General features: G+C 66.2%; 50 protein-coding genes and 2 pseudogenes (1 of these 52 only partly in view). 40 read left to right on the forward strand and 12 right to left on the reverse strand.

The genetic code is table 11. The features are described from left to right. Window positions 1–92: 92 nt before the first annotated feature. The 3 genes and pseudogenes from Ga0080574_RS16535 to Ga0080574_RS26960 all read right to left on the reverse strand — a co-directional run bounded on the left by Ga0080574_RS16535 (window position 93) and on the right by Ga0080574_RS26960 (window position 3,655). The gene (locus Ga0080574_RS16535; RefSeq protein WP_076702209.1) at window positions 93–1,085 is read right to left on the reverse strand and encodes a Bug family tripartite tricarboxylate transporter substrate binding protein; all 993 of its coding nucleotides are present in this window, start codon (window positions 1,083–1,085) and stop codon (window positions 93–95) included. A gap of 26 nt (window positions 1,086–1,111) precedes the next feature. After that, window positions 1,112–1,936 (reverse strand): shikimate dehydrogenase family protein, encoded by an 825-nt coding sequence (locus Ga0080574_RS16540; RefSeq protein ID WP_237219272.1) that lies wholly within the window; start codon window positions 1,934–1,936, stop codon window positions 1,112–1,114. Next, window positions 1,926–3,655: pseudogene (locus Ga0080574_RS26960) on the reverse strand (FAD-dependent oxidoreductase). Before Ga0080574_RS26960 ends, Ga0080574_RS16540 begins: the two are co-directional and overlap by 11 nt. A 165-nt stretch (window positions 3,656–3,820) precedes the next feature. Here Ga0080574_RS26960 and Ga0080574_RS16550 point away from each other — a divergent pair. Genes Ga0080574_RS16550 through Ga0080574_RS16565 form a run of 5 tightly spaced genes read left to right on the forward strand, consistent with a single transcriptional unit; the run spans window position 3,821 to window position 7,909 of the window. Beyond that, entirely contained in the window at window positions 3,821–4,672 is an 852-nt protein-coding gene (locus Ga0080574_RS16550) for an IclR family transcriptional regulator (RefSeq protein WP_083716874.1), read from the forward strand. Next, on the forward strand, window positions 4,669–5,640 hold the full coding sequence (locus tag Ga0080574_RS26685; RefSeq protein WP_198039737.1) for an FAD-dependent oxidoreductase: 972 nt from the start codon (window positions 4,669–4,671) through the stop codon (window positions 5,638–5,640). The genes Ga0080574_RS16550 and Ga0080574_RS26685 overlap by 4 nt, the downstream gene beginning before the upstream one ends. Next, complete coding sequence (locus Ga0080574_RS26690; protein ID WP_250644922.1) at window positions 5,637–6,473, forward strand: FAD-binding protein; 837 nt, start codon at window positions 5,637–5,639, stop codon at window positions 6,471–6,473. Before Ga0080574_RS26685 ends, Ga0080574_RS26690 begins: the two co-directional genes overlap by 4 nt. Continuing rightward, window positions 6,460–7,077, forward strand: coding sequence for an NIPSNAP family protein (locus tag Ga0080574_RS16560; protein WP_076702221.1), 618 nt, complete (start codon window positions 6,460–6,462; stop codon window positions 7,075–7,077). The genes Ga0080574_RS26690 and Ga0080574_RS16560 overlap by 14 nt, the downstream gene beginning before the upstream one ends. Before the next feature lie 7 nt (window positions 7,078–7,084). Next, the gene (locus tag Ga0080574_RS16565) at window positions 7,085–7,909 is read left to right on the forward strand and encodes a sugar phosphate isomerase/epimerase family protein (RefSeq protein ID WP_076702224.1); all 825 of its coding nucleotides are present in this window, start codon (window positions 7,085–7,087) and stop codon (window positions 7,907–7,909) included. Window positions 7,910–8,186: 277 nt separating this feature from the next. On the opposite strand, the gene Ga0080574_RS25965 is transcribed toward Ga0080574_RS16565, so the two are convergent. Beyond that, a complete protein-coding gene (locus tag Ga0080574_RS25965; RefSeq protein ID WP_156876384.1) occupies window positions 8,187–8,330 on the reverse strand; it encodes a hypothetical protein in 144 nt (47 codons plus the stop codon). A 598-nt stretch (window positions 8,331–8,928) separates the two neighbouring features. On the opposite strand from Ga0080574_RS25965, the gene Ga0080574_RS16570 reads away from it, so the two are divergent. The 6 genes from Ga0080574_RS16570 to Ga0080574_RS16595 all read left to right on the forward strand — a co-directional run bounded on the left by Ga0080574_RS16570 (window position 8,929) and on the right by Ga0080574_RS16595 (window position 14,486). Beyond that, window positions 8,929–10,299 (forward strand): substrate-binding domain-containing protein, encoded by a 1,371-nt coding sequence (locus Ga0080574_RS16570; protein WP_076702228.1) that lies wholly within the window; start codon window positions 8,929–8,931, stop codon window positions 10,297–10,299. 78 nt (window positions 10,300–10,377) lie between these two features. Further along, entirely contained in the window at window positions 10,378–11,163 is a 786-nt protein-coding gene (locus tag Ga0080574_RS16575) for an ABC transporter permease (RefSeq protein WP_076702232.1), read from the forward strand. A gap of 37 nt (window positions 11,164–11,200) precedes the next feature. Beyond that, window positions 11,201–11,986 (forward strand): ABC transporter ATP-binding protein, encoded by a 786-nt coding sequence (locus Ga0080574_RS16580; protein WP_076702235.1) that lies wholly within the window; start codon window positions 11,201–11,203, stop codon window positions 11,984–11,986. Further along, entirely contained in the window at window positions 11,983–12,828 is an 846-nt protein-coding gene (locus Ga0080574_RS16585) for an ABC transporter permease (RefSeq protein ID WP_083716875.1), read from the forward strand. The genes Ga0080574_RS16580 and Ga0080574_RS16585 overlap by 4 nt, the downstream gene beginning before the upstream one ends. Window positions 12,829–12,867: 39 nt before the next feature. Further along, window positions 12,868–13,767, forward strand: coding sequence for an ABC transporter substrate-binding protein (locus Ga0080574_RS16590; protein ID WP_076702241.1), 900 nt, complete (start codon window positions 12,868–12,870; stop codon window positions 13,765–13,767). After that, window positions 13,764–14,486: an aspartate/glutamate racemase family protein gene (locus Ga0080574_RS16595; RefSeq protein WP_076702245.1), complete on the forward strand. Its 723-nt coding sequence runs from the start codon at window positions 13,764–13,766 to the stop codon at window positions 14,484–14,486. Before Ga0080574_RS16590 ends, Ga0080574_RS16595 begins: the two co-directional genes overlap by 4 nt. Before the next feature lie 16 nt (window positions 14,487–14,502). Here Ga0080574_RS16595 and Ga0080574_RS16600 read toward each other — a convergent pair whose 3' ends face one another. From Ga0080574_RS16600 to Ga0080574_RS16605, 3 genes and pseudogenes are all read right to left on the reverse strand, one after another. Next, on the reverse strand, window positions 14,503–15,213 hold the full coding sequence (locus tag Ga0080574_RS16600; protein ID WP_076702248.1) for a GntR family transcriptional regulator: 711 nt from the start codon (window positions 15,211–15,213) through the stop codon (window positions 14,503–14,505). Between the two features lie 424 nt (window positions 15,214–15,637). Next, window positions 15,638–15,727 (reverse strand): annotated as a pseudogene (locus Ga0080574_RS25970) (IS5/IS1182 family transposase); the annotation flags it as partial. A gap of 82 nt (window positions 15,728–15,809) precedes the next feature. Further along, window positions 15,810–17,126: an aspartate aminotransferase family protein gene (locus tag Ga0080574_RS16605; RefSeq protein WP_076702252.1), complete on the reverse strand. Its 1,317-nt coding sequence runs from the start codon at window positions 17,124–17,126 to the stop codon at window positions 15,810–15,812. A gap of 113 nt (window positions 17,127–17,239) precedes the next feature. On the opposite strand from Ga0080574_RS16605, the gene Ga0080574_RS16610 reads away from it, so the two are divergent. The 4 genes from Ga0080574_RS16610 to Ga0080574_RS16625 all read left to right on the forward strand — a co-directional run bounded on the left by Ga0080574_RS16610 (window position 17,240) and on the right by Ga0080574_RS16625 (window position 20,037). Then, window positions 17,240–18,121: a LysR family transcriptional regulator gene (locus Ga0080574_RS16610; RefSeq protein ID WP_076706027.1), complete on the forward strand. Its 882-nt coding sequence runs from the start codon at window positions 17,240–17,242 to the stop codon at window positions 18,119–18,121. A gap of 303 nt (window positions 18,122–18,424) precedes the next feature. Further along, window positions 18,425–18,706 (forward strand): hypothetical protein, encoded by a 282-nt coding sequence (locus Ga0080574_RS16615; RefSeq protein ID WP_156876385.1) that lies wholly within the window; start codon window positions 18,425–18,427, stop codon window positions 18,704–18,706. Then, complete coding sequence (locus tag Ga0080574_RS16620; protein WP_076702260.1) at window positions 18,703–19,827, forward strand: WD40 repeat domain-containing protein; 1,125 nt, start codon at window positions 18,703–18,705, stop codon at window positions 19,825–19,827. The genes Ga0080574_RS16615 and Ga0080574_RS16620 overlap by 4 nt, the downstream gene beginning before the upstream one ends. A gap of 30 nt (window positions 19,828–19,857) precedes the next feature. After that, a complete protein-coding gene (locus Ga0080574_RS16625; RefSeq protein WP_076702263.1) occupies window positions 19,858–20,037 on the forward strand; it encodes a hypothetical protein in 180 nt (59 codons plus the stop codon). Window positions 20,038–20,047: 10 nt separating this feature from the next. Here the strand turns inward: Ga0080574_RS16625 and Ga0080574_RS16630 are convergent, their stop codons facing one another. Next, window positions 20,048–21,004: a hypothetical protein gene (locus Ga0080574_RS16630; protein ID WP_076702267.1), complete on the reverse strand. Its 957-nt coding sequence runs from the start codon at window positions 21,002–21,004 to the stop codon at window positions 20,048–20,050. A gap of 92 nt (window positions 21,005–21,096) precedes the next feature. On the opposite strand from Ga0080574_RS16630, the gene Ga0080574_RS16635 reads away from it, so the two are divergent. The 15 genes from Ga0080574_RS16635 to Ga0080574_RS16705 all read left to right on the forward strand — a co-directional run bounded on the left by Ga0080574_RS16635 (window position 21,097) and on the right by Ga0080574_RS16705 (window position 39,567). Next, complete coding sequence (locus tag Ga0080574_RS16635; protein WP_076702271.1) at window positions 21,097–22,353, forward strand: RNA polymerase factor sigma-54; 1,257 nt, start codon at window positions 21,097–21,099, stop codon at window positions 22,351–22,353. 532 nt (window positions 22,354–22,885) lie between these two features. Continuing rightward, window positions 22,886–24,550: an aromatic/alkene/methane monooxygenase hydroxylase/oxygenase subunit alpha gene (locus Ga0080574_RS16640; RefSeq protein WP_076702274.1), complete on the forward strand. Its 1,665-nt coding sequence runs from the start codon at window positions 22,886–22,888 to the stop codon at window positions 24,548–24,550. 80 nt (window positions 24,551–24,630) lie between these two features. Beyond that, entirely contained in the window at window positions 24,631–25,689 is a 1,059-nt protein-coding gene (locus Ga0080574_RS16645) for a 2Fe-2S iron-sulfur cluster-binding protein (RefSeq protein WP_076702278.1), read from the forward strand. A gap of 51 nt (window positions 25,690–25,740) precedes the next feature. Further along, window positions 25,741–26,805, forward strand: a complete 1,065-nt coding sequence (locus Ga0080574_RS16650) for an aromatic/alkene monooxygenase hydroxylase subunit beta (protein ID WP_076702282.1) — start codon at window positions 25,741–25,743, stop codon at window positions 26,803–26,805. Window positions 26,806–26,828: 23 nt separating this feature from the next. Further along, on the forward strand, window positions 26,829–27,203 hold the full coding sequence (locus Ga0080574_RS16655) for an MmoB/DmpM family protein (protein WP_076702286.1): 375 nt from the start codon (window positions 26,829–26,831) through the stop codon (window positions 27,201–27,203). Window positions 27,204–27,268: 65 nt separating this feature from the next. Further along, window positions 27,269–28,348: an NAD(P)-dependent alcohol dehydrogenase gene (locus tag Ga0080574_RS16660; protein ID WP_076702290.1), complete on the forward strand. Its 1,080-nt coding sequence runs from the start codon at window positions 27,269–27,271 to the stop codon at window positions 28,346–28,348. A gap of 35 nt (window positions 28,349–28,383) precedes the next feature. Then, window positions 28,384–29,406 carry an amidohydrolase family protein gene (locus Ga0080574_RS16665; protein ID WP_076702293.1) on the forward strand — a complete coding sequence of 341 codons (1,023 nt, stop codon included), beginning with the start codon at window positions 28,384–28,386 and terminating at the stop codon, window positions 29,404–29,406. Between the two features lie 4 nt (window positions 29,407–29,410). Then, window positions 29,411–30,211 (forward strand): iron-sulfur cluster assembly protein, encoded by an 801-nt coding sequence (locus Ga0080574_RS16670; protein ID WP_076702296.1) that lies wholly within the window; start codon window positions 29,411–29,413, stop codon window positions 30,209–30,211. 65 nt (window positions 30,212–30,276) lie between these two features. Continuing rightward, window positions 30,277–31,908 (forward strand): molecular chaperone GroEL, encoded by a 1,632-nt coding sequence (locus tag Ga0080574_RS16675; RefSeq protein WP_076702300.1) that lies wholly within the window; start codon window positions 30,277–30,279, stop codon window positions 31,906–31,908. A 63-nt stretch (window positions 31,909–31,971) separates the two neighbouring features. After that, window positions 31,972–33,015: an NAD(P)-dependent alcohol dehydrogenase gene (locus tag Ga0080574_RS16680; RefSeq protein ID WP_076702303.1), complete on the forward strand. Its 1,044-nt coding sequence runs from the start codon at window positions 31,972–31,974 to the stop codon at window positions 33,013–33,015. A 64-nt stretch (window positions 33,016–33,079) separates the two neighbouring features. Further along, window positions 33,080–33,514: a hypothetical protein gene (locus tag Ga0080574_RS16685; protein ID WP_076702306.1), complete on the forward strand. Its 435-nt coding sequence runs from the start codon at window positions 33,080–33,082 to the stop codon at window positions 33,512–33,514. 350 nt (window positions 33,515–33,864) lie between these two features. Beyond that, window positions 33,865–35,385 carry an aldehyde dehydrogenase gene (gene adh, locus Ga0080574_RS16690; RefSeq protein ID WP_076702310.1) on the forward strand — a complete coding sequence of 507 codons (1,521 nt, stop codon included), beginning with the start codon at window positions 33,865–33,867 and terminating at the stop codon, window positions 35,383–35,385. A 230-nt stretch (window positions 35,386–35,615) separates the two neighbouring features. Then, entirely contained in the window at window positions 35,616–36,533 is a 918-nt protein-coding gene (locus Ga0080574_RS16695) for a restriction endonuclease (protein WP_076702314.1), read from the forward strand. A gap of 62 nt (window positions 36,534–36,595) precedes the next feature. Beyond that, the gene (locus Ga0080574_RS16700) at window positions 36,596–38,686 is read left to right on the forward strand and encodes a 4Fe-4S binding protein (protein ID WP_076702317.1); all 2,091 of its coding nucleotides are present in this window, start codon (window positions 36,596–36,598) and stop codon (window positions 38,684–38,686) included. After that, window positions 38,683–39,567: an FAD:protein FMN transferase gene (locus tag Ga0080574_RS16705; RefSeq protein ID WP_076702321.1), complete on the forward strand. Its 885-nt coding sequence runs from the start codon at window positions 38,683–38,685 to the stop codon at window positions 39,565–39,567. Before Ga0080574_RS16700 ends, Ga0080574_RS16705 begins: the two co-directional genes overlap by 4 nt. A gap of 143 nt (window positions 39,568–39,710) precedes the next feature. Here the strand turns inward: Ga0080574_RS16705 and Ga0080574_RS16710 are convergent, their stop codons facing one another. Both Ga0080574_RS16710 and pedF read right to left on the reverse strand, forming a co-directional pair. Then, complete coding sequence (locus tag Ga0080574_RS16710; RefSeq protein WP_076706028.1) at window positions 39,711–40,583, reverse strand: substrate-binding periplasmic protein; 873 nt, start codon at window positions 40,581–40,583, stop codon at window positions 39,711–39,713. 19 nt (window positions 40,584–40,602) lie between these two features. Further along, window positions 40,603–41,286 carry a cytochrome c-550 PedF gene (gene pedF / locus Ga0080574_RS16715; RefSeq protein ID WP_076702324.1) on the reverse strand — a complete coding sequence of 228 codons (684 nt, stop codon included), beginning with the start codon at window positions 41,284–41,286 and terminating at the stop codon, window positions 40,603–40,605. A 155-nt stretch (window positions 41,287–41,441) separates the two neighbouring features. Between pedF and Ga0080574_RS16720 the strand changes: the two genes are divergently transcribed. The 5 genes from Ga0080574_RS16720 to Ga0080574_RS16740 all read left to right on the forward strand — a co-directional run bounded on the left by Ga0080574_RS16720 (window position 41,442) and on the right by Ga0080574_RS16740 (window position 46,339). Next, window positions 41,442–42,611: a lanthanide ABC transporter ABC transporter substrate-binding protein PedA1 gene (locus tag Ga0080574_RS16720; protein ID WP_076702327.1), complete on the forward strand. Its 1,170-nt coding sequence runs from the start codon at window positions 41,442–41,444 to the stop codon at window positions 42,609–42,611. A 1-nt stretch (window position 42,612) separates the two neighbouring features. Continuing rightward, on the forward strand, window positions 42,613–43,578 hold the full coding sequence (locus tag Ga0080574_RS16725) for a YVTN family beta-propeller repeat protein (RefSeq protein ID WP_076702330.1): 966 nt from the start codon (window positions 42,613–42,615) through the stop codon (window positions 43,576–43,578). A gap of 32 nt (window positions 43,579–43,610) precedes the next feature. Further along, window positions 43,611–44,141, forward strand: coding sequence for a tetratricopeptide repeat protein (locus Ga0080574_RS16730; protein WP_076702334.1), 531 nt, complete (start codon window positions 43,611–43,613; stop codon window positions 44,139–44,141). 181 nt (window positions 44,142–44,322) lie between these two features. Further along, window positions 44,323–45,585 (forward strand): MFS transporter, encoded by a 1,263-nt coding sequence (locus Ga0080574_RS16735; protein WP_076702337.1) that lies wholly within the window; start codon window positions 44,323–44,325, stop codon window positions 45,583–45,585. Window positions 45,586–45,691: 106 nt separating this feature from the next. Then, window positions 45,692–46,339, forward strand: coding sequence for a hypothetical protein (locus Ga0080574_RS16740; protein ID WP_076702341.1), 648 nt, complete (start codon window positions 45,692–45,694; stop codon window positions 46,337–46,339). 168 nt (window positions 46,340–46,507) lie between these two features. Here Ga0080574_RS16740 and Ga0080574_RS25975 read toward each other — a convergent pair whose 3' ends face one another. Continuing rightward, window positions 46,508–46,738, reverse strand: coding sequence for a hypothetical protein (locus Ga0080574_RS25975; RefSeq protein WP_156876386.1), 231 nt, complete (start codon window positions 46,736–46,738; stop codon window positions 46,508–46,510). Between the two features lie 12 nt (window positions 46,739–46,750). Further along, window positions 46,751–47,422: a DMT family transporter gene (locus Ga0080574_RS16745; RefSeq protein ID WP_076702344.1), complete on the reverse strand. Its 672-nt coding sequence runs from the start codon at window positions 47,420–47,422 to the stop codon at window positions 46,751–46,753. Between the two features lie 52 nt (window positions 47,423–47,474). On the opposite strand from Ga0080574_RS16745, the gene Ga0080574_RS16750 reads away from it, so the two are divergent. The 5 genes from Ga0080574_RS16750 to Ga0080574_RS16770 all read left to right on the forward strand — a co-directional run. Further along, window positions 47,475–48,083, forward strand: a complete 609-nt coding sequence (locus Ga0080574_RS16750; RefSeq protein WP_076702349.1) for a helix-turn-helix domain-containing protein — start codon at window positions 47,475–47,477, stop codon at window positions 48,081–48,083. Between the two features lie 258 nt (window positions 48,084–48,341). Beyond that, window positions 48,342–48,749 (forward strand): c-type cytochrome, encoded by a 408-nt coding sequence (locus Ga0080574_RS16755; RefSeq protein WP_076702353.1) that lies wholly within the window; start codon window positions 48,342–48,344, stop codon window positions 48,747–48,749. Between the two features lie 122 nt (window positions 48,750–48,871). Continuing rightward, window positions 48,872–50,638 carry a PQQ-dependent methanol/ethanol family dehydrogenase gene (locus Ga0080574_RS16760; RefSeq protein WP_076706029.1) on the forward strand — a complete coding sequence of 589 codons (1,767 nt, stop codon included), beginning with the start codon at window positions 48,872–48,874 and terminating at the stop codon, window positions 50,636–50,638. Window positions 50,639–50,841: 203 nt separating this feature from the next. Further along, window positions 50,842–54,261, forward strand: coding sequence for a transglutaminase family protein (locus tag Ga0080574_RS16765; protein ID WP_076702358.1), 3,420 nt, complete (start codon window positions 50,842–50,844; stop codon window positions 54,259–54,261). Between the two features lie 7 nt (window positions 54,262–54,268). Further along, window positions 54,269–56,526, forward strand: the 5' portion of a protein-coding gene (locus Ga0080574_RS16770; protein ID WP_083716876.1) for a circularly permuted type 2 ATP-grasp protein. 148 nt of this gene lie beyond the right edge of the window; the window shows 2,258 of its 2,406 coding nt (coding positions 1–2,258); it begins with the start codon at window positions 54,269–54,271; its stop codon lies beyond the right edge, outside the window.

A 56,526-nucleotide genomic window follows, 5' to 3' on the forward strand; every position in this document is an offset into this window, starting at 1 on the left:
GCCGGCAGCGCCGGCCGGTGCCGGAACGGCGCCCGCACCGGGGCGCCGTTCGGCCTTCTTATCATATCGTTTCCCGGTTCATGCGCCGCGGCTCAGGGGCGCGGAATGTCGAACTCTTCGGGCGATTTTTTCGAGAAGCCCGCGTCATGCACCAGCCAGGAGGAGGTGGACCGGTAGCTTTCGAGGAAATCCATCGCCTCCTCGCCGGCGATCGACATGATGATGAAGCCGCGATCTTCCATCAGCTTGATGAAGTCGGGATTCTCGGCGCCTTCGGCATAGGCGGCTTGCAGCTCGGCGACGACCTCGTCCGGCGTGCCTTTCTTGACGAACACGCCGAAGAACGGGCCCCAGGGCAGGTAATCGGCGAAACCGGGGATCTCCTCGGTGATCGGCACGACGCCCGGCAGCAGGTCGTTGGGCTGGGTGTCGACCAGGCCGATGACCTTCATGCGACCGGCTTTCACACCTTCGATGGCGGCCCCCAGCACCGCGGGCATCACGTCGATGGCGCCGCCCTGAAGCGCGGTCAGCGCGGGGCCGTCGCCGTCATAGGGCACGCGGGTGAACTCGACATCTTCCTGACTCGTCAGCATGGCCAGCACGATCGACGTCAGCCCGCCGGGGCCGGTGGATCCCACACGTACCTCGCCCGGGTTCGCCTTCACGTATTCGACGAATTCCGTCATCGTATCGTAGGGCGCGTCATTGTTGGCGACGAACATCGGCACGCCGCGCGCCAGAACGTTGATCGGCACCATGTCGGTGTAATCGTCGGTGCCGAGCCCGAGCACCTTGTACATCTGGGGGTTCTCGGCGCCCATCAGCAGGGTGTAGCCGTCGGCCTCCTGCTGCTGGACATGGCGCAGGGCGATGGCACCCACGCCGCCGGTCTTGTTCTGCATGACGATATTGCCGCCAAGCGCCTCGGCCGCATGCGGCGTCACCGCGCGCATCACCGTGTCGGTGGAGCCGCCGGCGCCCCACTGGATGATCCCCTGGATCTCCTTCGTGGGATAGTCGGCGGCGAACGCGCTGCCGCCGGTCATGGCCAGCAGGGTCAGGCCTGCGAGAAACGTTTTCATGGTTTTCCTCCCATTGATTGACGGCCCTATGCCGCCGCTTGTTCTGCCGGATCCGAGGGCAGCCCCTCTCCCAGCAGGAAATCCACCAGCCTTTCGGCTTCGGCGTTGAACATGCCCGCGCCGGTCATCGTGTTGCAGCCCTTGGCCCGGGCGGCGGCCACCATGGGCGACACTTCGGGGCGGGTGATGGCGTCGGCGACGAAGGTCTCGGGCGACATCAGCGCGGGATCGGAGGGGAAGGGGTCGCCCTCGCGCATCCCGCAGGGGGTGACGTTGGCCACCAGGTCCATGCCCGTCGGATCGTTGCTGCCGGCCGCGACGCGCCCGGGGAATTTCTCGTCCAGCGCCGAGACGATGCGCGACAGACGCGTCTCGTCGAGATCGGAGATGGTCAGATGCGCGGCGCCGCGATCTAGGATTTCGAAGGCCACGGCGCTGCCCGCGCCGCCGGCGCCGATCAGCAGCGCCGTCTTGCCCGCCGGCTCGAAGCCGAGCGCCTTGATCCCGTCGAGATAGCCGATGCCATCGACATTGTCGCCGATGAAGCGGCCCTCGGAATCCTTGTGGATGACATTCACCGACCCGACAAAGCGGGCGCGGTCGCTGACCACGTCGCAGAAGGCGAGCGACGCCATCTTGTGCGGGATCGTGATCACCAGGCCGCGCACGTTCTGCATGTGGCGAAAGCTCTCCATGGCGGCGGTCATGTGCTCGGCATGGATGTGCAGCGGCGGCACGAGCGCGTTGACGCCGCGCGTGGCCAGAATCTCGCTCAGGAAGCGCGGAGAGCGGACCTGCGCGATAGGGTCCCCGATCACCGGGAACAGGATGGTTTCGCCGTCAAGCTGCACGGGTCTGTCCTTTCTCTTGATGCGAACGGGCGGCGGCATGGCGTCCGGCAATGGCGCCGAAGACAAGGCCGGGGCCCAGTGTGATGCCGGGACCGGGATAGGTGCCGCCCATGATGGAATGCAGGTCGTTGCCCACCGCATAGAGCCCGCCGATCACGCTGTCGTCGTCGCGCAGCAGCCGGGCGTGCGTGTCGCCGCGCAGGCCTTGTGCCGTGCCGATATCGGCGGGTTGCAGGCGCACCGCATAGAACGGCGCCGTGGCGATCCGGCCCAGCGTCGGGTTGGGTGCGACCGTCGGGTCGCCGTTGTTGCGCTGGTAAGGCGAGCCGCCCCGACCAAAGCTTGTGTCCTCGCCCTTCTCGGCAGCGGCATTGATATCGGCGATGCTGGCGGCGAGCGCCCGCGGGTCGGTGCCGGTCTTGGCGGCGAGCTCGTCCAGCGTTTGCGCTTCGATCAGGTAGCCGTCGGCGACATGGGGTTTCGGGTTCTCTCCTCCCGGGTGCACCATGCCCAGCCCGAATTTCGCCAGTGTCGGCGCGTCGGTGACGATCCAGGCGCCGGCGGTGTCGGGGCCGCCCGCCAGCATCGCCTTGCCAAAGGCATGGTACGAGATTGTCTCGTTCACGAAGCGGCGGCCCTTGAGGTCGACGCAGACGGTGCCGGGCTTCGAACGGTCGAGCACGAAATGCGGGAAGACCGCTGTGCTGCCATCGGCGCGGCGGCGGGTGGAGCAGGGCGCCCAGAAGGCGCTCTGGTCGTTCCCCTGCCCATAGGTCGCGCCGAGGCCGAAGGCCAGATCGTGCATCGTGCCGGTATGGCCGGGGGCCGAGGGGCTTTCGGCGGGCAGGGTGTCGGGCAGATAGGCGGCACGGCGGCTGGCGGAGCGCCCGAACCCGCCGGTGGCGAGGATGACGCCGCCGTCCACGGGTACGGCGCGGTCCTTGCCCCCGCCCGAAGGCGCAGTCCGGTCACCTCGCCGCCGGTTTCGGTCAGTGCCGTCACCTCGGTGCTGCGCAGGATGTCGACGCCCAGATCCAGCGCCGACGCCAGCAGCCTGGCGACCAGGGCGCCGCCCATGACCACCCGCGTGTGCCGGCCATGCAGTGCGCGGTCGCGCATGTAGCGGGTGACGATCCTGGCGACATGCAGGAAGCTGGCCGGGGATTTGTAGCGGTTCAGCAGGTGGCCGATATCCACCCGGTCGATATTCATGCCGCCGAGCACGGTGAATTCCGGAATCGGCGGGCGGATCATGTTGCGCGCGGCGCCCATGGCGCGGGTGTCGAAGGGCACCGGCTCGATCGCGCGGCCATTCAGCGTGGCGTTCGGGTGATCCCACTCGTAATCGGGATGGCGCGGATAGGGGCGGAACTGCACCTGCGTGCGCGCCTGAAGCGTGGCGATGGCCTCGGGTGCGGCGTCGAGAAAGGCCTCGCGCATATCCCGATTGCCGAAATTGCCCACGGCGCTGTCGAGGAAGGCCGAAACCTTTTCGCGGGAATCGTCGGGATTCGCGGCGCGCCCGGTTTCGGTGCCCGGCGCCCAGACCGTGCCGCCGGAGAGGGCGGAGGTGCCGCCGATATACTCGGTCCGTTCGATCAGCAGCACGCGCGCGCCTTCGAGCGCGGCAAAGATCGCTGCGCCGAGGCCGGCCGCGCCCGAGCCGATAACGGCGACATCGTAGCGCTCAGCGATGCTGTCGATGGAAATATCGGCCATGTCGTCCTCCCTGACGCTTGGTGGCTGACCCGCCTCCTGCGAGCCGTCGAATCGCGTCTGAACCCATCATTGACAGAAATTGAAATCTCATTCCAGTTTTTAATGTTCTTCACATTCTGATTATTTTTCCATATTGTTTGGGCAAGCAACAGCGAGAGGCCTGTCATGAGCAGCGCATTGGAAAAGGGACTGGGTGTGATCAGCTTCCTGGCCGAGCGGCCCGAAGGGGCTTCGGTGAGCGAGATCGCCAAGGCACTGGATCTGCCCCCATCGGGCGTGCACCGCCTTTTGAAAGAGCTGGAAACGCTCGGTTATACGCGCCAGAGCCGCGAGCATGGCGACTACATGCTGACGCTGAAACTGGCGACCAACGGGCTGGCCTTTCTCGCCCGCACCGGGATCCCGGATCTGAGTCAGCCGATTCTCGACCGGCTGGCGCATTCGACGAAAGAGCTGATCCGGATGGCGTTGTTCGACGGCGAGGAACTGGTCTGGGTCGGTGTCTCGCAGGGCGCGACCGCTGGGCTGCGCTATGATCCCGATGCAGAGCACGGCCAGATCGTGCATCTCGCCTCCGCCTCTGGCGGGCAGGCCTGGCTGTCGGGGCTGAGCGACGACGATGCCGTCGCCTCGGTGATGCGGCAGGGGCTCGAAAGACCCGGCGGGGCCGGTGTCTCGGCGCCCAAGGGCGTGGCCGAGCTGTTGCAGATCGTCCAGACCGCGCGGGCACAGGGCTACGCGCAGAACACCTCCAGCTTCATGCTCGGCATGGCGGCAATCGCCGTGCTGATCCGCCATCCCGACACCGACGAGCCGATCGGCACCGTGTCGATCGCCGGCCCGTCCGCCCGCGCGACGCCCGAACTGCTGCACTCCTTCCTGCCGGAGCTGCGTCAGGCCTCGAAGGATCTGGCGGAAGCCAGCCTGGCGGGGCGCAGCTTTACCCGCTGGTATGACGAGACCATGGGTCGCCGGCAAGCCCAGTCCCGGACGGGAGAAGGGCGCGACCGGTCGTGACGAATAAGGGGAGGAGCATCGACGCGCGCCCCGAGCCGGGCGCGAGCTACGATCTGCTAGTCGTCGGGTCGGGCGCCGGCGGGCTTGCCACGGCGGTCACCGCCGCCGATCTGGGCCTGTCCGTCGCCGTGCTGGAAAAGGCGCCGGTGCTGGGCGGCACCTCCGCCTGGTCGGGCGGCTGGCTATGGGTGCCGCGCAACCCGCTGGCGGTGGAGGCCGGAATCGACGAGCCGCCCGAGGCGCCGCTGGATTATCTGGCGGGCATCATGGGCAACCGCGTGGGCGACCCGCGGATAAAGACCTATCTCGACACCGGGCCGGAGATGGTGCGGTTTTTCCGCGACCGCACCGCCGTGGACTGGATCGACGGCAACAAGGTTCCCGATTTCACCGAGAGCCCGGGCGCCGCTGCCGGTGGCCGTTCGGTCTGTGCCGCGCCCTTCGACGGGCGGCGGCTCGGACCCTGGATCGCCAAGCTGAGGCCGCCGCTGGACGTGATCTCGCTGGCTGGCATGGGCATCGCCTCGGGCAAGGACATGGCGCATTTCTTCAACGCGATGCGCCGGCCCGCTTCGGCGCTTTACGTGACGCGGCGCCTTGCGAAGCACGGGGTCGATCTGGTGCGGCATGGGCGTTCCATGCAGCTGGTCAACGGCAATGCGCTGGTGGCCGGGCTGATGCGGTCCTGCCTCGACCGGGGTGTCGATCTCTTCACCGATGCCGGGGTGAGCGCGCTGAAACATGAGGACGGTGCGGTGACCGGCGTCACGCTGACCGGCGGCACCCGGCTACACGCCCGGCGCGGCGTGGTGCTGGCGACCGGCGGCTTCCCGCACGATCCCGCCACCCAGGCGAGGCTTTTCGGTGCCGAGACCGGCACCGCGCATTATTCCGCCGCGCCCGCGACAATACCGGAGACGGCATCCGCCTGGGCGCCGAGGCCGGCGGCCAGCTGCGCGAGGATCTGACGAATGCGGGCGCCTGGGCGCCGGTTTCCCTCGTGCCCGACGGCGAAGGGGGCTTCACGCATTTCCCGCATCTCGTCGATCGGGCCAAGCCCGGCATCATCGCGGTGCGCGGCAGGGGCGAGCGCTTTGCCAACGAGGCCGACAGTTATCACGCCTTCATGCGCGCGCTGTTCGACGCCACACCGGCAGGCGAAGCGCCAGAATGCTGGCTGATCGCGGATCACCCGGCGCAGCGCCGCTGGGGGCTGGGCTGGGCAAGGCCCGCGCCCTTCCCGCTGGCCCCGTTCCGGCGCGGCGGCTACCTGCGCTCGGGCCGCACATTGGAGGAACTCGCGCGCGCCTGCGATCTCGATCCTGCGACGCTCGAGGCCACCGTCGACCGCTTCAACGCACAGGCGGCGGCGGGCGAGGACGCTGATTTCGGTCGTGGCGCGTCGATCTACAACCGCGTGCAGGGCGATCCGGAGAATCGCCCCAACCCGTCACTTGGCGCGCTGCGGCGCGGACCCTTTCACGCGGTGCGCATCGTGCCGGGCAGTCTCGGCACCTTCGCGGGGCTCGACGCCGACGACCGCGCCCGGGTGCTGGACGCCGGGGGCGCGCCGATCCCGGGGCTTTTCGCTGCCGGAAACGACCTGAGTTCGATCTTTGCCGGGCAGTATCCGAGCGGGGGCATCACCCTCGGTCCGGCCATGACCTTCGGCTACATCGCCGCCCATGTCGCGGCGGGCCGCTGGACCCCCGAGAGCGGGGCCGACCCTCAATCCGAAACGCAACAGACCCCGGCCCGACCGGCCGGATCCAATGGAGGAGCTATCCATGCCGCTTTTTGACATCGTCACTCTGAAGACCGCGCTTTTCGCCACCCCCAAGGTGGCCCCCGCGCTCCAGGAGTGGCTGGCCGCGCCCGAGGCCAAGGGCACCTTGATGGGTGCCTGGGCGCCGGATATCGGCACGCTGAACGACATCATCCTGCTGCGCCAGTTCGACAGCGCCGAGGATCTGATTGCCGAGCGCACCCGCACCCATCTGTCCGACAACCCGTTCGGCTGCATGGAGCATCTGCGCGGCTGGACCTCCGACAGCTACATCCCGCTGGATTTCACCCTGCCGGTCACGCCGGGCGAATACGGCAAGGTCTACGAGATCCGCAGCTATCAGCCGAAGCTGAACGGCATGGGGCCGACCATCGACAAATGGCGCGAGGCGGTGCCCGTGCGCACCGAATATTCGCCGCTCTCGATTGCGATGTATTCCCTCGACGGTCCGACCCGGTTCACCCAGATCTGGCCGTATGAAAGCGCCAACCAGCGCGCCGAGATCCGCGGCAAGACCGTGGCGGATGGCATCTGGCCGCCGAAGGGCGGTCCCGATTGGCTGACGCCCGAGATGACCTCGACCCTGGCGGTGCCGTTGCCCTTCTCTCCGCTGAAATGAGGCGGGCATGGGATATCGCTATTCACTGGCCTTTCTGACCGTTGCCGAGCTCGCGCCGCCCGAGGCGGTGCGCGTGGCGGCGGAAGCCGGCTTTGATTTCGTCGGCCTGCGGCTTCTGCCCGCAGGTACCGACGGGCCGTATCCGATCATGACGGACAAAGCGCTTCTGGAGCAAACCCGCCGGGCGGTGCGCGAAACCGGCGTAGGGGTGGCCGATGTCGAGATCATCAGGATCACGCCCGATTTCCGGCCGGAAGAGACCGTGGCCTTTCTGGAGCGGGGGGCCGAACTGGGCGCTCGCAACATCCTGACGGCAGGCTACGACCCGGACATGTCGCGCATGACCGACAGCTATGGCGCCTTCTGCGAGCTGGCTCATCAGCATGGGATGACGGCGGATCTGGAGTTCATGCCATGGACCGATATCCCCGATGTCGCTGCCGCGGCGGCGCAGGTGCGCGCCGTGGACCATCCCGCAGCGGGCGTCCTGGTCGATGCTCTGCATGTGCAGCGCTCCGCAACCACCTTCGAGGAAATCGCGGCGCTTGATCCCGCTTGGATCCATTATGCGCAGCTGTGCGATGCTCCTGCGCGATATGATCCGTCGCCCGAAGCCCTTATCGCGACGGCGCGGGGAAACCGCCTGATGCCCGGGGACGGAGATTTTGATTTCACCAGCCTCCTTGCTGCGCTCCCCAAAGACATCGTGCTCAGTGTCGAGGTGGCTCAGCCGCACCGGGCAGGCGAAACTCCGGCGCTGCAAAGAGCGATCGAGGCGATGGACAAGACACGCGCGGTCATCTCCCGGGCAAGGGGAGAGGCTTGCCCCTGAGAGGTTTCCGAAGAACGCGAACCTCGGCGTCTACCTCAGAAGCTGATTCACCGGCTCTGCCAGCACGGTGCAGTTGGTGATGCGCGGAGTGGACGAGGTGACGGGATCGCAGCTCAGCGGCGTCAATCCCGGGGAGCGCATTCCCCCCGCGACATCCGCTCCGCAAGATCCGGTCCGTCGCCACTGATCGGCCGCTGCGCGCGCAGGTTGGCCGGTCGGACGTGACCTCCTAACGCGGCCCGGGCGACGTCGGGACGGGCATCGCAAGTCTCGGCCGTCAGGCCTCGCGCAGCTTTTGCATGAGCGCAAGCGCGGTCTTGTGCTGCGCGTCAAGTTCCCGCGAGAGCAGCGTCGCCGATAGGCTCTTCGAGGCCTCTACGACCACGCAAATCGCGCCGCGCAGGTCGATGAACGGCGGCACCAGGTTCCATGTCCATGATGAATTCAGACGCGTTGCGCTCGCGCAGGCCACCGGGTGGCGCGATCCGAACAGGTGTCGCCGAGGCGGTCGCGTTCGGAGGAGGGGGCGAGCTCAACGCGAAGCCTCTGCGTTGATCGCTGCTTGCGGTGCAAGCATGACATTCGTGACAAGCGCAGCGGGTGTTCTGACGGGGCGATAACGGGCGCAGGAACCACTTCTCCCAGCGGGTGAAGCGTTGATGGACCAGGTCATCTTAGGGTGGCGCTTGGGGAGGGGCATCGCCTCCCGACGGTCTAAGTCTTTAATTCCTGAAAAAATCCCTCCCACCGAGCAGTGAGATGCCCCGCTGCAAGGCCTTGGATGCGCGACAGGCGCGTGCGGTTCCGAGTTGGCATCTTCTTATTCGGATGGGCATGAAATACGCAGTGGCGGGAGGGGGTGCCCAAAATGCGGGCGAAACCCCGGTTTTGTGCCCCGGTTTTGCTTCATAAATTGCATACAATAGTGAATTCAAAAATTAGAAATTTCGTGTGCGCTCTGCAAAGACAGCGCGCTTGCCGCCATGACGTCAGCACCAACCGACAGGACAGGAAACCGAATGACCAAGCACTTCGACTACAGCCGGCCGCTGAGCGCGGCGATACTGGGCCTTTGTGTCCTCGCGCCCGTGGCATCCGCTGCGCAAGATCAGCCGCCGGTTCCCGAATGCAACGCCCGCGAAACCTATGGCTGTTATGTGCCCGCCGCCCCCGAACCCGGGACGGACATCCCCGAAGCGTCGGTCAACTTCTCGATGCGGCCCTCGGCGGACAATTCCTTTTATATCGTTGCCATCGACCAGGGGTGGTTTGGCGATGCAGGCATCACCATCCTGCCGGAACCGACCGGGTTCCAGGCGACCAACGACAACGCGATCCCGCTGATCCTGAACGGCACAAACGACGTCGGCGCGATGTATGGCGGGTCGGTCGTACAGGCCCTGCCCAACAACGATGTGCTTAAGATGATCATGCTGACCGACGACTTTGTCGGCTACAGCGTCTGGGCCGATCCAGAGCTGGGCCTGAAGACCGTCGATGATTACATGGCCGAAGGGCAGGACTTCAAGGAAGCGCTGCACAGCGCCCTTGCCCCGCTCGTGGCCGAGGAGGCCGTGCTTGCCACGACACCGCTGTCGGACACGCGCCCCTTCATCGACATCACCTTCGAAATGGCGGGCTACGGCCGTCCCGAGCTGCTGCTGCTCGACGATCCCGACAATCGCGTCATGGCCCAAAGCGGCCGCGTCCAGTTCAGCCTGCCCACCAGCGCCTCTGCCCATCTCGAATTTTCGCAGGACGGCTGGACCAACCTGGTCAGCCAGCAGCAGATCATCGACAACGCCGAAGGCGCCGACAAGGAGGCGATCGGCCCGTTGATCCAGACCGTCGGCGTCATGGCAAACCGTAACTGGGTCGAGGAAAATCCGAACACCACGCTTCGGCTCGTCTCGGTGGTGTTCCGCACCATTGAGGCGATCATGGAAGACGGCGGTGAACCCGGCGGGCTGATGTCCATCGCGGTGCCCTTCATCAACGCCTATTCCGGCATGAACCTCGACGAAGCGGGCCTCTACGAAGTCTACACCCGTCTCGACCCGCTGTCCCCCTGGGACACGCAGGGCAAGTATTTCGAGGATCTCGAAGATCCGCGTTACTACCGCTCTTCCTACTCGGCACTGATCGACGAACTGGTCGAAACCGATGTGATGCCCGAAGGCTTCGTACCCGACGACGCAATTTGGGCCGGTCAGATCTTCGCAACGCTCAAGTGGTATCGCGAGGCCGCGCTGAGCGAAATCGAGGCCGCGCAGCAAGCTGATCTCTCCGACGCGCAGGCCGAGCTCCTGTCCTCCGCGGAGCAGCAGTTCGAGTGGTTCAACTTCCTTGACGCCTACCGGATGGCCAGGGGTGTCAACGACGCAGGCTGATGACCTGCCGCATCTCCTGACCCGCCGGTGCCTTTCTCGTGCCGGCGGGGCTTTCCCACCAAACAACCCGAGGTCCAGATGACAGGTAAACTCCGCCAAGGGGCGAGCAATCTTGCCGGTATCTCCCTGATCGCCCTTGTCTGGTATGGAGTATCTCTCTTTACCCCGGCCTACATTCTGCCCCGCCCGGAGACGGTCGTTGCGCGCATCTGGGAGTGGGGCCTCGACGCACCGTCGCTGGCCAGCTACGGCCTGACGGCCAGCGGCCTGCTGCCGAACTTGTGGGTCACCATGCAGACCGTGGTGGCTTCGCAGCTTCTGGCCCTGTCAATCGGTGTGCCGCTGGGCCTGGCCAGCGCCAACCATTCGCGACTGCGCGCCGCGATCAATCCGATCGTGATGACCGGGACGACGGTGCCGATCCTCGTGCTGGCCCCCTTTTTCCTCGTCTGGTTCGGTGTGGGGCGCACCACTTCGGTCCTTCTGGTCTTGCTCTACGGGATCAGCCTCTTCACGATTTATAGTCAACGCGCCGGGCGTGCGCTCTCTCCGGTCTACGCCGACAGTGCCCGCGCGCTCGGCGCCTCGCGATGGCGCGTGTTGCGCGACGTGCTGTTCCCCGCCGCCGTGCCTGCAATCATCGGCGCGCTGCGGGTCTCCCTTTCCGGGGCGTGGGGTCTTGCCGCTATTGCCGAACTCCTCGGTGCGAGCTCGGGCACGGGCGTGATGATCCGCGTCCTGGTCGGGCAGTTCGACGTTGTCGGGCTCATGGCCGTCATCATCCTGATTTGCGCCGTCGCCCTCTTTGCCGATTTCCTCGTCTTCCTGCTCGGGCGGCTCCTGCTGCGCTGGCGGGCCGAGTGATCCTGCCCCTCGTCATTAGAAACAGAAAGCAATCGCCATGATCGAATTCGAAAACGTCGGGCAGAGCTTCCCGCGCCCGGATGGCAGCCGCGTCGTCGTTGCTGACAACATCAACGCGGTGATCGAGGAGGGCGAGTTTGTCTGCATCATCGGTCCCTCCGGATGTGGCAAGACCACCCTGCTGCATCAGGTCGCCGGGTTGAACTTGCCGCAGACCGGCGAGATCCGCGTACATGGCCGCAAGGTCACGGCGCCCGGCCCGGACCGCGGCATCGTGTTTCAGAAGGACGCCGTGTTTCCGTGGATGAAGGTCATCGACAATGTCGAATACGGCCTGGCCTGCCGCAACGTGCCCAAGGGCGAGCGCCGTCGACACGCGATGGCCTATCTCGATGCGGTCAATCTTGCCGATGTTGCCGATGCCTGGCCCAAGCAGCTCTCCGGCGGGATGCTGAAGCGGGTCGCCATTGCCACCGTCTTTGCGAACGGGGCGGAGGTGCTGCTTCTGGACGAACCCTTCGGGCCGCTCGATTACCTCACGCGGCGGCAGCTCCACCGCGTCCTGCTGGACCTGTGGTCGAACCGGACGGAACCGGGCGGCAAGCGGCGCACCGTGTTGTTCGTGACTCACGACATCGACGAAGCGCTCACTCTCGCCGACCGTGTCCTGGTCATGGACAAGGGGCGCATCGTGAAGGACATGCGCCTCGACCAGCCGCGGCCACGCACCGACAACGATCTGGCAACGCCCGACCTGCTGGAGGCCAAGCATGTGCTGCTGCGTCATCTCGGACTGGAAGCCCTGGCCGGGGAGGCAGTATGATGCTGCATCGCAATCCGCTGCTGTGGATCAATATCGCCGCCGTTGTGGTGATGGTCCTCGCCTGGCAGGGGCTGGCGCTGCTCTTTGCCAACCAGGACGTGGGCGCCCTGCGCACGCCGCTGATCCCGGGCTGGGAGATGATCTTCAGGGAAAGCCTGCCCGCCATGGAGAACTACCGCGCCGGGTCGCGGGGGCTGGGACTCGATGAGGGCTCGGTCATGGGCGGCATCGCGGTGCTGGCGGACCACGCCGTCGACACCTGCCTGCGGCTGTTTACCGGCTTGGCGCTTGGTGCGCTGCTGGGGGTCGGGATCGCGCTGCTGGTGTCCATGTCGCGGATCGCGCGCGCCGTGGCGGCGCTGCCGGGTCACATCCTGCGCACGCTGCCGGTGCTAGCCATGGTGCCGCTGGTACAGGTCTGGTTCGGCGTGAGCTTCACCGGCATGGTGGCCTTCGTCGCCTTCGGGGCGGGCGGGCTGCTGTTCGTCGGGACGCTGAACGCCGTGGCCAACGTGCCGCAGCACTACATCGACGCGGCCCGGTCGCTGGGAGCTTCGCGGCTGCGGGTCTATCGCACGGTGATCCTGCCCGCGATCTTTGCCGAGCTTCAGTCCTCCATCGTGTTGTGCCTCGCCCTGTCGTGGAGCATCGTCGTCGGCGCCGAGTTCCTCGGCGCGCAAAGCGGCCTCGGTTTTATCCAGGTCCAGGCCAAGCAATTCGCGCTGCTCGACCGGATGGTCGTGGTCGCCCTTGTCTTCCTGCTGTTTTCCACGGTGATCTACCTCGCCTTTGATCGGCTCTCGCGTTTCCTGCTGCGCTGGCAACCTGACACGCGCGACTGATCGCCCTCTCGCTTACCCCAAACTCCCCCTGGAGACCGAATGACGACCTTCAACGTGTCCGCCACGACCTACCTGCTCAACTACCTGCCCGAATACGTGGCTTCGGATCAGGGTTTCTTCACCGATGCCGGGCTGGAGGTGACGAACACCCCGCGGATTCCCTGGGACCTCGTGCTGGACGACCTGGCGGACGGATCCGCGCAGGCGGCGCTGGGCGGGATCTGGGTGCCCGCAATGTACCACGGCCGGGGCCGCGAGCTGCGGGCCTTCGCCCAGATCGCCAATCGCGCGCCCTTTGCCCTGGTCGGCCGCGCCACGACCAAGCCCTTCGACTGGCCCGAGCTGCGCGGTCGTACCGTGACCTGCGTCGGCGCGACCGGGGCCAGCGTCGCGATTTATGCCAAGGTGCTGATGGCCGAGAACGGCGTCGACCCGCGCGAGGTGAATTTCATCCAGGATCTCGACAACGGCATCCTGTCGCAGACTTTCCGGGGCGGCATGGCCGACTATTTCGTCACCGATGACATGACCGCCGACGCGTTGTCGATGGAGGACGATCTGTGCATCCGCAGCCGGTTCGTCGAAGATGGCGGACAAGTCCCCTGGAGCGTCTATTATTCCGACCTTGATGTGCCGGTGGACCCGGCCGCGCAGGCCGCCTTTGCCGGCGCGCTGGACCGGGCGATGGATTGGATCGCCTCGCGGGACGCGGCGGAATTCGAGGCGCTGCTCGGTCGCCTTTTCCCCAAGTCGCCGGCGCGGCGTACCGTGCAAGTCGCGAATCTCTACCGTGCCAATGACATGTGGAGCTCCAGCGTGATCCCGCGGCAAAGCTACGACCGGTGGCAGCGCGGCATCTGCGACAATTTCCTGATCGACGCACCCCTGCCTTACGAAACGCTCGTCACGGGCCGCGATGCAACCAGAGTGTCCGCATGAAGATTCATGTCGTCAATCCGAACGGCTCTGCGGAGATGACCCGGTCTCTCGAGGCGGAGGTGCAGTCTGCCGCCGGCGCTGCCGGCTGCGAAGTCGTTGTCACCTACGGCGGCAGTGGCGTACCCGCCAGCATTGAGGGCTATGCCGATGAAGCGGCATCGCTCATGCCGATGCTGCGCAATATCCGGTCGCAGGACAGGGCGGGGGCCGCAGCCCATGTGATTGCATGTTTCGACGATACCGGGCTGGATGCGGCCCGGGAAGTCGCCGAAGCCCCGGTTATCGGAATCTGCGAAGCGGCGCTCGCGACGGCGCGGATCGTGTCAAAACGGATTTCGATCGTCACGACGCTGGAACGGTCGGTGCCGATTGTCGAGGAATTGGTGCATCGCTACGGAGCTGCCGATCTGGTTCGCGGCGTGCATGGAACCGCGATGCCGGTCCTCGACCTTGAAGGTGGCCGGGGCGATGTCATGGCGCGGCTGCTGCCGATCCTCGGGGGCGTCGTCACTCAGGATCGGGCCGATGCCCTGGTGCTGGGGTGTGCCGGCATGAGCCAGTACACCGCCGCACTGGAGCGCGGATTGGGCGTGCGCGTTATCGACGGGGTGCGTATGAGCGTTCACATTGCAGGCGCGCTGGCCGCCGCGCAGGTGAAAACGTCGAAATCAGGCGCCTATGCCGCGCCGCGCAGCAAGGCCGGCGCGGTCTTTGCCTGATCCGGAAAGGCGCCGTTCAGCTCTCTTCGTCGAGCGACAACAGGATGTCGGCGAGACGGGTTCGCGGCGCCTCCATGGCCTCCAGGTTCACGCCTGCGATGATTTCTTCGAGATGTAGCCGCATGATGCGCGACGCTTCTTCGGGGCGGTTGGCCGCGATCGCCCCGACCAGATCCTGGTGTGCGTCGCAGCCGCAGAGCGACGTCCTGTTGCGCCAGTGCTGCCCGATGATCAGAGAGGAGCGTGAGCACAGCCCGCGCACGTAACTGGCATAGAGGTCATGCCCCGCGATGCTGGCGATCCGCAGGTGGAACGCGCTTGACAGCAGGACGGCCTGTGCATCGGCATGACTGTCCATCGCCTTCCGTTCCGCGTCGAGCTTGTCCTGAAGCCCCTGCACATCCTCTGGCGTTGCCCGGCTCGCGGCGAGACCCGCGACGACCGGCTCGATCAGCAATCTTGCGTCGAAAACCTCGCGGGCTTCCCGCATGGTGGGTTGCGCGACGAAGGCTCCGCGCCGGGGCCGGATCTCGACAAGGTTGTCGTGATGCAACGCCTGTAGCGCCGTGCGAACCAGGGTTCGGCTGACCTCGTAGACCTCGGCGATCTCCTCTTCCACCAGCTTTGCGCCGGGCTGTAGCTGACGCGACAAGATGGCAAGGCGCAGCTTGTCGTGAATGACGACCGCCCGGCTCTGACGCTCGGATCCTTCACTCTTTTTGTGCATTTGCTCACCGGCCCTCGATAGGACCTCCTCACAGCGATTTTCAGGGAGTAACTGTCGACTCTTTAGTACGTATCGACTCGGCAACGAAGAAGGAAACTAATTGTACGCGGATCTGCGTACAAAAATTTCCAGACAACTACAGGAGGTCGCTTTGCCACACGGCGATGATGCCGCAACCGCCCACCGGACTGCGTCGCGCATGTCGGTGGAGAAACGCCCCGCGCAGCCAGAATGTCAGAGTCAGGATTCATAGCCGTTGCTGCGAGGGCGAAAAGGAGAGCTTTGGTGCAGTGATCATACCGGGTCGCGAAACGCACCCGTCTTGGAGCCGCCCGAACGTGATCTCGATCACTGCCGGGCAAAGGATCAGGCGACCAAGCTCCTCTTTTGGGCCCAGACTCGCCGCAGTACGATGCGTCTCTCAGTCATAGATGCGTGGTTTTCTGTATGGCGTTGGGAAGTGGGGCGCCAGACGCGCCATCTGCGCGTCGGCGAGGCAAAAGAGATCAGACATGTCACCGCTCGTATTTTCCGAACGGTGAACTTTGCCGGTCTGCCGCATCAATGGGTTCTGAGCCTGGGAGCTGGGCGGGGCACTAGCCGTTCCGCGCAGCCGCGATGGCCTCGTCCATGATCCCGACGGCCTTGTCGATCTCTTCGTCGCGGATGGTCAGCGGCGGCGCGATGCGGAAGACCGCGCCCATGGCGGGCAGGGCGACGATGTTCATGCTCAGCCCGCGCGCCATCGCCTCGGCACCGATGCGGTCGCCGAGCGCCAGATCCGGCGTCTTGCTCTCGCGGTCGGTGACGACCTCCAGCCCCAGCAGCAGCCCGCGCCCGCGCACATCGCCGATGCAGTCGTAGCGCTGCTTGAGGCTCTCCAGCCCGTCGCGCAGCCGTGCCCCGGCGCTCACCGCGCGCTCGGCCAGCCGGTCGCGGCCCAGCACGTCCAGCACGGTAAGGCCGACGGCGGCGGGCAGCGGGTCGGAGACATGGGTGGTCAGGAAGACAAAGCCGCGCTCATGCGCCGTCTCTTCGATCTCGCGGCTGGTCAGCACCGCCGAGAGCGGCAGGCCCGCGCCCAGGGTCTTGGAGAGGGTGAGGATATCCGGCGTGATCCCGTCGCGCTGGAAGGCGAACATCTGCCCGGTGCGCCCGATCCCGGTCTGCGCCTCGTCGAGGATCAGCAGCATGCCGCGCTCCTCGCATTTCTTTTTCAGCGCCGCCAGATAGCCCTCGGGCAGCTCGATGATGCCGCCGGAGGAGAGGATCGGCTCGGCGATGAAGGCGGCGAGGCTGCCGGTGGACTGGCTGTCGACCAGCGCGAAGGCGTCGTCGAGCTCGGTCTGCCAGTCGAGGCTGCCATCGGCATGGGTGAAGCGCGGGCGATAGGCATTCGGCACGGGGATCGCGAAGGAGCCGACATTGGCCGGGCCGACGCCGCGGCGCGCAGCGCTGTAGGTGGCCGAGGCGGCGGCGCCGGTCATGCCGTGCCAGCTTCGCGAGAAAGCGACGATCTCGTGTTTGCCGGTAACGCATTTCGCCAGCCGGATCGCCGCCTCGTTCGACTCGCCGCCGGTGGAGAGCAGCAGCACCTTTTCCAGCCCCGGCTGCATCCGCCCGAGCCGCGCCGACAGCTCCACCACCGGGCGCGACAGCATCCCGCTGAAGAGATGATCGAGCCGGCCGATCTGCTCGCGCACGGTGCGCACGATATCCGGATGCGAATGGCCGAGAATGGCGCTCATCTGACCGGAGGTGAAATCGAGGATGGCGTTGCCCTCGGTGTCATAGACATGCGCACCCTCGGCGCGGTCGATCACCCGGGTTTCGAATTTCGGCCCGTAGCGCATCACATGGCGCTCGGTGGCGGCCCAGAAATCGGTTTCGGTCTCGGTCGCTTGCATGGTCATGACGGGCCCTTTCGGTGTGGGTGAGATCTGTCCTTTGCCACAGGCTACGCGGAATTGGAATTTCAGCCAAATTCGTAATGTGCGAATCTGAAATCAGTATTATTGATATCTTCATGGCCGATCTCGACATCCTCCTGTTGCGCAGCTTTCACGCCGTTTCGCGCAGCGGCTCGATCAGCGCGGCGGCGCAGCGCGTCGGGCGCACGCAATCCGCCGTCAGCATGCAGATGCGGCGGCTCGAGTCGGTGGTCGGCCAGCCGATCCTGTCGCGCACCGGCAGTGGCGTGGCGCTGACCGCCGCCGGCGAGCGGCTGCTGGCCCATGCGGAGCGCATTCTCGCCGCCCATGACGAGGCGCTGGCGAGCCTGTCGGGGCGCGGCCTTCAGGGGGCGATCAGCTTCGGCTGTCCGGAGGATTATCTCACCGCCTTCTTCCCCGATCTGCTGCGCGGCTTCGGCGCGCGTCATGGCGGGGTCGAGATCGAGGTCGTCTGCGCGCCCACGGTCGAGCTGCGCGGGCTGCTTCAGCGCCGCCGTATCGACGCGGCGCTGGTCTCGCTGCCCGGCGATGCGGAGGGCGCCGGGATCATCCGGCGCGATGCCTTTGTCTGGGTGGCCAGCCGTCCGGATCCGGCGATCCTCGACAGCCCGGTGATCCCGCTGGCGCTCTCGGCACCGGACACGCTCGACCACCGCGCTGCCTGCGCCGCGATGGAAGAGGCGGGGCGGGCCTATCGCATCGCCTTTGCCAGCAACAGCCTCGCCGGTCTGCTGGCGATCACCCGCTCTGGCCAGGCGGTGAGCGTGGTGACGCGCTCGGCGGTGCCGGACGATCTCTGCACGCTGAGCGCGCCGCTGCCGCCGCTGCCCGAGATCGGCATGACGCTGGCCTATGCGGCGGCGCGGCCCTCGGCGCTGGTCCGGACATTCGGTGAATTTGTCGAGCGCCGGTTGAGCGACTTGCCGGCCTCCGGTGCCATGCTGCCGCGCGAGTGATTCGGCGCGGCTGGCGGCTGGCGTCCTGCGGCGGTGGAACAGATTTTTACGTCCGCGCGCGGACGCCGTAACGGGGTATTACGCTTTCCCGCCGGAATCGAAATTCCCGGGCGAAAATTGATGTATTTCAAAGGTTTTTATTGCGTGTCCGTGGCGCGGGATTAGCCTGACGGTCTCAGAAAACCCGGTCTGAGACAAGCCCGGTCGGGGACCGGACAAGGGGCGCGGCGGCCTGGGGAGAGGCCGAAAGCGACGGGCACGGGGCGGCACGCGATGCGCGATCCAGCCGCCCGGGAGGAGAGAATGACAGAGCGACCAAGCGGGATGCAGGAGATCCTGGCGGCACGGCTGGAGATCACTCAGGAGATCTCGGCGGCGACCGCCGAACATCTGCGCCTGACGCAGCGCCTGAGCGGGTTCGAGGTGCTGCGCATGGGCGGCGAGGAGACCCGGGAAGACGCCGAGGGCATGGCCCGCGATCGCGCGGCGCTGCGGCGCTGCGAGGAAGAGATCGAGCAACTGGAGACCCGCATGGCGGGGCTCGACGCCGAGCTGGAGCGCAAGGCTGGGGGAGAAGGACAATGATCGAGACAAAGCCGCCGCAGGCGCTGACGCTGTTCGAGCTGATCGGACGGGAATGGGTGCTGGAGCAGCCGGTGACGGCGCTGGCCTTCAACGCCAAGGGCTCGGCACTGGCCTGTGTGCAGGCGGATGGCGCGCTGGCGCTGCTGGCGGTCGCCGATGCCGAACATCCCGAGCAGCGCATCCGCATGGAGCTGGAGACCGGGCGCAGCACGATCCGACCGCGCGAAAAGCCGCTGCCGCCGCCGGTGGTGACGCAACCCTTGCGCGCCGAGGCGGGACTGTGCGCCTGGGACGATCAGGGCTTTGCCGTGGCCGGGCCGGAGGAAACGCTCTGGCGGGTCACCGCGCGGGGCCAGTGCCTGCCGCTGGAAAAGCAGGGCGTGGCGCCGGTCTCGGCGCTCTGCGCGCTGCGTGGCGGCGGTGTCGCGGTGGCGCGGGGCGGCGAGCTGAGCCTTGCCACGCCGGACGGGCTGGCGCCCAGGCTGCGCTGCGGCCTGCCGGGGACGGTCGAACGGCTGGCGGTCTCGCCCGACGGGCGCCGGCTCGCGGCCTGGGGGGACGGGCGCGTCACGATGCTGCGGACCGAGACGCTGGAGGCGGAGATGACGCTGGAGGCGCCGGGCGAGGCGGCCTGTCTCGACTGGTCGCCGGACGGGCGCTGGCTGGCGGCGGGCTGCACCGACCGCGCGCTGACGCTGGTCGATCTCGACGCCGGCGCCACCGACCGCATCGCCGATTTCCCCGCCTCGGTCGGTGCGCTGGGCTTCAGCCGCAAGGCAGGGGCGCTGGTCGCGGCGGGGGCGTTCCGGGTGGTCGCCTGGAAGACCCCGGATCTGCCCTTCGGCGATCACCCGGGCACGCCGCTCGACACCGGGCGCCCGGGGGTGACGCTGGTCGACTGCGTCGCGCCGCATCCCAGCCGCGATCTCTGCGCGGCGGGCTATGCCAACGGGCTGGTGGTGCTGTCGCCGCTGGGCCAGCGCGACGAGCTCATGCTGATCGAGGGGCGCGGCGCGGCGGTCACCGCGCTCGCCTGGTCGCCGGACGGCATGCACCTGGCGGCGGGCTTCGCCGATGGTCGTGCGGCCATCGCGACCTTTCCGAAGATCATGTTCAAGTGACCGAAAACAAAAGACGATTGGGAGGATATCATGAAACCGGAACTGTCCGCAGACGAACAGAGCAAGGATCTTTTCTTCGCCTCGCTGGCAAAGGTCTCTGAGGAGATGGTCGAGGCGCATGGCAAGGATTTCGCCATGGGCGCACTGGTGTTGGCGGCGCGCTGGATCGCCGAGGGCAAGTTCGGCAAGGCCGAAGAGCCGATGCACTGAGGCGCGTCGCCTAGTGCCGCGGGGCCTCCCGCGTTGCGCGGGGGGCGGCGGGCTGCGGCAGGCTCTGGATCTGGTTCAGCAGCACAGCGCTCAGCGGGGCGGCCAGCGCGGCCAGCCCGTCATCGGCGAGACCCGATTGCGCCGCCTCATCGGCGGCGCGGTCCAGCGCCCCGGTCAGCGCGGGGCGGATCAGCTGGGCATAGGCGCAAAGCTCATGGATGCGAAAGGCACAGAAATAGACGGAATCGTCGTTGCGCAGCGCCGGGTCTCCGCTGGGCGGGGTGAGCGCGGTGCCATGCACCGCAGCCCCGAGCACCGCCAGCACCTGCCGGCGCCAGCGCGCGTAGTCCGTATCGGCGGAGTAATCGAGCCCGACATCGTAGAGCTTTTCGGTGATCGCGCGAAACGCCCGACCGCCTGCGATGTGGCGGCGCCAGAAGGCATTGGCCTCTTCCACGTCGCGGCAGGCGGTGAAGCGCGCCGCGAGTTTGCGCCGCGCCAGCAGCACCAGCATCATATCCACATCTTCCGAGACCGAGCGCGCGATCTGCATCGCCTGCATCGGCAGCCCGGTCAGCGCCAGCAGCCGCAGCGCCGAGACCTGATCGGTGAGCCGCGCCGAGACGGCGGCGAGCCCGTGCCATTGCGCCGGGTCGAGCCCCTCGCTCTCCTGCCGGCGGCCGAGCGCCGCCGCCGCATGCAGGGCGCGCAGCCAGATCACGCATTGATCGAAGAGAAACACCAGATCCACCTGCGCGCTGCTCGGCGCGCCATCGGGGCGGGGCAGGGCGCGAAAGCCGGGCAGGCTGCGCACGCCGCGCGCCCAGGCGCGGTCGAAATCCAGCCCTCGCGCCGACCAGAGCTGACGCACCCGCGCCAGCAATTGCGGCGAGAGGCCGGGATAGGACAGTTCCGGCGGGGCGTGGTGCAGCGTGGTCACCGCACCGATCATATCGTCATGGCTCATAAGCGTCCTCCGCGGATCTGCGGTTCGGCAAGGATAGCAAGCGCGGGGGAAATCCGACCAGCGATTTCTGCCCTCGCATCAGGGAGGGGGCGATGACCCCGGGTCTCGGCCTCGTCACCACAACGCGCCAGAGCTTTGTGCTGGGCCAGTCCATGACGCTCCTGCGCATGAGTGCAGCCGAGCTGACGGAGCATCTGCTGGAGGTGGCGCAGGTGAACCCGCTCTTGCGGATCTCGCGCCCGCGCCGGCGGCTGTTTATCGGCAATGCTGCGACCGATGTGCTGGAGGCGGTGGCCGCCGCCGAGGCGTCGAGCCTCTTTGCGCATGCCACAAACGAGCTCACGCCGTTGCTGGCGGGCGGCGGGCCGATGGCGCGCGCGGTCACCGCGCTGATCGAAGAACTGGAGCCCTCCGGCTGGTTCGGCGGCGATCTGGAGGCGCTGGCGGCGCGGCTGGGTGTGGCGACGAGCGTGATGGAGCGGGTGCTGGCGCTGGTGCAGCGGCGGATCTCGCCCGCCGGGCTCTTTGCCCGCGATCTGGCGGAATGCCTGCGCCTGCAACTGGAGGAGCGCGAGGCGATGACGCCGGCGCTCGCGGCGATGCTGCCGCATCTCGGCCTGCTGGAACGCGGCACGCCGGCGACGCTGGCGCGGACCGTCGGGCTGACGGTGGAGGCGGTGGCCGAGGGGCTGGCCGTGCTGCGCGGGCTCGATCCGAAACCGGGGGCGCGCTTTGCGTCAGACCCGACGCTCGGGCGCGCGCCGGATGCGGCGGTGGAGCGCGGCGCGCAGGGCTGGCAGGTGCGGCTCTTGCGCGGGGCGGAGCCGGAGCTGGAGGTGCGGGCACTGCCCGACCGGGCACGGACGGAGAGCCTGGCGGAGGCACAGAAACAGGCGCGGATGCTGAAACAGGCGATGGCGCTGCGGCAGTCGGCGATGCGCCAGGTGCTGGCGGCGCTGGTCGCGCGCCAGCAGGGCTATTTCGACCACGGCGCCGAGGCGCTGGCGCCGCTCACCATGGCCGGGCTGGGGGCGGCGACGGGCTTTCATCCCAGCACAGTGAGCCGGGTGCTGAACGGCTATCTGCTCGACACGCCACAGGGGGTGATCGCGGCCCGTGTGCTTTGCGCCGGCGCCGCCTCGAAGGGCACGGGTGCGCATTCGCGGGCGCAGGTCACCGCGCGGCTCTGCGCGCATCTTGGCGCCGAGGATCCGGCGGCGCCGCTTTCCGACGCGCGACTGGTGGCGCTGCTGCTGGCCGAGGGCATCACCATCTCGCGCCGCATGGTGGCCAAGTATCGCCAGCAGGCGGGCTATGCGCCCGCTGCGCTGCGGCGCAGACGCGCCTGATTTCCCACAGTTTTTCTGCATTGCGGCATGGCCTGGCGGGGCCGTGGTGTAACGCCGCGCACTGTCCATCTGTAATGCCCGGCGCAACGGTTTTGCGGGCGGTGTAACGCTTCTTAACGCCACGGAAGGCAGTCGCAGTGGGCGCTAACAGAGCCGCCCGGCACCCTGCGAAAAAAATTTAAAAAAGAATGTAGGTTTTTCAGGTGATTGCGCTCGCAGCCCTGCGAAACGCCGCCCTCTCCCCCGTTCTGGAACAGCGCGTGCCTATTGGATTGGCACAAGACGAACGGCCCTCAAGGGACCGTCCCAAGAACGAAGGAGAGGATGCCGCAGCGCGTCATGGACAATCGGCCCGGTCCCCATTTCCGGCCCGGTTATGCCCCCAGGCAATCGCCCGTGACGCGCGGGCTCAGCAACCTTTGCCGTGACCGGCGCCCGCGACCGTTCCGGTTGCCGGGCCATCAACCGGCGGCGCAAGCCGTCTGACCTGCGGCCGGAACACGGTCGCCGAGCTTGAAAGGAGGCTCATGGCATGACTTTGACGTTGAACAAGATCACGTCTCAGCGTGGCATTTCGGTCGGGGAGGCCACGAAGAAGATCTCGGATCTCGGCTGGAACCCCACCTTTGTCCAGGAGGCATCGACCTTCCCCACCGACTACAAGATCACCAAGGCCCCGCGCGATCCGATGAAGCAGGTTCTGCGCTCCTACTTCCCGATGCAGGAGGAAAAGGACAACCGGGTCTACGGTGCGCTCGACGCGGCGCTGCGCGGCGACATGTTCCGCAATGTGGAACCGCGCTGGGTGGAATGGATGAAGCTCTTCCTGGCGATCATCCCGTTCCCGGAAATCTCGGCTGCCCGGTCGATGGCCATGGTCGCCCGCCTCGCTCCCGGCGAAGACCTGCGCACCGGCTTCACCATGCAGATGGTCGACGAGTTCCGCCACTCCACGATTCAGATGAACCTGAAGAAGTGGTACATGGAGAACTATATCGACCCGGCGGGCTTCGACATCACCGAGGAAGCCTTTGGCAAGTGCTACGCCACCACCATCGGCCGGCAGTTCGGCGAGGGCTTCATCACCGGTGACGTGATGACTTCGGCCTGCATGTATCTGACCGTGGTTGCCGAGACCGCCTTTACCAACACGCTCTTCGTGGCCATGCCGTCGGAAGCCGCCCGCAATGGCGACTACGCGCTGCCCACGGTGTTCCTGTCGGTGCAGTCGGACGAAAGCCGCCATATCGGCAACGGCCACTCGATGCTGATGGCCGCGCTGAAAGAGCCGGAGAACCACCTGCTTCTGGAGCGCGACCTGCGCTACGCCTTCTGGCAGAACCACGCCATCGTCGATGCCGCCATCGGCACCTTCATCGAATACGGCACCACCAACCGCGACAAGGACAAGGAATCCTATGCGGAGATGTGGCACCGCTGGATCTTTGAAGACTACTACCGGACCTACATGCTGCCGCTCGAAAAATACGGCGTGAAGGTGCATCACGACGACGTCCAGGAAGCCTGGAAGCGGATCACCGAAAAGAACTATGTCCACAAGGTCGCACAGTTCTTCGCGGTCGGCTGGCCGGTGAACTTCTGGCGGATCGAGGCCCAGACCGAGAAGGATTTCGAGTGGTTCGAGCACAAGTATCCGGGCTGGTATGCCGAGTTCGGTGAGTTCTGGAAATGGTACGACAAGCTCAGCAAGCCGGGCGAGAAGGTGCTCGTGTTCAACGAGGACGTGGGCTACGTCTACCCGCATCGCTGCTGGTCCTGCCTGGTGCCCTGCCTCATCCGCGAAGACATGGTGGTCGACGAGATCGACGGCCAGCTGCACACCTTCGCGCATGAGCTGGACCGCTGGACCGCCGTCGAGGCATTCGCCGACGAGTACCAGGGCCGTCCGACGCCCGCGATGGGCAAGTTCTCGGGCAAGCGCGAGTGGGAAACGGTCTATGACGGCTGGGATCTGGCCGACGCGATCACCGATCTGAACTTCGTCCGCGAGGACGGTCAGACCCTGGTGCCGCAGCCGCATCTGCGCTTCGACGACAAGGACATGTGGAAGCTGGAGCATGTCCGCGGCCACACGCTGGCCTCGCCGCTCAACGCGCTGCGCGCCATGTCGCCCGCCGACCGCGACGCGCATATCGCCGAGTACCGCAAGGGCTTCACCATCAATCCTTGCAACTGAGCCATCGGGGGAGGCCGCGCGCCGGCCTCCCCGCCAGAGCCGTGTCCGCAAGAGGCACGGCGGACCCAGGGAGACTGAAGATGACGGATATCTATACCGTCCGATTGGAGCCCGTCGGCGTGGAATTCGAGGTCGAGGAGGGAGAGACCGTGCTCGACGCCGCTTTCCGCCAGGGCATCGCACTGCCGCATGGCTGCAAGGAGGGGCAGTGTTCGGCCTGCAAATGCGTGCAGCTCGACGGCGAGTCCGAGTTGCTGAAATATTCCACCTTCGCGCTGAACGACATGGAGAAGGACAGCGGCCACATCCTGATGTGCCGCACGCTCGCCTACAGCGATATCGAGATCGAGCTGTTGAACTATGACGAGGAGGTGCTCTCCAAGTCCATTCCGGTAAAGCAGTATTCCGGTAAGATCGTCGATTTCCAGAAGCTGACCCACGACATCCGGGGCGTGCAGATCGAACTGGATGCGCCTTTGAAATTCTGGGCGGGCCAATATGTCGACATCACAGTCAGGACGGAAAAAGGGGAGGAGATTACACGCTCGTTCTCCATGGCAAATCCGCCGAGCGAAGCCCAGAAACTCTCCTTCATCATCAAGAAATACCCCGACGGACGATTCTCCAACGAGCTCGACGACGGCGGAATCCGCGCCGGAGCCGACGTCTCCGTCGAAGGACCCTACGGGATGTGCTTCCGGCGGGAAGAGCGCGAAGGACCGGTGATCCTGGTCGGCGCCGGCTCGGGCATGTCGCCGGTCTGGTCGATCCTCAACGATCAGGTCGCCTGCGGCGAGGACCGTCCAATCTATTTCTTCTACGGTGCCCGCACCCAGGCCGACCTCTTCAAGCTCGACGAGATCGGCGCGGTCACCGAGACCTGCCCGAATGTGCAGTTCATCCCCGTGCTCAGCCACGAGGAAGAGGGCAACGGCTGGGACGGCGAGCGCGGCTTCGTGCACGAGGCGGTCGACCGGCGGCTCAAGGCGCTGGGGATCGACGGCGAGGGCGATGTCTATGCCTGCGGTCCGCCGCCGATGATCGACGCGCTGACGCCGGTGCTCTTCATGCACGATTTCGACACGGATCGCATCTTCTACGACAGGTTCACCCCCACTTCCGGTTCTTCGGGCCACTGAAACCGGCTCGAACGCAAGTGACGTGAAAAACAGCAGACAAGGGAGGCTACCATGGTAGCAACATCAAGCTCGGTCGGGTCCGGGGCGGCGGGTGCCGCCATCTTTGCCGGCTCGAAAAGCCGCAAATACAACTACTTCGAGCCGCGCGGCAAGCGGGCGACGCATTACGAGGACGTCACCGTCGACGTGCAGCCCGATCCCGAGCGCTTCCTCATTCAGAACTGGATCATCGAGTTCGAGGGCGGCAAGGGCGGCGGCGCCTACACCAAGGACAAGACGCGGGCGCAATCGTCCAACTGGCACGCCTTCCGCGCGCCCGACCAGGAATGGGAGCGCACGCACTACCAGCGCCAGTCGAAGATCGAGACCATGGTGCAGGCGGTCATCGCCAATGCCCGCAAGGCCGGCGCGCCGGCGGCCTTCGATGCCAACTGGGCGAAGATCCTGCAAAAGCATCTGGGCGCGTGGAAACACGCGGAATTCGGCCTCGGCACCTCGCTCATGCAGGCGCAGCGCTACGGCTACACCCAGATGATTAACAACGCCACGCTGACCAACTCGTCCTACAAGATGCGGCTGGCGCAGGACATCACGCTCTACCTCGCCGAGATCGGCATGGATATCGACGGCTGGGACGACGAGCTCGGCAAAAAGACCTGGCTGGAAGATCCGATCTGGCAGCCCTGCCGCGAGGCCATCGAGACGATCATGGGCTGCGAGGATTATCTCGAGCAGTATTTCGCCATCAATATCGTCTTCGAGCCGCTGGTGGGCGAGCTGATCCGCTCGGGTTTCTTCATGCAGGCGGCGGCGGCGAACAACGATTTCATCACGCCCCCGGTGATCTCGGCGGCGGAGGCCGATTACGAGCGCAATCTCGCGAACACGATCGACCTCATCTACCTGCTGGCCAATGACGAGACCTATGGCGCCCAGAACAGGGCGCTGTTCCAGAGCTGGGTCAACAAGCATGGCGATCTGGCCGACAAGGCCGCCGCCGCGCTGCAACCGATCTGGTCGCAGCCCCATTCCAAGCCGGTCTCCTTCGAGGACGTCAAGGCGGTGTCGCATGAGCGCATCGGCCAGATCCTCGGCGAACTCGGCCTCAACCGCTAACGACAGGGAAGAGGAGACAGACCATGTCGACAGCCGCACGCGACGCTTCGAAGAAGAACATCTTCAAGTCGATGAAGGATATCGACCTCAGCAGCCGTGAAATCTCGCACGAATGCGGGGTCACCATGAACGACAGCGTCGAGGCCCGCGCCATCGCCGAGTTCATGGAGGAGAACGACCCCAACGTGACCGTCACCTACAACCCGGCGACCATCCGGATCGACGGCGAGGGCAAGCTGATCTTCAAGATGGACGAGATCACCGAGTTCCTCGGCCGCGAGATGACCGCCGAGATCTTCGAGGTGAACACCTCCACCCACTATGGGCGGATGGTCCGCATCGACGACAACACGGTGATCCTCTTCGGGGATATGGACGAGGTGATGGAGTACATCTGATCGCTTCGTGATGCGGGCGCGGTCAGCCGCGCCCGCCATTCCCTCAACAGACAATAGGACCTGCCATGCCTGCCATGATGAAAGCCGCGATCTTCGCCGAGAAGGGGCGCATCGTTCTGGACGACAAGCCCATCCCCGATGTCGGTCCCAACGACGCGCTGATGCGCGTCACCACGACGACGATCTGCGGAACGGACATTCATATTCTCAAGGGCGAGTACCCGGTTGCCAAGGGGCTGACCGTGGGCCACGAGCCCGTCGGCATTATCGAAAAGCTGGGCTCTGCCGTGACCGGCTTCCGCGAAGGCCAGCGCGTCATCGCCGGGGCGATCACCCCCTCCGGCTGGAGCCACGCCTGCCTGTGTGGCTACTGCTCGCAGGACGGTGCCGGCACCAAGCACGGATGGAAGCCCATCGGCGGCTGGAAATTCGGCAACACCATCGACGGCTGCCAGGCGGAATATGTGCTGGTGCCCGATGCCATGGCCAACCTCGCGCCCATCGCCGACGGCCTGACTGACGAAGAGGTGCTGATGTGCCCCGACATCATGTCGACGGGGTTCGCCGGGGCCGAGAATGGCGGCATCAAGATCGGCGACACGGTGGCTGTGTTCGCTCAGGGGCCCATCGGGCTTTGTGCCACCGCCGGCGCCCGGCTGATGGGCGCAAGCCGCATCATCGCGGTCGACCGTATCCCCGAACGGCTGGCCATGGCGCAGAAGATGGGCGCCGACGAGGTGGTGAATATCGGTGCGTCGAACGACCCGGCTGGCGCGATCATGGATCTGACCGACGGGCGCGGCGTGGATGTCGCCATCGAGGCGCTGGGCCTTCAGGCCACCTTCGAGGCGGCGCTGCGGGTGATCCGCCCCGGCGGCACGCTGTCGAGCCTGGGCGTCTATTCCGACGACCTGAAGATCCCGCTCGACGCCTTCGATGCCGGGCTCGGCGAAAAGACCATCCGCACCGCGCTTTGCCCCGGCGGCAAGGAGCGCATGCGGCGGATGCTGAACGTGGTGCGGTCGGGCCGCGTCGATCTCAAGGGGCTCGTCACCCACCGCTACACGCTCGATCAGATCGAGGATGCATACGACCTCTTCGGCAACCAGCGCGACGGGGTGCTGAAGGTCGCGATCACGACCTGATTTTCAAGGTTCGCTAAACTCAAAGGGAGGACATCATGTACAAGACACCGGACGGCAAGGAGATCTTCGTTCTCGACGGCCACACCCATTTCTGGGACGGCAGCCCCGAGAACCAGGCCAATATCCATGGCAAGCAGTTCATCGACTGCTTCTATGCCTATCACACGAACCTGAGCCCGCCGGAGCATCTCTGGGAAAAGGCCCGCTTCGAGAAATACTCCGAGGACGACATCTATCGCGACCTCTTCGTCGACGGTCCCGACGACATGGCCATCGTGCAGACCACCGTTCTGGGCGATTTCTACAAGGAAGGCTTCGGCTGCATCGAGCGCACCGCCGAAATGGCCAAGCGTCACCCCGAGCGCTTTATCGTTAACGGCGCATTCGATCCGCGCGATGGCGAGAAGGCGCTGGAATACATCCACTACATGAAGGAAGAGCACAATATCACCGGCGTGAAGATGTACACCGCCGAGTGGAACGGGGCCTCCAAGGGCTGGGCGCTGAACGATCCGCAGGCCTACAAGTGCTTCGAGCTCTGCGAGAAGCTGGGCATCAAGAACATCCATGTCCACAAGGGGCCGACGATCATTCCGCTGTCGAAGGATGCATTCGACGTGCATGACGTCGACTACGCCGCCACCGATTTCCCCAACCTCAACTGGATCGTCGAGCATTGCGGTCAGCCGCGGCTGGACGATTTCTGCTGGATCGCGGTGCAGGAAAGCAATGTCTATGGCGGGCTCGCCGTGGTGCTGCCCTTCATCCACGCCCGGCCGCGCTATTTCGCCGAGATGATCGCCGAGCTGCTGTTCTGGGTGGGTGAGGACCGTATCCTCTTCGGCTCGGATTACGCGATCTGGACGCCGGGCTGGCTGGTCGAGAAGTTCTGGAATTTCCAGATTCCCGACGACATCGCCGAGGAGCGCGGCGTGCAGCTCACCGACGAGATCAAGGAAAAGATCCTCGGGCTCAACGCCGCCAAGCTCTACGGCATCGACGTGGCGGCCAAGACATCCGAGCTCGCCGGCGCCCCGGTGCAGATCGCGGCGGAGTGAGGCCATGCTGACGGACATCATCAGGGCGGATCTCGAAACCGAGGTCTGGGAATGCCTGGAGATGGTGACCGATCCGGAGCTCGACGAACCCATCACCGATATGGGCTTCGTCGAGCGTCTGGAGGTCATCGACGCCCGTCGGGTGGAGGTCGAGTTCCGGCTTCCCACCTACTGGTGCTCGCCGAACTTCGCCTTTCTCATGGCCTTCGGCATCCGCCGCGAGGTGGGTGCGCTGCCCTGGGTGCGCGAGGTGCAGGTCTGGCTCAACGACCACTGCTTCGGCGATCAGGTCAATGAGGGCGTCAACAGCGGGCGGGCCTTCGGCGAGGTCTTTGCCGAATATTGCGACGGTGCCGATCTGGGCGAGGTGGTCGAGAAGTTCATGGCCAAGGCCTTCGACCGGCGCCAGGAGGTGGTGCTGCGCGGTCTGCGCCGGCGCGGCCTCGGGGCGGAGGAGATCGTCGCGATGACCATGGGCGCGCTCGACCGCGTGGTCTTCGGCAGCGAGGACGAGATCCGGCAGGCGGCGCGTTACCGCGATCTGCTCGAAACCCAGGGTTTGGCGGATACCCCGGATGCTCCGGCGTTTCCGACCTGGGACGGGCAGCCCATCACGGCCGCGGATCTTCCGGCGCATCTCGACCGGCTTCGGGGCACGCGGATCAGCATGGAGTTCAACGGCGCCATGTGCCGGGGCCTCGCCTCCACCCGCTACAAGGAGGTGGAGATCGGCGCCGACGGCCCGACGCTGGTGGATTTCATGCTGGGCCGGGTGCCGCCGCGCGAGGAGGCGGCGCGCAAGTAAGCGACTGACACAACAAGAATTCTGGGAGGACGCCGGCGGCATGCTGCACGGCGAAGGAGGACACTATGGCCAAACTGCTTGTACACGGAAAATTCGCCCGCAAGGCGCTGGCGCGCGGGGTTGCGCGGCTGGCGGCGGCGGTGGAGCCGACGCTGGGACCCAAGGGGCTGAACGCGATGGTCGACCGGCCCGTGGGCACGCCGCTCATCACCCGCGACGGGGTGAGCATCGCGTCCGAGATCGAGCTGACCGACCGCTTCGAGAACATGGGCGCGCAGGTCGTCCGCGAGGTCTCGATGCAGACCAACGAGGTGGCGGGTGACGGCACCACCACCGCCATCGTTCTGGCCAACGCGCTGATCCAGCGCGGCGTGGCGCTCACCGACAATGGCGTGAAACCGGTCGATCTCTGCAAGGGCATCGACATGGCGGTGGAGCGCATCGTGAACGCCATCGACGAAAGCGCACGCGATTGCGCCGCGCATCCGGACTATCTCCAGGCGGTGGCGCGGGTCTCGGCGACCGATCCCGAGCTCGGCGATCTGGTGGCGGAGGCCTTCCGTCGGGTCGGGCGTGAGGGGGTGATCACCGCCGATTTCGGCGTCACCATCGAGACCACCATGGATGTGATGGAGGGCATGTCATTCGAGCGCGGCTATATCTCGCATCACATGGTGACCGATCGCGAGCATATGGAGGCGGTGCTGCGCAACCCGCTGATCCTGCTGACCGATCAAAAGATCCTCCAGCCGTCGGTTCTGGACAATGCCATCGCCATCGCCGAGGAGGAGGGCCGCCCGCTCGCCATCGTCGCCGAGGAGATCGCCCCCGAGGTGGTGATCCGGCTGCTGGAGAATGGCGGCGCCGGCAAGTTCCTGATCGTGCACCCGCCGGAATACGGCCATTGGCGCACGGCGATGATGGACGATCTGGCGATCATCACCGGCGGCGAGGTGCTGGCCCGCGATCTCGGCAAGAAGATCGAGGCCGTCACCCGCGCCCAGCTCGGCGGTGCCGAGATGGTGCGCGCCACCGCATCGACCACCAGCGTGCTGCGCGGGCAGGGCGATCCGCAGGCGGTTGTCGCCCGGCGCAACCAGGTGCAGCGCATGTACGATGTGGCACCGCCCAATATCGAGCAGGACAAGCTGCGCGAGCGGCTGGCCAAGCTCTCGGGCGGCAGCGCGATCCTCTATGCCGGCGGCTTCACCCCGGTGGAGCAGAAGCGCAAGATCCAGCTCATCGAGGATGCGCTCTGCGCGGTGCGCGCCGCCGCCGATGACGGCGTTGTCGCCGGTGGCGGTACGGCGCTGGCGCAGGCCGCGCCGGTGCTCGGCAATCTCTCGGCCATCGGCGATATCGGCAAGGGGATCGACCTCGTGCGCTCGGTCCTGACCCAGCCGCTGCGGCGCATCGCGTCGAATGCCGGTGCCGATGCCGAGCAGGTGGTCGAGGCGGTGACCGCCGGCGCGCCCGGACATGGCTATGACGCGGCCACCGGCGCCTATGGCGACATGTACGAGGCCGGGATCATCGACCCGGCGCGCGTGCCCGCCTCGGCGCTGGTCAACGCGGCCTCGGTCGCCACGCTGATCCTGACCACCGAAACCCTGGTCGGCGATCTCGACGAGGGCGAGGCCGACCCGACCGAAGGCCCGGCCCTCGGTGGCGGTGCCGAGCTGCTCGGCCGTCCCTGACCCCTGTCGCCGCCGCGCGCCGCAAGGGGCGCGCGGCCCGTTCCGACCGAAAGGAGGCCAAAGATGAAGGCTGCAAGACTTTACGAATACGACCCCGCGATGAATGTCGAGCTGAAGATCGAGGACGTCGCTCCCCCCGAGATCACCGGCCCGAACGAGGTGGTCGTCAAGGTCGGCGCGGCGGGGCTCTGCCGCACCGACCTGCATATCATCGAGGGCGTCTGGAAAGACATCATGGATGGCGAGGGCACGCTCCTGCCTTATATCATGGGTCACGAGAATGCCGGCTGGATCGAGGATGTCGGCAGCGCCGTGACCTCGGTGAAGCCGGGCGACGCGGTGATCGTGCATCCGCACCGGAGCTGCGGCATCTGTCTCAACTGCCGCTACGGCCATGACATGTATTGCGACCACGGGCTGTTTCCGGGGCTCGGGCTCGACGGCGGGTTTGCGGAGTATTTCAAGACCTCCGAAAGCTCGGTGATCAAGCTCAACACCGGCATCACGCCGCTGGAGGTGGCGCCCATGGCCGATGCCGGCATCACCGCCTACCGCGCCGCCAAGAAAGCCGCCAAGCTCACCTATCCCGGTGCCTGGACAGTGCTGCTGGGCATCGGCGGGCTTGGCCATATCGCGCTGCAATGCCTCAAGCACATGAGCGGCGGGCGGGTCATCGCGGTGGACCGCGAACCGGCGGCGCAGGTGCTGGCCAAGGAGCTGGGCGCGGATGTGGTGCTCGACGGCGGGCCGGATCTGATCGAGCAGGTCAAGGAGGTGACCGGCGGCGGTGCTCATGTGGTGATCGACTTCGTTGGCGAGCTCGGGGTGGAGAATATCTGCTGGAAGCTTTTGCGCCAGGGCGGCGAGCTGATCGTCGTGGGCTATGGCGGCAAGATCGAGATCCCGACGCTGGAATTCGTGGTCAACGAGATCAAGATCGGCGGCAGCCTCGTGGGCGATTACATCGAGCTGGTGGAGCTGATGGAGCTCAACGCCGACGGCAAGGTGAAGATGCATCAGACCGAGTACAAGCTCGCCAATATCAACCAGGCCATCGACGATTTCAAACACCGCCGCTTTACCGGGCGCGGCGTGATCGTGCCCTGAGCGATGTACATGCAGGCGCCGGGGCAGGGGCTGTCCCGGCGCGGACCGACTGGGGGAGAAGGCGATGAGACATCAGGATGCGGGCGCGCTGACCGGCGCGCCGGTGCCGATGTGCGAGCCGGGTGGCCTGGTGATCGGCTCGGGCTTTGTGGCCGGGGCCGGCTGGGCGATGGAGCTGGCGCATCTGGCGCCCGGCCACATGGCGAGCCTGATCCTGCTGGCGCGCGATCTCTACCCGCATGGTGCGCTGCACGATGAGGCCTACGCCAGGGCGCTTCTTGGCTATGACCGCGCGCGGGAGGCGCCGGAGGTCGCGACGGGGATCGCCATGCTCGACGCCGCCGCGCTGGGCTTCGGCTACCGACGCTATGTCGACATGCCCGAAACGCTGCGCGCCGGTCTGCGGCAGGAGATCCCTGACTGCGCCTTTCTCGCGCGGCTGCGCCGGGAGCTGGTGACGGGGCTCTACGGACAGCCGGAGGCCTGTGCGGCGCTTTGAGCCGCGCCGGTGCCTTGCGCGGCGGTGGGCAGATTGCCCACCCTACATGCGAAAGATGTCCCGGCGCGGGACAAGGCCGGAGGCTGCCTCTCACAGATCGCAAAGCGATGTGTTGCCGGCAGGCGTTTGCAGGCAGACGCCAAGAGGCGCGCCATCGTCACGTGTAGGGTGGGCAATCTGCCCACCACACGCCCTCTCTCTCCCTCTAGCACCACATTCTCCAACAAGACTGTCTCGCAACTGAGACGGTTTCGCCCTGCCTCCCGCCGCGCCCGGGCTGACTCGGCCGCTTCCGCGCGGCAGGTATGAGGCACACCGGGCGGAGGACCCGGGCGCAAAGGAGGATTTCCATGAACGTCATGACCGAAACGGAAGGCAAATACGCCTCTCCCTTCAAAGCCCGCTACGACAACTTCATCGGCGGCAAATTCGTGGCCCCCGTCAACGGCCGCTATTTCGAGAACATCACGCCCATCACCGGCAGCACCGTCTGCGAAGTGGCCCGTTCCGATGCCGCCGATGTCGAGCTGGCGCTTGATGCCGCGCATGCGGCAAAGGCGGCCTGGGGCGCAACCTCGCCCGCCGAGCGCTCCAACACGCTGCTGAAGATCGCCGACCGTCTGGAGGAAAACCTCGAGCTCCTCGCCCAGGCCGAGACCTGGGACAATGGCAAGCCGATCCGCGAGACGACCGCCGCCGATATCCCGCTCTCGATCGACCATTTCCGCTATTTCGCCGGTGTTCTGCGCAGCCAGGAAGGCTCCATGTCGGAAATCGACGCCGACACCGTCGCCTATCACTTCCACGAGCCGCTGGGTGTGGTCGGCCAGATCATCCCGTGGAACTTCTCGATCCTGATGGCGGCGTGGAAACTGGCGCCCGCGCTGGCCGCCGGCAACTGCGTCGTGCTGAAGCCCGCCGAGCAGACCCCTGCCGCGATCCTGGTGCTGGCCGAGCTCATCGCCGACCTGCTGCCCGCGGGCGTGCTGAACGTGGTCAACGGCTTCGGCGCCGAGGTCGGCGGCCCGCTCGCCGAGAGCGACCGCATCGCCAAGATCGCCTTCACCGGCTCGACCGAGACCGGCCGCATCATCATGAAGGCCGCCACCAAGAACCTGATCCCGGTGACGCTGGAGCTGGGCGGCAAATCGCCGAACATCTTCTTCTCCGACGTGATGGCCGAGGACGACGCCTTCCTCGACAAGGCGGTCGAAGGCTTCGTGCTCTTCGCCTTCAACCAGGGCGAGGTCTGCACCTGCCCGAGCCGCGCGCTGGTTCAGGAAGATATCTACGAGGAGTTCATTGCCCGCTGCATCGAGCGCGTGAAAGCCATCAAGCAGGGCGATCCGCGCGACATGGAGACCATGGTGGGCGCCCAGGCCAGCGCCGAGCAGCAGGACAAGATCATGTCCTACTTCACCATCGGCCGCGAAGAGGGCGCCGAGGTGCTGGTGGGCGGCGATGCGGCCCGCTTCAACGGCGATCTGGCGAACGGCTATTACATCCAGCCGACCATCCTGAAGGGCCACAACAAGATGCGGGTCTTCCAGGAAGAAATCTTCGGCCCGGTCGTCTCGGTGACCACCTTCAAGGACGAGGAAGAGGCGCTCGCCATCGCAAACGACACGATGTACGGGCTCGGCGCCGGCGTCTGGACCCGCGATGCGAACCGTTGCTACCGCTTCGGCCGTCACATCGAGGCGGGCCGGGTGTGGATCAACAACTACCACGCCTATCCGGCGCATGCGGCCTTTGGGGGCTACAAGCAGTCGGGCATCGGTCGCGAGACCCACAAGATGATGCTCGACCACTACCAGCAGACCAAGAACATGCTGGTGAGCTACAACCCCAACAAGCTGGGCTTTTTCTAAGAGCTCCTCCCGTCCCGGGCGCGGCTTGTCAACTGTCGCCCGGGCCGGACCCGGTGCCGATGCGCTTTCGGGAGCGCGTCGGCACCCTCCTGCGGTGCCTTTCTTCACACTCTCCCTCCCCAAAGGCACCGCAGATCCGTCTCCCCATCAACCTGGCCCCCTGCGCGCTGCGGCTATGGTCTCGATACGCGTCTTCCGCTATTCAATCGAAGAGGGAAGGAGTGTTGCGTATGATCCCCACGTATCAGGAGCTTATGAGACCCGTCCTGGAGGCGGCGCTTGGGGGAGAACGCAAGATCTCCGACGTCGTGGAGGAGATCTCCGCGACATTCGGACTGACCGAAGCGGAGCGTGAGGAAATGCTCCCAAGCGGCAAGCAAACCACGATTGCCAACCGGGTGCACTGGGCGCGTACCTATCTGAAACAGGCGGGTCTTGTCCGGAACCCACGACGCGGATTTTATGAACTCACGGAGGTGGGGCGCAACCTCGCCGAAGACGCGACGGTGAAGGTAGACACCAAATTTCTTAAACAGTTCGACGACTTCCTAGCCTTTCAGGCACGCACAAAAACCGCCGAGCCGCAAGCCTCGTCCGACGCGCCCGAAACCGATGCCGACGCGACGCCGGACGAGAGTATTCAGGCTGCTTATGCGCGCCTCAACCAGTCTCTGGCCTCCGGTCTGCTCGATCAGGTCCGCGGCGCCTCGCCGGCCTTTTTCGAGGCGTTGCTGGTCGATCTGCTGTTGCAAATGGGCTATGGCGGCTCGTCCGAAACCGCCGGGCGGGCGCTTGGCCGGACCGGCGACAACGGCGTCGACGGGGTGATCGATCAGGATCCGCTGGGCGTCGATCAGATCTATATCCAGGCCAAGCGCTATGCCGAGGGCAATACGGTCGGCGCCGGTGACATCCGCGATTTCTTCGGGGCGCTGAACATTCGCCGCGCCACCAAGGGGATCTTTTTCACCACCTCCTCCTTCAGTGCCTCGGCGCGCGATACGGCGCAGGCGCTCGGCACGCGGATCATCCTCATCGACGGCCCGCAGCTCGCGCGGCTGATGATCCGCTACAATGTCGGATGCCGCGATAAGGAGGTGCTGCGCATCAAGCAGATCGACGAGGCCTATTTCGACGAAGAGATCTGACCGCCCCTGTCTCAGACCTTGGTCGCATCGGCAGCCGCGCGGGGCGTTGCTAGGGTCGCGCCATGCGGCGCCTTCTGGTCCTTTTTCTGCTGAGTCTCGCCGCCCTGCTGACGGGGCGGGCCCATGCCGCGCCGCTTGACCGCGAGGCGATGGCGGAATTCGTCTATGCGCCCTATGTGCTGGGCGAAGAGGTGAACGACAAAGGCGTCTGGGAGCTGCTGAATTCCGGCGGCGGGCCGGCGGGCTATGCCTTCGAGACCGAGCTGATGGCGCCGCTGCCGGGCTTTTCCGGTGCGCCGGTCAATATCTTTGCCATGCTCGATCCGGAGGGGCGGTTTCTCGACGTACGGCTGATCTCGCACAATGAGCCGATCTTTGTCTCCGGGCTGGGCGAGGCGCCGTTCCGGCAGTTCTTCGAGCAATATGCCGGGCGCTCGATCTCCGAGACCATGGTGGTGGGCAACGCCTATGGCGATGGCGGCGCCGGCTCGCCGCTGATCTATCTCGACGGGGTGAGCAAGGCCACGGCGAGCGTGCGCATCGCCCATGAAAGCCTGATGGCCGCCGCCCGCGAGGTGGCGCGCGAAAAGCTTCAGGGCATTTCCGCCGGCCCGCCCGCCTATCCCGACCCCGACCGTGACGAGGCGCTGAGCTGGGGTGATCTGGTGGCGCAGGGCATCGCCACGCATAAGCGCGTCAGCAATGCCGAGGTCGACGCGCTCTTTACCGGCACGATCTGGGCCGATGACGATCCGGAGGCGGCGGACGATCCCGAGGGCGCCTATCTCGATCTCTGGATCGTCGATCTGGGCCCGCCCGCCATTGCCCGCGCGGTGCTGGCGCCCGACACGCAGGCCGAGCTGGCGCGGTTCCTGGCGATCTCTCCGGACGAAGAGCCGATCCTGCTGATCGAGGCGGGGCGGCACGGGCTGGTCTCGCCCGAGTTCATCCGCAACACCGCGCCCGACCGCATCGCTGCCGAGCAGGACGGGCTGCCGGTGGCGCTGCGCGACGCGGATCTCTTGGTCGAACTGGCGGAGGGTGTGCCCGGGGGCACCGCGATGATCCTGCGCACCGACCGGCGGCTGGGCTTCGATCCGTCGCGCGAGTGGGTCCTCAAGGTCGAGGCGGTGCGCGAACACGGCATGTTCCAGCCCGAGATCGGCACGCGCGAGCTGCGTGTGCGTCACGCCACGCCCGAGCGGTTTTTCCTGCGTCCCGGCGCGGTGCAGACGCTGCCGCCCTGGCGCGAGGCGATCCTCAACCGGCAGGGCGACCTGATCCTGCTTTGCGTCTTTCTGATCGCGCTGCTGCTGGCGGTGGGGCCGGCGCAAAACCGGCTGGCGGCGTCGCGGGTGTTTACGCCGCTGCGGCTGGGGATACTGGCGGTGATGACCGGGTTTGTCGGGTTCTGGGGGCAGGGGCAGCTCTCGATCGTCACGGTGCTGGGGGTGATCCGCACTGCGCTTGACGGCGGCAGCTATGCGTTCCTGCTCTACGATCCGTTTTCGCTGCTGGTCTGGGGCGCGGCCATTGCGGGCTTCGTGTTCTGGGGGCGGGGCTTCTTTTGCGGTTGGCTTTGCCCGTTCGGCGCGCTTCAGGAATTCGCCGCGCATCTGGGCCGGTTGCTGCGCCTGCCGCAGATCGAGCCCGCGCCGTGCTGGGACCGGCGGTTGAAGGGGCTGAAATATCTGGTGCTGGCGGGCATGGTGGCGGTGGTCTTCGTGGCGCCGGGCGAGGTCGATACGGTGGCCGAGATCGAGCCCTTCAAGACCGCGATCACCACGCATTTCCTGCGGCCCTTGCCCTATGTCGTCTGGGCGGTGGGGCTACTGCTGCTTAGCGCGATGCTCTTCAAGGGCTTCTGCCGCTATCTCTGTCCGCTGGGGGCGGTGATGGCCATTGGCGGGCTTTTGCGCGGGCGCGACTGGATCGCGCGGCGCGCCGAATGCGGATCGCCCTGCCAGCTCTGCCGGGTGCGCTGCCGCTACGGCGCCATCGAGAAATCCGGCAGGATCGCCTATTCCGAGTGCTTCCAGTGCCTCGACTGTGTGAAAATCCATGACGACCCGGCGCAATGCGTGCCGCTGGTGCTGGCGGCGAAGGCGCGCAAGCGGCCTGTTCGCCCGCAAGACGGGGTGCCCGCCGAATGAGCCTGTCGCGTCGCCGTTTCCTGACGATTTCCGCCGCCTGTGTCGCGGCGCCGGTGCTCGCCGATGCCGCGCCGGCGCGCTGGCAGGGCATGGCGATGGGGGCAGAGGCCGAGATCACCCTCTACGGGCCGGGGGCGCCGGTGGCGCTGACGGAGGCGGTTGCGCGGCTGCGTGGGGTGGAGCGGTGCTTCAGCCTGTATGATCCGGGTTCGGAGCTGTCTGTGCTGAACCGCGAAGGTCTGCTGGTGCCGTCGGAGGACTTCCATGCGCTGATGGCGCAGGCGGATGCGATCCATCGCGCCACTGGCGGGGCCTTCGACCCGAGTGTGCAGCCGCTCTGGCGGGCGCTGGCCATGGGGGGCGATGTGCGTGCGGCGCGCGATGCCATCGGCTGGGACCGGGTGGCGCTGGGCGCGCGGATCGTTCTGGCGCCGGGGCAGGCGTTGACCTTCAACGGCATCGCGCAGGGCTTTGCCACGGATATTGTGGCGGATCTTCTGGCGGCGCGGGGCTTTGGCCGGGCGCTGGTGAATATCGGCGAGTTTCGGGCGCTGGGCGGGCCGTGGCGGCTGGGTCTCTCCGATCCGGGGGAGGGCTATCTCGGCACGCGCACGCTGGAGGGCGGGGCGATCGCCACCTCCAGCCCCGGCGCGCTGATGCTGGGGGAGGAGGGCCACATCCTCGACCCGCGCGGGCAGGGCGCGGCGCGCTGGTCGACGGTGAGTGTGGAGGCTCAGAGTGCCACGGTTGCGGACGGGATGTCGACGGCGGGCTGTCTGATGAGCGCGGAGGAGATTGCGCGGGCGGCAGGGGCGCTGCCCGGGATCCGGCGCGTGACGCTGGTGGATCGGGAGGGCGATTTGCGGGTGGTGGAGGTGTAGCGCGGCCGGTGGGCATATTGCCCACCCTACAGGAGCGCCACCCGCCCCGGACTTGATCCGGGGCCTCATGCCCTGCGACAGCGTGGAGCGGTGAGGTGGAGGCCCCGGATCAAGTCCGGGGTGGGTGAGGCTGGCTGTCGACGTTACCGCTCCGGAACCAGATGTGTCAGACCGTGGGCGGCAAAGATCGCGGCGATGCGCCCGTCTTCCAGCCCCGCGCGGATCGCGTCGTCCACCGCATATCCCAGCGCGCGGTAGCGCATATGCACCGCCACGCCCACCGTCCAGCGGCTCACCGCGAAGCCCGCAAGCGGCGGCTGGTGGATGCCGATGCCGGGGGCCGCGCCCGCTTCGAGCTGCGCCAGAGGCCCCATCGCCGCCATGGTCTCGCCCGCCGCCAGCGCCCCCATCGCGGCGGCATAGCTCGGATAGCGCCGCACGCCCTGCGCCAGCTGCCCGCCGGCGAATGAGGTCAGGTAGAAATCCGAGATCGAGTCGTTCTCCACCGCCACCGTGTCGAAGCGGAAATAGGCGGGAACGGGCTTTTCCTCAGGATAGGCCTCTTCGCGATAGGCGATGGCGATCTGCTCGGCGGCATATTGGCCGGTGAACACCACCTGGTCCACCCGGCAGGCATAGTCGCTGTCATAGGGCACATGCAGCATCACGTTCGACACGCGCCCGCCGATCACCGGGCCTTTCCAGATGTTGTTGCGCAGATCCGCGTCGAGGTTTTCGCCCGCCGGCACCAGGTGAAACCGCGCCTCGACACCGAGATCCTGAGCAATCAGCCGGCCGATCTCGATATCCACGCCCACAGGCTTGCCCTTGTCCTCATAGGACCAGGGCGCGAAATCCTCATAGGCGGCGAAGTCGATAAAGCCGCGCTCGACGATCTGGTCGAGATCCTGGCCGACAATGTCGCGGCTGGCGTTTTGCGGTTTCGGCTGAGGCACCCAGTCCTCGCAACGCGCGTAAGCCGGGCCTGCAAGCGCAAGCCCGGCCAGCGCGGCCATCAGTTGACGCCGCAACATGTCAGTGCGCCGCGGAGAGCCCGATCGTCAGCGTCTCGGCGGCATGCGCCGTGGCGCCGGGATCGGCGGCAAGCTGATTGGCGGCGCGGAAGGCGATGCTGTCGGCCACCGGCGCGCCGGAAAGCGTCTCGATCTCGCCGGCGATCTCGGCAAGCCGCGCCTGCAAGGCCGCCACATCGCCCTCACCGGCGGCGAGCTGGTCGCGGATGCCTTTCAGCTCGTCCGATTGATCCTCCACCGCCATGTCGTCGGGGCGTGCCTCGACATAGGTGCGGATCGCCCAGGCGGCTTTCTGGCCCAAGAGCTCGCCGAAGGCCGGCATCTTGGTGATGCCGTTCTGGGTATAGCCATGGCGGAAGCGCTCGATGAACCACTCGTCGCCGTATTCCTCGGCCTCGAGAAAGCGCAGATCCGGCGCCAGCCCGCCCGAGATCACCTCCAGCCCGTGGCAGCGGGCGCAGTTCTGGTTGTAGCCGGAGGAGCCGATCTCCACCGCCTTCAGCCAGACATCCTCCCCGGCGTCGCGATAGGGGTTCTCGGTCAGCCACTCCTCGCCGACCTCGGGCAGCGCATCGGTATCGACCGGCTGCGGCGCCACATCGCCATGGGCGAAGGCAAGGGTTGCGGTCAGAACACAGGCGGCGGCGCCTGTCAGGACAGGGCGAGACACTCGAAATGCGGACATGGGGACCTCCTCCGTTTCCACTGGTTTCAGTTTGGTTAGCAAGACGCCCCTGGGGGCCATATTGGACCTTGGTCGCGAAACCGGTCTGTCTTCGACCATGGTCTTACGGCGCCGGCGCGCACGGCGGGTTAGCCTGCTCGCAGGGAGGACAATCCATGCGTGTTTTCGGGCTTGCAGCCTTGGTGTCACTGTCGCTTGGTGCCGCCGCCGCGTCGGAAACGACGGTTCGGGTCGGCTATCTGTCGGTGGCGCGTCCGGCGCCGCCGGTGCTGTCGAATCTCGATCCCGACCCGGAGGATCTGGGCCTCGCGGGGGCGCGGCTGGGGCTGGCCGACAATGCCACCACCGGCAAGTTCCTGGGCCAGAGCTGGACGCTCACGGAAACCGCCGTGCCCGAGGGTGGCGACGCGCTGGCGGCGGCGCGGGCGGCGCTGGCCGGCGCGCCGTTTCTGGTGATCGACGCCCCCGCCGAGACCCTGACCGCCATCGCCGATCTGCCGGAGGCGCAGGGCGCGCTGCTCTTCAACGCCAGCGCGCCGGACGCGGCACTGCGCGACGAGGCCTGCCGCGCCAACCTGCTGCACACGATCCCGTCGGACGCGATGCGCGCGGATGCGCTGGCGCAGTTCCTCGTCCAGCGCCGCTGGAGCGATGTCGCGCTGATCTCCGGCGGGCATGACAGCGACCGCGCCTTTGCCGGGGCGCTGAAAGCCTCGGTCGAGAAATTCCGGCTGAAGCTGGTGGGCGAGAAGGACTGGATCTTCGATGCCGACATGCGCCGCAATGCCAGTGCCGAGGTGCCGCTTTTCACACAGGAATTCGGCGAACACGACGTGCTGCTCATCGCCGACGAGATCGGCGATTTCGGCCGCTACGTGGTCTACAACACCTGGCTGCCGCGCCCGGTCGCGGGCTCCGAAGAGCTGGTGCCGCAGGCCTGGGCGCCGGTGGTCGAGCAATGGGGCGCGGCGCAGCTGCAATCGCGCTTCGAGGATCTGGCGCATCGCGACATGACCTCCGAGGATTACGCCACCTGGGCCGCGATCCGCACGCTGGGCGAGGCGGTGACCCGCACCGGCTCGGGCGAGGCGGGCGCGCTGCGCGATTACATCCTCTCGGACGCGTTCGAACTTGCCGGCTTCAAGGGCCGTCCGCTGAGCTTCCGCCCGTGGAACGGGCAGTTGCGCCAGCCGATCCCCATCGTCACCGATCGCGCCGTGGTCGCCACCGCGCCGCTGGAGGGGTTTTTCCATCAGGGCAACGAGCTCGACACGCTGGGGCGCGACGCCCCGGAAAGCGCCTGCCGCGCATTCGAGGAGAACTGACATGCTGCGACTGACCGCCATCCTGACGCTTCTGGCCGCGCCCGCGCTGGCGGGCGGCGAGATCTGGGTGACCAATGAAAAGGACGACACGATCAGCGTGATCGACATCGACAGCCTTGAGGTCACCCGCACCATCCCCACCGGCGAACGCCCGCGCGGCATCACCTTCAGCCACGATTATTCCCGCGTCTATATCTGCGCCTCCGACAGCGACGCGGTGCAGGTGATGGACCCGGTCTCGGGCGAGATCCTGCACGATCTGCCCTCGGGCGAGGACCCGGAGCAATTCGTGCTGCATCCCGACGACCGGCGGCTCTATATCGCCAATGAGGACGATGCGATCACCACCGTGGTCGATACTGAAACCCGCCGGGTGATCGAACAGATCGACGTGGGCATCGAGCCCGAAGGCATGGCGGTGAGCCCGGACGGCAAGATCGTCATCACCACCTCTGAGACCACCAACATGGCGCATTGGATCGACACCGAGAGCGAGGCGATCTTTGCCAATACGCTTGTGGATTCACGCCCGCGCCATGCCGAGTTCGTCAAGGACGGCGCCGAGCTCTGGGTCTCTGCCGAGATCGGCGGCACGGTGACCGTGTTCGACACCGCGACGCAAGCGGAAAAGGCCAAGATCCATTTCGAAATCAAGGGTGTGCACCAGGACCGGCTCCAGCCGGTGGGGTTCGAGCTGACGCCGGACGGCAAGACCGCCTTTATCGCTCTGGGCCCGGCGAACCACGTCGCCGTGGTCGATGCCGAGACCTATGAGGTGGAGGAGTATCTGCTGGTGGGCCGCCGCGTCTGGCACATGGCCTTTGACGGCGATCACAGCCGGCTTTTCACCACGAACGGCGTCTCGGGCGATGTGACGGTGATCGACGTGGCGGCGCGCAAGCCGGTGAAGACCATCAAGGTCGGGCGCTTCCCCTGGGGCGCGGCCTTCAGGCCGGAAGGGGGCTGACCCGCCGGCGCAATCGCGAGAGGAGACGGAGAATGCGAACGGTTTTCACGGCCCTGTGCCTGCTGGCGGCCTTGCCTGTGGCGGCGGACGAATACGGCACCACAAATCCCGAGGAGCTGACCTGGCAGTCCCTGCGCGACCGCGCCGCCGAGGGCGATACCGACATGATGGTCTGCGCCTCGGGCTATCTGATGACCAAATCCGGCGATCACGCCACCGCCCGCGCCATCTTCGAGGCCTGTGCGGCGGCGGGGTATACCGGGGCGATGACCTGGATGTCCTATATGGAGCAGAACGGGTTCGGCGGCGATTTCGACCCCGACGCCGCCGCGCGCTGGGACCGGCAGGCCGCCGAGGCCGGCGACCCGGTGGGCAAGTTCAACCACGGCGTGAACCTGATGCGCGGCTTCGGCATCGCACAGGACGAGACCGCCGGGCGCCGCCTGATCGACGAGGCGGCGGGCGCGGGGCTTCCTGTCGCGAAGCGCTTGCAGGGCGCGGGCTACGATCTCGACGAAATCACGCCGGATGCCGACAACTGGCGCTATGCGCCGCTCTTCTGAGGTTTTTACGAATCGTGCTGCGGTGAAGCGTGCGGGGAGGGGGCAGAGAGACCCGCTGGCGCCAGAACAGCGCTCCGGTGTCGCAAAGCGGAAGATTCATGCCGCGCATATGTAAGCGGATCTGCCCGATCTCGGCGACAAAGCGGTAAGCGCGCGTGCCCGGGAGCTGGAAGCAGTCGTCATGATCAATGTACTGGCGGGCGTGTGGGCGCTCCTTCTCGGAATAGTGCTCATCATGCTGGGCAACGGCATGCATTTCACCCTGATCGGTCTGCGCGGCGGGATCGAAGGGTTTTCCCCAGCGGAACTGGCTGTCGTCACCTCCGGCTATTTCATCGGCTTTCTGACCGGGGCGCAGACCGCGCCCAAGCTGATTCGCCGCGTCGGCCATGTGCGCGTGTTCGCGGCGCTGGGCAGCTTCATGTCCGCCGGGCTGATCGCCTTCCCGCTGATCGCCGAGCCCTGGGCCTGGACGATCCTGCGCCTGCTGCTGGGCTTCTGCATGTCGGGGGTCTATGTCACCGCCGAAAGCTGGCTCAACCACGCGGCCACGAACGAGACCCGCGGCAAGGTGCTCTCGGCCTATATGATCGCCCAGACCCTGGGCATCATCGGCGCGCAGGGGCTGCTGTCGCTGGGCGATGCGGGCACCTCGGTGCTGTTCATCGGCGCCTCGATCCTTGTGTCGATCTCCTTCGCGCCGATCCTGCTGTCGATCACGCCGGTGCCGGCGGTCGAGGTCGCGCGACCGATGCCGCTGCGCGCGCTGTTCCGCGCCTCGCCGCTCGGTACGGTGGGGATGTTCCTGCTGGGCGGCGTCTATGCGACGCAATCGGGCATGGGGGCGGTCTTTGGCACGCAGATCGGGCTGAGCGCGGGGCAGATCGCGCTCTTCATCGCCATGCTCTTTGCCGGTGCGCTGGTGCTTCAGTACCCGATCGGCTGGCTCTCGGACAAGCTCGACCGGCGCAAGCTGATCTTCGGCTCCTCGGTCTTCGGTGCCGGGGTCTGTGCGCTGGGCTGGGCCATGGGCGGCGGGTTCTGGGCGCTGCTCGCGGCGGCGTTCTTTGCCGGCGGCGTCACCACGCCGCTCTATGCGCTGATCATAGCGACCACCAACGATGTGCTCTCGACCGAGGACATGCCGGCGGCGTCGGGCGGGCTGGTCTTTACCTTCGGCCTCGGCGCCATCGCCGGCCCGCTGGTTGCCGGCTGGGCGATGCAGGCGCTGGGGCCGCAGGCCTTCTGGCTGGTGCTGAGCGTGACCTTCGCGACGATTGCGTTCTACGCGGTCTACCGTATGACCCAGCGCGTCAGCGCACCGCAGGAGGAAAGCGAGAGCTATCTGAACGTGTTGCCGACGAGCTCGATGGTCGCGGTCGAAGCGGCGGGTGTCTGGGCGGCGGAAAACGCCGAAGCGGAACGCGAGGAGGAGGAGGGCTGACGGTGCGGCGTAGGGTCGCCCGACGGGCGTGTGCGACCTGGACCGGGTGGCCTTGGGGTTGAGGGTCGTGTAACCCAACACTCGTCATGAGTGAGAAGGGTGCCCGATGAAACGTTCTGTCGCTGCGACGGTGCTGACTGTCCTGTCTTTGATGTCCGGTTCAGTACAGGCCGATCCGGCCGAGCGATTGGCGGACATCCTGGCATGGGACTACGTCACCCCCGAGGGACAGCTTGCATCCCGGAAAACCGCCTCCTTCGAAGGCTGCGTTCTGAAACTGACTGTGGACAAACTGGATGCCTGTTCGAAGGGCGCCAGTTTCGGAAGGACAGACACCTATATTGATATCCGGGTCCTCAAAGCCGACAGGGCGGATGTCGAACATAGCAGGCCGGCGAGACCGTTTCCCGGTGCGCCCGGAGCAGGTCTGGTTTACGCCTACAGGTGGGCCTACAACCGGCTTCTGAAGGTTGCGAACGCAACCGGCGATCGGATCTTCGACGAAGAGTTCAGGAAATATCCCAAAGACGCCGCCAGCCGGCTCGAGTCGCTCAGTGACAGATATCGGGAAGAGATCGACCCGCAGAGCTATTCTAGATCAAGAAAAACCGTTTCGTATTGTTCGGGCGCAGAACTGACCGCGCCATTGCGCGCGTCTTCGGTCACGTTTTTCATGGCGCCCGAGAACACCGACGAATTCATCGATCTGCTAGGAGAATACGCGCTGAATTGTGAGGCCGCGTATCAGGGCTGATCCGGATTGGCCCCGCCGGATGTCCTGTCACAGGTTCTTGAGGTGAAATTGCTGGTGTGACCTTTGGCTGCCTGGCGCACTTGTCGAGAGGCACCGAATTTGTCCTTTTTCGGGTTTGTGACCGAGGTGGACAGAGCCTGAGGTCGGCGATGCGGACAACCCGGGCGTTCAGCGACGACGAGAGCTCATTACGCCCCACAGACCGGCACCGCCGATCAGGCAGGTGCCCGTGACGACTGGCAAATTCGGTATCGTTCCGAAGAACACGACAGCCCAGAGGGCCGCGAATACCAAATAGGAGAAGTCGAGACCCGCCACAACAACGGTCGGGCCAAGCTGATAGGCTCGCGCCAGAAGCACATGAATTGCGATTGAGATAATCGCCAGAAGGGCAACCACTGGTGAATTTTCCTAGTTCAGCGGCGCCCAAGCCGTAAGGAGGAACGGATAAACATCCGGGCGGGCAACAACAGCAGAGACGATGATCCCGGCAAGCCCCGAGACGGCAAAGACGATGTTGAGGGAAAAGGTCAAAATCCAAGCGTCAACGGCCCCCATCCGTCCCCGTGTGGTGACCATCGCGAATGCATAGCACAATGCCGAGGCCAGAGGGATCAGGGCCGCCATCGAGAACTCGTCCCCGGTCGGTCTCAAAACGATCAGGACACCGACAAACGCCGCGAAAACCGCGCCCCACTGGGCAATTGCAACCGGCTCGCGCAAGAAGAGGCCGGAAAACAGGACGATGAACAACGGCCCGGTATAGTAGACGGCGGACACCACCGGGAGTTCCAGCACCGGCAGGGCTGCATAGAAAGACACGTACATCGCCACGATCAGCGCCGACCTGAGCAGAACCCAGCGGTTTAGGGCCGGGCGCAGCCGACCGGGACCAGTCCGCAGGATCAGCACGGCCAGAAGCGGCAGGATCAGGATAGAGTGCAGGAAGAAGAGCTGCCACAGCGGCAGTCCCGCGCTCAGCAGTTTCACCAGCGCATCCTGCAGCGCCATGAGCGCCGCCGGCCCTCCCAGCCGAGAAAGATCGGGGGCCGCCCCCGTGACACCGCGGATCGCATTCAGCATAATTCAACTCAAGGATTCTAACTTTCATCAAAAAAATGGACGCAAAATTCAGATGAGTCAACAGAAGGGCGATCAGAGCGTCGGGATGGCGGCAGGCGCGCGGGAGACGCAGGAGATCGTCGGAGCGCGCATGCGTGAACTGCGCAAGGCCAAGGGGATGACCCTTCAACAGCTTGCCGGAGAAACCGGATTGTCGGTCGGCTATCTGAGCCAACTGGAGCGTGAACAGGCCGTGCCCTCGATCCGTTCGCTCAACACGATCTCTCGCGCCCTCGGTGTGAACATCAGCTGGTTCTTTCCTGACCCTGATCGTGAGGCCAGCCCGGAAGCCACGGTCATCGTCCGAGCCTCACGCCGCTCCGCGCTTCGGTTCGAATCCGGTATCCGGGACGAGCTTTTATGCCCGACGCTCGGTGGAAACCTGGAGATGCTGCTCTGCACCTTCGAACCCGGCGCGAGTTCCGGCGAGCCCTACGCGCATGACGGTGAAGAGGCCGGGTATGTCAGCGAAGGCCAACTGGAACTTCGGATTGAGGATGAAACCTATCTTCTGAACGCGGGCGACAGTTTTCACTTCGATTGCAATCGCCCGCATGGCTACGCCAACCCTACAGGTCAGCGTACCATTGTCGTGTGGAGCGTGACGCCGCCGCATTATTGACCGATGGTTTGGACACGAATGCCGCGAAAGGGCTCGGCGCCGACCTTCAGATTTTCATGCAGCGGGTCCCAAAGGCAGTTTGTGACCCCAAAGGATAAATGTGCTGACTATCGACAGCACTGTCCCCCAAAGCCCTAGACCATGGTGCAATACACCCCGCCCGGCGCAGGCGGGATACTCGGGGCGGATGCGCGGGCCCCTTGCGCGAACGGTGCTGTGCGCGCGTCCGGAACCGATGCAAACCCCGGGAGATACACCATGCACCGTTTCATTGCGCTCGCCGCGCTCTGCCTGGCCACGCCGGCCCTGTCCAACACGTTCGACGAGGTCAAGGTCTCGGCGGGAAAGCAGCTCTTCGATGCCGAATGCCGCCGCTGCCATGCCGTTGATTCCACGGATCCTTCCTACGGTCCGCCGCTGGAGAACGTGCTTTATCGCGGCGCCGGCACCTATCCGGATTACGACTATTCCACCGCGCTTTCGGCCTCCGGCATCGTCTGGACCCCGGCGGCCCTGCGCGCCTGGATGGCGGATAATGACGGCTTCATGCCGGGCACCAAGATGCGCCATGTGGGCATCGAGGACCGCACCGTGCAGGACTTTATCCTCGCTTATCTGACGTCGATCACCACCCAGGACAACCGCGCCATCGAAGGGCAGGAGTGATCCGGCCCAAAGGTCGTACGACCATGGTGCAATTCATCTCCGGCGCCCTGCCGGGGATGATTTTCACCGGAGGACCGGCCCGCCACGCCGGCATTTCCGAACCGTCTCGAAGGGAGGACATCATGAACCGCTTTATCCTGGCCGTCACGGCCAGCCTGCTCGCCGCCGGTGTCGCGCAGGCGCAGGTCACCGAAGAGGATCTGGCCAACGACCAGACCATGACCGAACAGGTCGTCACCAACGGCATGGGGCGCCATCTTCAGCGCTACAGCCCGCTGGAGACGCTCAACAAGGACAATGTGAAGAACCTCGTGCCCGCCTGGGCCTTTTCCATGGGCGGCGAAAAGCAGCGCGGGCAGGAAACGCAGCCGATCATCTATGACGGTGTGATGTATGTCACCGGCTCCTATTCGCGGCTCTACGCCATCGACGTGATGAGTGGCGAGGAGCTCTGGCAATACGATGCGCGCCTGCCCGAGGGCATCCTGCCCTGCTGCGACGTGATCAACCGTGGCGCCGCGATCTATGGCGACAAGATCATCTTCGGCACGCTCGACGCCCGGCTCGTGGCGCTCGACCGCAAGACCGGCGATGTGGTCTGGCGCGACAAGATCGCCGATTACAAGGCGGGCTATTCCTACACCGCCGCGCCGCTGATCGTGAACGGGCTGGTGATCACCGGCAATTCCGGCGGCGAGTTCGGCATCGTCGGCGAGGTGCAGGCCCGTGACGTCGAGACCGGCGACATGGTCTGGACCCGTCCGGTGATCGAAGGCCATATGGGCACGCTGAACGGCGAAGAGTCGACCATGACCGGCGAGCTCAACGCCACCTGGCCGGGCGACATGTGGAAGACCGGCGGCGGCGCCACCTGGCTCGGCGGCTCCTACGATGCCGAGACCGATACGCTGGTCTTTGGCACCGGCAACCCGGCGCCCTGGAACAGCCATCTGCGCAATGCGGGCGCGCCCACCGAAGGCAATGCCGGCGACAACCTCTATGCCGCCTCGCGCCTCGGCATCGACCCGGCCACCGGCGAGATCAAGTGGCACTTCCAGTCCACCCCGCGCGAGGGCTGGGATTATGACGGCGTGAACGAGGTCGTGGCCTATGAGGACGCGGATGGCACCAAGCTGTTCGCCACCGCCGACCGCAACGGCTTTTTCTACGTGCTGAACCGCGAGGACGGCTCTTTCGTCAGCGCCCATCCCTTCGTCAAGGACATCACCTGGGCGAGCGGCATCGACGAGACCGGGCGGCCGATCTACAACGAGGACAACCGTCCCGGCAATCCGGCAGAGGCGGCCGATGGCGGCAAGGGCGAGGTGGTGTTCTCGGCCCCGGGCTTCCTTGGCGGCAAGAACTGGATGCCGATGGCCTACAGCCAGCATACCGGCCTGTTCTACGTGCCCTCGAACGAATGGGGCATGGATATCTGGAACGAGCCGGTGACCTACAAGAAGGGCGCTGCCTATCTCGGCTCGGGCTTCACCATCAAGCCGATGTACGAGGACCATATCGGTTCGCTCAAGGCCATCGACCCGGCCACCGGCGAGTGGAAATGGGAGTACAAGAACGACGCGCCGCTCTGGGGCGGGGTGATGACCACCGCCGGCGGTCTGGTGTTCTTCGGCACGCCCGAGGGCAAGTTCATCGCGCTCGATGACGAGACCGGCGAAGAGCTGTGGTCGTTCCAGACCGGCTCCGGCATCGTCGGACAGCCCGTCACCTGGGACATGGAGGGCGAGCAATATGTCTCGGTCGTTTCCGGCTGGGGTGGCGCTGTGCCGCTCTGGGGCGGCGAGGTCGCCAAGAAGGTGAACTACCTCAACCAGGGCGGAACGGTCTGGACCTTCAAGCTGCCCAAGCAGCTGGCCGCGGCCAACTGATCCGGTTCTGAGACTCCAGCGATACGCCGCAGCCGCGGCGTATCGTATTTTGCAGTCGCGGCCACGGATCTGCGCAAGCGGCAATCATTGCGATGGCGCGCAAGCCACCATTGGCACGGCATTTTTGGGCCGGACTTTACAAGCCGGGGGGAACCGGCTCTTGTGACCGGAAGGCAAACGGAAACAGCGCGCGCGGATCCCCCATGGCCATTACGGCGAGCATTCATCACCTCACCCATTACAAGTACGACCGGCCGGTTTCGCTGGGCCCGCAACTCATCCGGCTGCGACCGGCGCCGCATTCGCGCACAAGGGTGATCTCGCATTCGCTGAAGGTCAGCCCGACCGGGCATTTCGTGAACCACCAGCAGGATCCTTACGGCAACTGGCTGGCGCGGTTCGTCTTTCCCGAACCGGTGACCGAGTTCAAGATCGAGGTCGATCTGGTCGCCGATATGACGGTCTATAACCCGTTCGACTTCTTCGTCGATGAAGAGGCGCAGACCTGGCCCTTCGAATACCCCGAGGAGTTCCGCAGCGATCTCGAGATCTACCGCATGCCCGAGGCCGCCGGGCCGCGCTTGCAGGCCTATCTCGACCAGTTGCCGAAATCGGCGGAGAACACCGTCAATTTCCTCGTCGATCTCAACGCCAAGCTGCAACAGCATATCGGCTACGTCATCCGCATGGAGCCCGGGGTGCAGACCCCGGAGGAGACGCTCCAGCACGCGCGCGGCTCCTGCCGGGACACCTCCTGGCTGCTGGTGCAGATCCTGCGGCATCTGGGCTTTGCCGCGCGGTTTACCTCCGGCTATCTCATCCAGCTCAAGCCCGATCTCGTCTCGCTCGACGGGCCGGCGGGCACCGATCACGATTTCACCGACCTGCACGCCTGGTGCGAGGTGTTCCTGCCCGGCGCCGGCTGGATCGGGCTCGACCCCACATCCGGCCTGCTGACCGGCGAGAGCCACATCCCGCTCGCCTCGACCCCGCATTACCGCAACGCGGCCCCCATCACCGGCATGGCGAGCTTTGCCGAGGTCGATTTCAATTTCGACATGTCGGTGACGCGGGTGTCCGAGCATCCGCGCATCACCAAGCCCTTTTCCGAAGAGGCGTGGCAGGCGCTGGATACGCTGGGCCACAAGGTGGACGACGCCATCAAGGCGCAGGACATGCGGCTCACCATGGGCGGTGAGCCGACCTTTGTGTCGATCGACGATTTCGAAAGCGCCGAGTGGAACACCGCCGCCGTGGGGCCGCAGAAACGCGGGCTCGCCGATACGCTGATCCGGCGCCTGCGCGACCGCTTCGCGCCCGGCGGCTTCCTGCATTACGGGCAGGGCAAGTGGTATCCCGGCGAGACGCTGCCGCGCTGGACCTTCTCGCTCTACTGGCGCCGCGACGGCAAGCCGATCTGGAAGAACTCCGATCTGGTCGCCAAGGAGGACGCCAAGGGCGCCACTGCCGAGGATGCCGACCGCTTCCTCTCGGGCTTTGCGCAGAATCTCGGGCTCGACGGCGATTTCGTGCATCCGACCTATGAGGATCCGGTCGAGTGGATCATGAAGGAGGCGGATCTGCCCGCCAATGTGACGCCCGAGGACAGCAAGCTCAAGGATCCCGAGACCCGCGCCCGCATCGCCCGCGTGTTCTCGCGCGGGCTGGAGAATCCGGCGGGCTATGTGCTGCCGATCCAGCGCTGGCAGAGCAAGGCACAGCCCGCGACCCGCTGGCGCTCCGAGCACTGGAAGACCCGGCGCGGGCATCTCTTCCTGATCCCCGGCGACAGCCCCGTGGGCTTTCGCCTGCCGCTCGGCGCGCTGCCCTATATCGCGCCCTCGGCCTATCCTTATGTCTATCCGACGGATCCCAGCGTCCCGCGCGAGGCGCTGCCCGATTTCCACGCCGACCGCGAGGAAAAGCGCCGCGCGCTGATGGAGGAGCTGGAGCGCATCGCGCAGGACGAGGCGCGGATCGCCAGGGAACAGGCCGAGATGCTGCCCGAGGTGACCGAGGGCCGCGAGCAGCCGGTGTCGGACGCGCGCGATGCCGGGCGCCGGCAGAAGATCATGGAGCAGGGCGTGGACCCGGAGGGCGGGCAGGTGCGCACCGCCATCGCCATCGAGCCGCGCGACGGGCGGCTCTGCCTCTTCATGCCGCCGGTGGAAGAGCTGGAGGACTATCTCGAACTGCTCGCCACGGCGGAGGAGACCGCCGAGGAGCTGGGCCTGCCGATTCATATCGAGGGCTACACGCCGCCGCATGACAGCCGCATGAACGTGATCCGCGTGGCGCCCGATCCGGGCGTGATCGAGGTGAACATCCACCCGGCGCATGACTGGGAGGATTGCAAGGCGATCACCCAGGGCGTCTATGAGGAGGCGCGGCTGTGCCGGCTCGGCGCCGACAAGTTCATGATCGACGGCAAGCATACCGGCACCGGCGGCGGCAACCATGTGGTGGTGGGCGGCGAAACGGTGCTCGACAGCCCGTTCCTGCGGCGCCCGGATCTCATGCGCTCGCTGATCCTCTACTGGCTGCGGCACCCCTCGCTCAGCTACCTGTTCTCCGGCCTCTTCATCGGCCCGACCTCGCAGGCGCCCCGGATCGACGAGGCGCGGCATGACAGCCTCTACGAGCTGGAGATTGCGCTGTCGCATTTCCCGCGCCCGGAGGATGGCGAGCCGCCGCAGCCCTGGCTCACCGACCGGCTCTTGCGCAACATGTTGATCGACGTGACCGGCAACACCCACCGGGCCGAGATCTGCATCGACAAGCTGTTCTCGCCCGACGGCCCCACGGGCCGGCTGGGGCTGGTGGAGTTCCGCGGCTTCGAGATGCCGCCGGATGCCAAGATGAGCCTTGCCCAGCAGGTGCTGATCCGGGCGCTTCTGGCGCGGTTCTGGAAGGAGCCGGTGCAGGGCCGTCCGGTGCGCTGGGGCACCGCCCTGCATGACCGCTTCATGCTGCCCTATTTCGTCTGGCAGGATTTCCTCGAAGTGCTGCGCGACCTGCGCGGCCACGGGTTCGCGTTCCGCTCCGACTGGTACGAGGCGCAGAAGGAGTTCCGCTTCCCCTTCGCCGGCGAGGTCGAGTACGAGGGCGTGCATCTGCAACTCAACCAGGCGCTGGAGCCCTGGCACGTTCTGGGCGAACGCGGCGCCATCGGCGGCACCGTGCGCTATACCGACAGCTCGGTCGAGCGCATGCAGGTGCAGCTCACCGCCATGGATCCCGACCGCTATATCGTCACCTGCAACAAGCGCCCGGTGCCGCTGACGCAGACCGATGCGAGCGGCGTCAAGGTCGGTGGCGTGCGCTTCAAGGCCTGGCAGCCCGCCGAGGCGCTGCACCCGACGCTGCCGGTCAACGCGCCGCTGGTCTTCGACATCTTCGACACCTGGACCGGCCATGCGCTTGGCGGCTGCACCTATCACGTCGCGCATCCGGGCGGGCGCAACTACGACACCTTCCCGGTCAACACCAACGAGGCCGATGCCCGCCGCCTTGCGCGGTTCGAGAAACTGGGGCACAACCCGGGGTCTTACTGGCCCGCGCCCGAGACGCCGCATCCGGAATTCCCGATGACGCTCGACCTGCGCAGGGCGCCGGGGCTTTGAGCCCGTAATGCAGGACGAGGCAGACACCATGACGCCGGACGCGCTCTCGCGGTTTCTCGCAGGCTACACGCCGCTTGCGGGGGTTGCCGACGAGCTGAAGCGTCCGGACGGCTCGCTGCGCCCGGTCTGGGCATCGCTGATGCGCTATCTTGCCGGGCAGAGCGCCGAGACGCTGGCCCGCGCCTTTGCGCGCGGCGATCAGTATCTGCACGATACCGGCGTCTATTTCCGGCAATATACCGGCACCGGCTCGACCGTGCGCGACTGGCCGCTGAGCCATGTGCCGGTGGTGATCGACGGTGCCGAATGGGCGGCGCTGGCCGACGGGATCGCGCAGCGCGCCGAGCTGCTGGAACGGGTCATGGCCGATCTCTACGGGCCGGGCAATCTGGTGCGCGACGGCTTCCTGCCCGCCGATCTTGTGGCGCAGAACCCCGAGTGGCTGCGCCCCATCGTCAATATCCGCCCGCGTTCGGGCAATTTCCTGCATTTCCTCGCCTTCGAGATCGGCCGCTCGCCGGATGGCAGCTGGTTCGTGCTGGGCGACCGCACCCAGGCGCCCTCGGGGGCGGGGTTCGCGCTGGAAAACCGCATGGCGTCGAGCCGGGTGTTCCACGATCTCATGCCCAAGGCCAATGTCGAGCGGCTTGCCGGGTTCTTCCGCAGCTTCCGCGACGCGATGAACGGGCTGCGCGGCGACAATGACGGGCGGGTGGCGATCCTGACGCCGGGCCAGCATACGGATACCTATTACGAACATGCCTATATCGCCCGCTATCTCGGCTTCTCGCTGCTGGAATGCGAGGATCTGAAGGTTCAGGACGGGCGGCTCTCGGTGCGCACGATCAACGGGCCGGAACCGGTGGGTGTGCTGTGGCGGCGGCTCGATTCGCGTTTCGCCGATCCGCTGGAGCTCGACGAGACCTCGGCGCTCGGCACGCCGGGCATGGTCTCGGCGCTGCGCGCAGGGGCGATGGATATGGTCAACTGCCTGGGCTCCGGCGTGCTGGAGGCGCGGGCGCTCATGGCCTTCCTGCCGCGTATCTCCCAGCACCTGATGGGCGCGCCGCTGAAGCTGCCCAATATCGCCACCTGGTGGTGTGGCCAGCCCACCGAGCGCGCCTATGTGCTGAACAATCTCGAACGCATGATGATCGGGCCGGCGCAATCGACCAAGCTGCCTTTCGATATCGACGCCACCACCGCGCTCGGCGGCAAGTTCCGCGGCACCGCGCACAGCTCGGTGGCCGACTGGATCGAGCGCGAGGGCGCGACGCTGGTGGGGCAGGAGGCGGTGACGCTCTCGACCACGCCGGCGATGATCGACGGCAAGCTGGCGCCCCGGCCCATGGTGGTGCGGGTCTTTGCCGCCCGCACGCCCGAGGGCTGGGCGGTGATGCCTGGCGGCTATGCCCGTATCGGACGTTCCGGCGACCCGGCGGCGCTGGCGATGCAGGCGGGCGGTTCGGTCGCCGATGTCTGGGTGATGGCCGATCAGCCGGTGGTGCCCGACTCGCTGAGCAAGACCGGCAGCGGCCCGTTCCTGCGGCGCCTGCCGGGGCTGCTGCCGGCGCGGGCGGCGGACAATCTCTTCTGGCTGGGCCGCTATGTGGAGCGCGCCGAGGGCGGCGTGCGGGTGCTGCGCGCCTATCACCTGCGACTGGAGGAATACGGCCGCCGCACGGTGCCGCTGGTCAACGGTCTCGGGCAGTTCCTCGACGGGTTCGGGATCGACCCCGAAGAGCCGATACCGGCCACGCTTCTGGGCCAGTTCGACGCCTCGGTGATCTGCGCCAGCAAGGTGCGCGACCGCTTCTCCACCGATGGCTGGAACGCGCTCAACGATCTCTCGGCGACCGGGCACGACCTCGCCACGCGGGTGCTGCCGGGCGACGATGCCGCCCGCGCCATGAGCGTTCTGCTGCGTAAGATCGCCGGGTTCTCCGGCCTCGTGCATGACAATATGTTCCGCTTCCTCGGCTGGCGCTTTCTGACGCTGGGGCGGGCGCTGGAGCGTGCCGACCAGATGGCCGCCGTGCTCTCGGTCTTTGCCGACCCGGAGGTCGCCGGCGGCGGCTTCGACGCGGCGATCGAGATCGGCGACAGCGTCATGACCCACCGCCGCCGCTATTCGGTGGAGACCAACCGCGATACAGTGATCGACGTGCTGGCGCTCGACCGCGACAACCCGCGCTCGATCCTGTTCCAGCTCGACCGAATGCGCGAGGAGGAGGCGCGGCTTTCCGAGCTTTCCGGCATGGCCGA

The organism is Salipiger abyssi (assembly GCF_001975705.1).
Lineage (GTDB): Bacteria > Pseudomonadota > Alphaproteobacteria > Rhodobacterales > Rhodobacteraceae > Salipiger > Salipiger abyssi.

Coding starts and splice junctions, on each gene's coding strand:
- Ga0080574_RS16535 (WP_076702209.1), bottom strand. CDS start 1,085: ATGAAAACGTTTCTCGCAGGCCTGACCCTGCTGGCCATGACCGGCGGC.
- Ga0080574_RS16550 (WP_083716874.1), top strand. CDS start 3,821: ATGAGCAGCGCATTGGAAAAGGGACTGGGTGTGATCAGCTTCCTGGCC.
- Ga0080574_RS16560 (WP_076702221.1), top strand. CDS start 6,460: ATGCCGCTTTTTGACATCGTCACTCTGAAGACCGCGCTTTTCGCCACC.
- Ga0080574_RS16565 (WP_076702224.1), top strand. CDS start 7,085: ATGGGATATCGCTATTCACTGGCCTTTCTGACCGTTGCCGAGCTCGCG.
- Ga0080574_RS16570 (WP_076702228.1), top strand. CDS start 8,929: ATGACCAAGCACTTCGACTACAGCCGGCCGCTGAGCGCGGCGATACTG.
- Ga0080574_RS16575 (WP_076702232.1), top strand. CDS start 10,378: ATGACAGGTAAACTCCGCCAAGGGGCGAGCAATCTTGCCGGTATCTCC.
- Ga0080574_RS16580 (WP_076702235.1), top strand. CDS start 11,201: ATGATCGAATTCGAAAACGTCGGGCAGAGCTTCCCGCGCCCGGATGGC.
- Ga0080574_RS16585 (WP_083716875.1), top strand. CDS start 11,983: ATGATGCTGCATCGCAATCCGCTGCTGTGGATCAATATCGCCGCCGTT.
- Ga0080574_RS16590 (WP_076702241.1), top strand. CDS start 12,868: ATGACGACCTTCAACGTGTCCGCCACGACCTACCTGCTCAACTACCTG.
- Ga0080574_RS16595 (WP_076702245.1), top strand. CDS start 13,764: ATGAAGATTCATGTCGTCAATCCGAACGGCTCTGCGGAGATGACCCGG.
- Ga0080574_RS16600 (WP_076702248.1), bottom strand. CDS start 15,213: ATGCACAAAAAGAGTGAAGGATCCGAGCGTCAGAGCCGGGCGGTCGTC.
- Ga0080574_RS16605 (WP_076702252.1), bottom strand. CDS start 17,126: ATGACCATGCAAGCGACCGAGACCGAAACCGATTTCTGGGCCGCCACC.
- Ga0080574_RS16610 (WP_076706027.1), top strand. CDS start 17,240: ATGGCCGATCTCGACATCCTCCTGTTGCGCAGCTTTCACGCCGTTTCG.
- Ga0080574_RS16615 (WP_156876385.1), top strand. CDS start 18,425: ATGACAGAGCGACCAAGCGGGATGCAGGAGATCCTGGCGGCACGGCTG.
- Ga0080574_RS16620 (WP_076702260.1), top strand. CDS start 18,703: ATGATCGAGACAAAGCCGCCGCAGGCGCTGACGCTGTTCGAGCTGATC.
- Ga0080574_RS16625 (WP_076702263.1), top strand. CDS start 19,858: ATGAAACCGGAACTGTCCGCAGACGAACAGAGCAAGGATCTTTTCTTC.
- Ga0080574_RS16630 (WP_076702267.1), bottom strand. CDS start 21,004: ATGAGCCATGACGATATGATCGGTGCGGTGACCACGCTGCACCACGCC.
- Ga0080574_RS16635 (WP_076702271.1), top strand. CDS start 21,097: ATGACCCCGGGTCTCGGCCTCGTCACCACAACGCGCCAGAGCTTTGTG.
- Ga0080574_RS16640 (WP_076702274.1), top strand. CDS start 22,886: ATGACTTTGACGTTGAACAAGATCACGTCTCAGCGTGGCATTTCGGTC.
- Ga0080574_RS16645 (WP_076702278.1), top strand. CDS start 24,631: ATGACGGATATCTATACCGTCCGATTGGAGCCCGTCGGCGTGGAATTC.
- Ga0080574_RS16650 (WP_076702282.1), top strand. CDS start 25,741: ATGGTAGCAACATCAAGCTCGGTCGGGTCCGGGGCGGCGGGTGCCGCC.
- Ga0080574_RS16655 (WP_076702286.1), top strand. CDS start 26,829: ATGTCGACAGCCGCACGCGACGCTTCGAAGAAGAACATCTTCAAGTCG.
- Ga0080574_RS16660 (WP_076702290.1), top strand. CDS start 27,269: ATGCCTGCCATGATGAAAGCCGCGATCTTCGCCGAGAAGGGGCGCATC.
- Ga0080574_RS16665 (WP_076702293.1), top strand. CDS start 28,384: ATGTACAAGACACCGGACGGCAAGGAGATCTTCGTTCTCGACGGCCAC.
- Ga0080574_RS16670 (WP_076702296.1), top strand. CDS start 29,411: ATGCTGACGGACATCATCAGGGCGGATCTCGAAACCGAGGTCTGGGAA.
- Ga0080574_RS16675 (WP_076702300.1), top strand. CDS start 30,277: ATGGCCAAACTGCTTGTACACGGAAAATTCGCCCGCAAGGCGCTGGCG.
- Ga0080574_RS16680 (WP_076702303.1), top strand. CDS start 31,972: ATGAAGGCTGCAAGACTTTACGAATACGACCCCGCGATGAATGTCGAG.
- Ga0080574_RS16685 (WP_076702306.1), top strand. CDS start 33,080: ATGAGACATCAGGATGCGGGCGCGCTGACCGGCGCGCCGGTGCCGATG.
- adh (WP_076702310.1), top strand. CDS start 33,865: ATGAACGTCATGACCGAAACGGAAGGCAAATACGCCTCTCCCTTCAAA.
- Ga0080574_RS16695 (WP_076702314.1), top strand. CDS start 35,616: ATGATCCCCACGTATCAGGAGCTTATGAGACCCGTCCTGGAGGCGGCG.
- Ga0080574_RS16700 (WP_076702317.1), top strand. CDS start 36,596: ATGCGGCGCCTTCTGGTCCTTTTTCTGCTGAGTCTCGCCGCCCTGCTG.
- Ga0080574_RS16705 (WP_076702321.1), top strand. CDS start 38,683: ATGAGCCTGTCGCGTCGCCGTTTCCTGACGATTTCCGCCGCCTGTGTC.
- Ga0080574_RS16710 (WP_076706028.1), bottom strand. CDS start 40,583: ATGGCCGCGCTGGCCGGGCTTGCGCTTGCAGGCCCGGCTTACGCGCGT.
- pedF (WP_076702324.1), bottom strand. CDS start 41,286: ATGTCCGCATTTCGAGTGTCTCGCCCTGTCCTGACAGGCGCCGCCGCC.
- Ga0080574_RS16720 (WP_076702327.1), top strand. CDS start 41,442: ATGCGTGTTTTCGGGCTTGCAGCCTTGGTGTCACTGTCGCTTGGTGCC.
- Ga0080574_RS16725 (WP_076702330.1), top strand. CDS start 42,613: ATGCTGCGACTGACCGCCATCCTGACGCTTCTGGCCGCGCCCGCGCTG.
- Ga0080574_RS16730 (WP_076702334.1), top strand. CDS start 43,611: ATGCGAACGGTTTTCACGGCCCTGTGCCTGCTGGCGGCCTTGCCTGTG.
- Ga0080574_RS16735 (WP_076702337.1), top strand. CDS start 44,323: ATGATCAATGTACTGGCGGGCGTGTGGGCGCTCCTTCTCGGAATAGTG.
- Ga0080574_RS16740 (WP_076702341.1), top strand. CDS start 45,692: ATGAAACGTTCTGTCGCTGCGACGGTGCTGACTGTCCTGTCTTTGATG.
- Ga0080574_RS16745 (WP_076702344.1), bottom strand. CDS start 47,422: ATGCTGAATGCGATCCGCGGTGTCACGGGGGCGGCCCCCGATCTTTCT.
- Ga0080574_RS16750 (WP_076702349.1), top strand. CDS start 47,475: ATGAGTCAACAGAAGGGCGATCAGAGCGTCGGGATGGCGGCAGGCGCG.
- Ga0080574_RS16755 (WP_076702353.1), top strand. CDS start 48,342: ATGCACCGTTTCATTGCGCTCGCCGCGCTCTGCCTGGCCACGCCGGCC.
- Ga0080574_RS16760 (WP_076706029.1), top strand. CDS start 48,872: ATGAACCGCTTTATCCTGGCCGTCACGGCCAGCCTGCTCGCCGCCGGT.
- Ga0080574_RS16765 (WP_076702358.1), top strand. CDS start 50,842: ATGGCCATTACGGCGAGCATTCATCACCTCACCCATTACAAGTACGAC.